This window comes from Oerskovia sp. NPDC060338, from assembly GCF_042726295.1.
Taxonomy (GTDB): Bacteria; Actinomycetota; Actinomycetes; order Actinomycetales; family Cellulomonadaceae; genus Oerskovia; species Oerskovia merdavium.
On record NZ_JBHXCQ010000022.1, the window covers coordinates 1 to 45,602 of the forward strand.

Annotated in this window: 49 protein-coding genes and 1 pseudogene; 24 read left to right on the forward strand and 26 right to left on the reverse strand. The window is 68.1% G+C overall.

Annotation, left to right across the window (positions count from 1 at the left end; translation table 11 throughout):
* Positions 1-449: 449 nt before the first annotated feature.
* Genes ACFWGN_RS20945 through ACFWGN_RS20970 form a run of 6 tightly spaced genes read right to left on the reverse strand, consistent with a single transcriptional unit; the run spans position 450 to position 3,808 of the window.
* The gene (locus tag ACFWGN_RS20945) at positions 450-599 is read right to left on the reverse strand and encodes a hypothetical protein (protein ID WP_377619653.1); all 150 of its coding nucleotides are present in this window, start codon (positions 597-599) and stop codon (positions 450-452) included.
* Between the two features lie 51 nt (positions 600-650).
* On the reverse strand, positions 651-905 hold the full coding sequence (locus ACFWGN_RS20950; protein WP_377619655.1) for a hypothetical protein: 255 nt from the start codon (positions 903-905) through the stop codon (positions 651-653).
* A 28-nt stretch (positions 906-933) separates the two neighbouring features.
* The gene (locus ACFWGN_RS20955; RefSeq protein WP_377619657.1) at positions 934-1,329 is read right to left on the reverse strand and encodes a hypothetical protein; all 396 of its coding nucleotides are present in this window, start codon (positions 1,327-1,329) and stop codon (positions 934-936) included.
* 50 nt (positions 1,330-1,379) lie between these two features.
* Positions 1,380-1,991 carry a hypothetical protein gene (locus ACFWGN_RS20960; protein WP_377619659.1) on the reverse strand — a complete coding sequence of 204 codons (612 nt, stop codon included), beginning with the start codon at positions 1,989-1,991 and terminating at the stop codon, positions 1,380-1,382.
* 42 nt (positions 1,992-2,033) lie between these two features.
* Complete coding sequence (locus ACFWGN_RS20965; protein ID WP_377619661.1) at positions 2,034-2,813, reverse strand: thermonuclease family protein; 780 nt, start codon at positions 2,811-2,813, stop codon at positions 2,034-2,036.
* A gap of 23 nt (positions 2,814-2,836) precedes the next feature.
* Positions 2,837-3,808: a hypothetical protein gene (locus tag ACFWGN_RS20970; protein WP_377619662.1), complete on the reverse strand. Its 972-nt coding sequence runs from the start codon at positions 3,806-3,808 to the stop codon at positions 2,837-2,839.
* 164 nt (positions 3,809-3,972) lie between these two features.
* Between ACFWGN_RS20970 and ACFWGN_RS20975 the strand changes: the two genes are divergently transcribed.
* A complete protein-coding gene (locus ACFWGN_RS20975) occupies positions 3,973-4,173 on the forward strand; it encodes a hypothetical protein (RefSeq protein ID WP_377619664.1) in 201 nt (66 codons plus the stop codon).
* 30 nt (positions 4,174-4,203) lie between these two features.
* Here the strand turns inward: ACFWGN_RS20975 and ACFWGN_RS20980 are convergent, their stop codons facing one another.
* Genes ACFWGN_RS20980 through ACFWGN_RS20995 form a run of 4 tightly spaced genes read right to left on the reverse strand, consistent with a single transcriptional unit; the run spans position 4,204 to position 8,917 of the window.
* Positions 4,204-4,344, reverse strand: a complete 141-nt coding sequence (locus ACFWGN_RS20980; RefSeq protein WP_169834177.1) for a hypothetical protein — start codon at positions 4,342-4,344, stop codon at positions 4,204-4,206.
* Between the two features lie 54 nt (positions 4,345-4,398).
* Complete coding sequence (locus ACFWGN_RS20985; protein ID WP_377619666.1) at positions 4,399-4,962, reverse strand: hypothetical protein; 564 nt, start codon at positions 4,960-4,962, stop codon at positions 4,399-4,401.
* Between the two features lie 8 nt (positions 4,963-4,970).
* Positions 4,971-6,392 carry a hypothetical protein gene (locus ACFWGN_RS20990; RefSeq protein ID WP_377619668.1) on the reverse strand — a complete coding sequence of 474 codons (1,422 nt, stop codon included), beginning with the start codon at positions 6,390-6,392 and terminating at the stop codon, positions 4,971-4,973.
* Positions 6,389-8,917 carry a hypothetical protein gene (locus ACFWGN_RS20995; RefSeq protein ID WP_377619670.1) on the reverse strand — a complete coding sequence of 843 codons (2,529 nt, stop codon included), beginning with the start codon at positions 8,915-8,917 and terminating at the stop codon, positions 6,389-6,391. The genes ACFWGN_RS20990 and ACFWGN_RS20995 overlap by 4 nt, the downstream gene beginning before the upstream one ends.
* Positions 8,918-10,101: 1,184 nt before the next feature.
* Between ACFWGN_RS20995 and ACFWGN_RS21000 the strand changes: the two genes are divergently transcribed.
* From ACFWGN_RS21000 to ACFWGN_RS21010, 3 genes are all read left to right on the forward strand, one after another.
* Positions 10,102-10,821, forward strand: coding sequence for a hypothetical protein (locus ACFWGN_RS21000; RefSeq protein WP_377619672.1), 720 nt, complete (start codon positions 10,102-10,104; stop codon positions 10,819-10,821).
* A 62-nt stretch (positions 10,822-10,883) separates the two neighbouring features.
* On the forward strand, positions 10,884-11,579 hold the full coding sequence (locus ACFWGN_RS21005) for a DUF6308 family protein (RefSeq protein ID WP_377619674.1): 696 nt from the start codon (positions 10,884-10,886) through the stop codon (positions 11,577-11,579).
* Positions 11,580-11,649: 70 nt separating this feature from the next.
* Positions 11,650-11,904, forward strand: coding sequence for a hypothetical protein (locus tag ACFWGN_RS21010; protein ID WP_377619675.1), 255 nt, complete (start codon positions 11,650-11,652; stop codon positions 11,902-11,904).
* Here ACFWGN_RS21010 and ACFWGN_RS21015 read toward each other — a convergent pair.
* Genes ACFWGN_RS21015 through ACFWGN_RS21040 form a run of 6 tightly spaced genes read right to left on the reverse strand, consistent with a single transcriptional unit; the run spans position 11,846 to position 14,761 of the window.
* A complete protein-coding gene (locus ACFWGN_RS21015) occupies positions 11,846-12,253 on the reverse strand; it encodes a hypothetical protein (RefSeq protein WP_377619676.1) in 408 nt (135 codons plus the stop codon). The genes ACFWGN_RS21010 and ACFWGN_RS21015 overlap by 59 nt on opposite strands.
* A gap of 9 nt (positions 12,254-12,262) precedes the next feature.
* A complete protein-coding gene (locus ACFWGN_RS21020; RefSeq protein WP_377619677.1) occupies positions 12,263-12,553 on the reverse strand; it encodes a hypothetical protein in 291 nt (96 codons plus the stop codon).
* Entirely contained in the window at positions 12,546-12,866 is a 321-nt protein-coding gene (locus tag ACFWGN_RS21025; protein WP_377619678.1) for a hypothetical protein, read from the reverse strand. The genes ACFWGN_RS21020 and ACFWGN_RS21025 overlap by 8 nt, the downstream gene beginning before the upstream one ends.
* 60 nt (positions 12,867-12,926) lie before the next feature.
* The gene (locus tag ACFWGN_RS21030) at positions 12,927-13,427 is read right to left on the reverse strand and encodes a hypothetical protein (RefSeq protein ID WP_377619680.1); all 501 of its coding nucleotides are present in this window, start codon (positions 13,425-13,427) and stop codon (positions 12,927-12,929) included.
* Entirely contained in the window at positions 13,424-13,897 is a 474-nt protein-coding gene (locus ACFWGN_RS21035) for a hypothetical protein (RefSeq protein WP_377619682.1), read from the reverse strand. Before ACFWGN_RS21035 ends, ACFWGN_RS21030 begins: the two co-directional genes overlap by 4 nt.
* A 57-nt stretch (positions 13,898-13,954) precedes the next feature.
* Positions 13,955-14,761 (reverse strand): hypothetical protein, encoded by an 807-nt coding sequence (locus ACFWGN_RS21040; protein ID WP_377619683.1) that lies wholly within the window; start codon positions 14,759-14,761, stop codon positions 13,955-13,957.
* A 449-nt stretch (positions 14,762-15,210) separates the two neighbouring features.
* Between ACFWGN_RS21040 and ACFWGN_RS21045 the strand changes: the two are divergent.
* The 12 genes and pseudogenes from ACFWGN_RS21045 (at position 15,211) to ACFWGN_RS21100 (ending at position 26,048) form a co-directional block, all read left to right on the forward strand.
* Positions 15,211-16,165: pseudogene (locus tag ACFWGN_RS21045) on the forward strand (manganese catalase family protein).
* A gap of 401 nt (positions 16,166-16,566) precedes the next feature.
* A complete protein-coding gene (locus tag ACFWGN_RS21050; RefSeq protein WP_377619685.1) occupies positions 16,567-17,220 on the forward strand; it encodes a PAS and ANTAR domain-containing protein in 654 nt (217 codons plus the stop codon).
* Positions 17,221-17,389: 169 nt separating this feature from the next.
* Positions 17,390-18,142: a YqjF family protein gene (locus tag ACFWGN_RS21055; protein WP_377619687.1), complete on the forward strand. Its 753-nt coding sequence runs from the start codon at positions 17,390-17,392 to the stop codon at positions 18,140-18,142.
* Between the two features lie 284 nt (positions 18,143-18,426).
* Entirely contained in the window at positions 18,427-19,491 is a 1,065-nt protein-coding gene (locus ACFWGN_RS21060) for an iron-containing redox enzyme family protein (protein WP_377619688.1), read from the forward strand.
* On the forward strand, positions 19,488-20,504 hold the full coding sequence (locus ACFWGN_RS21065) for a glycosyltransferase (RefSeq protein ID WP_377619690.1): 1,017 nt from the start codon (positions 19,488-19,490) through the stop codon (positions 20,502-20,504). The genes ACFWGN_RS21060 and ACFWGN_RS21065 overlap by 4 nt, the downstream gene beginning before the upstream one ends.
* A complete protein-coding gene (locus tag ACFWGN_RS21070; RefSeq protein ID WP_377619692.1) occupies positions 20,494-20,712 on the forward strand; it encodes a CDGSH iron-sulfur domain-containing protein in 219 nt (72 codons plus the stop codon). Before ACFWGN_RS21065 ends, ACFWGN_RS21070 begins: the two co-directional genes overlap by 11 nt.
* A gap of 731 nt (positions 20,713-21,443) precedes the next feature.
* On the forward strand, positions 21,444-22,022 hold the full coding sequence (locus ACFWGN_RS21075) for a hypothetical protein (RefSeq protein ID WP_377619694.1): 579 nt from the start codon (positions 21,444-21,446) through the stop codon (positions 22,020-22,022).
* Between the two features lie 28 nt (positions 22,023-22,050).
* Positions 22,051-22,485 carry a phage holin family protein gene (locus ACFWGN_RS21080; RefSeq protein ID WP_377619730.1) on the forward strand — a complete coding sequence of 145 codons (435 nt, stop codon included), beginning with the start codon at positions 22,051-22,053 and terminating at the stop codon, positions 22,483-22,485.
* On the forward strand, positions 22,482-23,069 hold the full coding sequence (locus ACFWGN_RS21085; protein WP_377619695.1) for a DUF3618 domain-containing protein: 588 nt from the start codon (positions 22,482-22,484) through the stop codon (positions 23,067-23,069). Before ACFWGN_RS21080 ends, ACFWGN_RS21085 begins: the two co-directional genes overlap by 4 nt.
* Before the next feature lie 83 nt (positions 23,070-23,152).
* Complete coding sequence (locus ACFWGN_RS21090) at positions 23,153-24,250, forward strand: YihY/virulence factor BrkB family protein (RefSeq protein ID WP_377619697.1); 1,098 nt, start codon at positions 23,153-23,155, stop codon at positions 24,248-24,250.
* Positions 24,251-24,306: 56 nt separating this feature from the next.
* Positions 24,307-25,533, forward strand: coding sequence for an alcohol dehydrogenase catalytic domain-containing protein (locus tag ACFWGN_RS21095; protein ID WP_377619699.1), 1,227 nt, complete (start codon positions 24,307-24,309; stop codon positions 25,531-25,533).
* On the forward strand, positions 25,530-26,048 hold the full coding sequence (locus ACFWGN_RS21100; protein WP_377619701.1) for a hypothetical protein: 519 nt from the start codon (positions 25,530-25,532) through the stop codon (positions 26,046-26,048). Before ACFWGN_RS21095 ends, ACFWGN_RS21100 begins: the two co-directional genes overlap by 4 nt.
* On the opposite strand, the gene ACFWGN_RS21105 is transcribed toward ACFWGN_RS21100, so the two are convergent.
* The 5 genes from ACFWGN_RS21105 to ACFWGN_RS21125 form a co-directional block, all read right to left on the reverse strand.
* Positions 26,038-26,643, reverse strand: coding sequence for a flavodoxin family protein (locus ACFWGN_RS21105; protein WP_377619703.1), 606 nt, complete (start codon positions 26,641-26,643; stop codon positions 26,038-26,040). The genes ACFWGN_RS21100 and ACFWGN_RS21105 overlap by 11 nt on opposite strands.
* Positions 26,644-26,743: 100 nt before the next feature.
* Positions 26,744-27,133 (reverse strand): PRC-barrel domain containing protein, encoded by a 390-nt coding sequence (locus ACFWGN_RS21110; RefSeq protein ID WP_377619704.1) that lies wholly within the window; start codon positions 27,131-27,133, stop codon positions 26,744-26,746.
* Positions 27,120-27,536, reverse strand: coding sequence for a hypothetical protein (locus tag ACFWGN_RS21115; protein ID WP_377619706.1), 417 nt, complete (start codon positions 27,534-27,536; stop codon positions 27,120-27,122). Before ACFWGN_RS21115 ends, ACFWGN_RS21110 begins: the two co-directional genes overlap by 14 nt.
* The gene (locus ACFWGN_RS21120) at positions 27,533-28,762 is read right to left on the reverse strand and encodes an Nramp family divalent metal transporter (RefSeq protein WP_377619708.1); all 1,230 of its coding nucleotides are present in this window, start codon (positions 28,760-28,762) and stop codon (positions 27,533-27,535) included. The genes ACFWGN_RS21115 and ACFWGN_RS21120 overlap by 4 nt, the downstream gene beginning before the upstream one ends.
* Positions 28,759-29,118: a hypothetical protein gene (locus tag ACFWGN_RS21125; protein WP_377619710.1), complete on the reverse strand. Its 360-nt coding sequence runs from the start codon at positions 29,116-29,118 to the stop codon at positions 28,759-28,761. The genes ACFWGN_RS21120 and ACFWGN_RS21125 overlap by 4 nt, the downstream gene beginning before the upstream one ends.
* A 286-nt stretch (positions 29,119-29,404) precedes the next feature.
* On the opposite strand from ACFWGN_RS21125, the gene ACFWGN_RS21130 reads away from it, so the two are divergent.
* Both ACFWGN_RS21130 and ACFWGN_RS21135 read left to right on the forward strand, forming a co-directional pair.
* On the forward strand, positions 29,405-29,578 hold the full coding sequence (locus tag ACFWGN_RS21130) for a CsbD family protein (RefSeq protein ID WP_377619712.1): 174 nt from the start codon (positions 29,405-29,407) through the stop codon (positions 29,576-29,578).
* A gap of 104 nt (positions 29,579-29,682) precedes the next feature.
* Positions 29,683-30,627 carry an SDR family oxidoreductase gene (locus tag ACFWGN_RS21135; protein ID WP_377619713.1) on the forward strand — a complete coding sequence of 315 codons (945 nt, stop codon included), beginning with the start codon at positions 29,683-29,685 and terminating at the stop codon, positions 30,625-30,627.
* Positions 30,628-30,718: 91 nt separating this feature from the next.
* Here ACFWGN_RS21135 and ACFWGN_RS21140 read toward each other — a convergent pair whose 3' ends face one another.
* The 3 genes from ACFWGN_RS21140 to ACFWGN_RS21150 form a co-directional block, all read right to left on the reverse strand.
* A complete protein-coding gene (locus ACFWGN_RS21140; protein WP_377619731.1) occupies positions 30,719-30,880 on the reverse strand; it encodes a DUF6766 family protein in 162 nt (53 codons plus the stop codon).
* Positions 30,881-30,999: 119 nt separating this feature from the next.
* Positions 31,000-31,560 carry a universal stress protein gene (locus tag ACFWGN_RS21145; RefSeq protein WP_377619715.1) on the reverse strand — a complete coding sequence of 187 codons (561 nt, stop codon included), beginning with the start codon at positions 31,558-31,560 and terminating at the stop codon, positions 31,000-31,002.
* A 422-nt stretch (positions 31,561-31,982) separates the two neighbouring features.
* Positions 31,983-32,984, reverse strand: coding sequence for a LacI family DNA-binding transcriptional regulator (locus ACFWGN_RS21150; protein ID WP_377619733.1), 1,002 nt, complete (start codon positions 32,982-32,984; stop codon positions 31,983-31,985).
* Positions 32,985-33,325: 341 nt separating this feature from the next.
* Between ACFWGN_RS21150 and mmsA the strand changes: the two genes are divergently transcribed.
* From mmsA to ACFWGN_RS21170, 4 genes are all read left to right on the forward strand, one after another.
* Complete coding sequence (mmsA, locus tag ACFWGN_RS21155) at positions 33,326-34,879, forward strand: multiple monosaccharide ABC transporter ATP-binding protein (RefSeq protein ID WP_377619716.1); 1,554 nt, start codon at positions 33,326-33,328, stop codon at positions 34,877-34,879.
* Positions 34,880-34,893: 14 nt separating this feature from the next.
* Positions 34,894-36,234: a sugar ABC transporter permease gene (locus ACFWGN_RS21160; protein ID WP_377619718.1), complete on the forward strand. Its 1,341-nt coding sequence runs from the start codon at positions 34,894-34,896 to the stop codon at positions 36,232-36,234.
* A 139-nt stretch (positions 36,235-36,373) separates the two neighbouring features.
* Positions 36,374-37,465 carry a sugar-binding protein gene (locus ACFWGN_RS21165; protein ID WP_377619720.1) on the forward strand — a complete coding sequence of 364 codons (1,092 nt, stop codon included), beginning with the start codon at positions 36,374-36,376 and terminating at the stop codon, positions 37,463-37,465.
* Between the two features lie 221 nt (positions 37,466-37,686).
* On the forward strand, positions 37,687-38,646 hold the full coding sequence (locus ACFWGN_RS21170) for a carbohydrate kinase (protein ID WP_377619721.1): 960 nt from the start codon (positions 37,687-37,689) through the stop codon (positions 38,644-38,646).
* Between the two features lie 26 nt (positions 38,647-38,672).
* Here ACFWGN_RS21170 and ACFWGN_RS21175 read toward each other — a convergent pair whose 3' ends face one another.
* Complete coding sequence (locus ACFWGN_RS21175) at positions 38,673-39,674, reverse strand: LacI family DNA-binding transcriptional regulator (RefSeq protein WP_377619723.1); 1,002 nt, start codon at positions 39,672-39,674, stop codon at positions 38,673-38,675.
* Positions 39,675-40,271: 597 nt separating this feature from the next.
* On the opposite strand from ACFWGN_RS21175, the gene ACFWGN_RS21180 reads away from it, so the two are divergent.
* The gene (locus ACFWGN_RS21180) at positions 40,272-43,292 is read left to right on the forward strand and encodes a GH32 C-terminal domain-containing protein (RefSeq protein WP_377619725.1); all 3,021 of its coding nucleotides are present in this window, start codon (positions 40,272-40,274) and stop codon (positions 43,290-43,292) included.
* Between the two features lie 309 nt (positions 43,293-43,601).
* Here the strand turns inward: ACFWGN_RS21180 and ACFWGN_RS21185 are convergent, their stop codons facing one another.
* Positions 43,602-44,849 carry a glycoside hydrolase family 32 protein gene (locus tag ACFWGN_RS21185; protein ID WP_377619727.1) on the reverse strand — a complete coding sequence of 416 codons (1,248 nt, stop codon included), beginning with the start codon at positions 44,847-44,849 and terminating at the stop codon, positions 43,602-43,604.
* Between ACFWGN_RS21185 and ACFWGN_RS21190 the strand changes: the two genes are divergently transcribed.
* Entirely contained in the window at positions 44,832-45,335 is a 504-nt protein-coding gene (locus ACFWGN_RS21190; protein ID WP_377619728.1) for a PAS and ANTAR domain-containing protein, read from the forward strand. The genes ACFWGN_RS21185 and ACFWGN_RS21190 overlap by 18 nt on opposite strands.
* Positions 45,336-45,602: the final 267 nt, after the last annotated feature.

Genomic DNA, 45,602 nt, shown 5'->3' on the forward strand with positions numbered 1-45,602 from the left:
GGGCTCTGACCTGCACTTATATCAATCCACTCGACCTCGGGCCGGGAGGAGTTCTGGAGTGGTGCTTTTCGGGCATAGCCGGACCACTTGGGGCATGGCCGGGCCGTTTGGGGGGTAGAGGCCAAGCCCTCGACGTGCGAAACCGAGCTGGGACGTCGATGTCCGAACAGAGTGGTAGGTCACCGATGCGCCAAAAGTAGAGATCGCGCCCCGCATTCGGGTGGGCGCCCGGAACAGGACGTAAATCCTGTTGGTGACCATCTGGGCGATTGTGCGCGAGGGTGCGCGGAATGCCCGGACGCCCCGCGCGCCTCCTTGGTACTTACGCAAAACGGACTGGTAGGTTCGTTCGCGAGACCCCGGCACCGTGACGCGACCCCCTGCACGTCACGCTGTCGGGGTCTTGCCACGGCCGACTTCACCCGTGCACGCCGCGCAGCACGCTGACCTCAGGCGGTCCGGACCCACAGCACTCGGTATCCCTCGGGCAGCTCGGCGTCGAGCTTCTCGCGCAGCAGGTCGTACGTCGGGGCCTCCAACGTGACCTCCTCGGCAGGGGCTTCGGGTGCGCGCGGGTCTGAGGGGATGGGCTGGATCATGGCGTGGAGAATCACAGGGCCAGGGTAGGCCCACCAGGAGCGGGGCTGCGATCAGATCCGGGTGCAGTGCGACTGCGGCACCCACGCCTGCCACTCGCCCCACCCGGGGGCGACCTGGCGCACCAGCAGCCACTGCTTGTACCTCGCGACGACGTCGAGCTCGTAGGTCTGGGTGCCCTGGCCGTACGTCGCGGTCGTGACCCTCGCACGCAGCGGAGGGTCGTAGGTGCGCGGGTTCAGAAAGCCACTGCCACCGGTGTTGACGACGAGCATCGAGAAGTCCCGGTCGTCTGGTTTCCTCGTCACCCGTCCAGTCTCTCGCCGGCCGCTGACACTACGTCGCGACGCCCCCGGTGCTCACGATCGCGCGCCACCGCTCCTCCTTGCGGTGCAGGTAGCCGAGGATGTGCTCGACCTCCACCTGGTCCCCGCCAGGCTCGTCTTGGCCCGGCGCCAGGTTCAGCACGGCCAACGTCGCGCTGGCCGCATCGACGCACCCTTGCGCGTAGGAGTCGACCCGGTTCCGCTTCCACCACGGCACCCGCATGGCTGCCCGCTCGCGGTACACGGAGTCCCGGTGGGTCTCGATGAACTCGACCAGGATGGAGATCCGCAGCGTCGGGGTCGCCGCCGTGTGCGCACTCTCCTGGACGACCGACGCCAGCGACCCCAGGGTGTCCGCCGAGCCGAGCGAGTAGGCCACCTGCTGCACGCGGTCCTTGCGCCTCATGGGGTCAACGTATTGCCGCGGCGCACGAGGAGAGAAGGATGAAGTCCGGGTCACGTGGCCTTGGGCGCGGAGTCGTCGAGGGTCAGCGTGCCGTCCTCGGTCCACTCCTGTATCGAGAGCCGGGTCATGAGCACGAGCGTCTCGGAGTCGTGCAGCCAGCTCATGAGCGACTGCTCGGCCGTGCCGAACCTGCGGTGGACGTTGGAGTACAGGTACTTCGTGTAGTCCGAGTGCGCGAACCGGCCGTAGAGGAGATCGTCGACGACGTCGTGCACGTTGCGCGCCGGCTCGGAGCCGTACTTGAACGACGCCCACGAGGACTTCTGGAACCGCTCGAAGGTCGTGCGGGCGTTGAGGAGCGCGAGCTGGATGTCAGGGTTCGGGGGCAGCAGCTCGTCGAGCGCCTCGAAGATCTTGGTCAGGTAGACCTGGTCGGTCGGGAGGTCGACGAACTTGCGGATGGAGGCCGAGCGCACGATCCGCGCGATGTAGTGCGGGTCGGTGCCGCGAGCGGGGTAGGTGACCGAGACCGACTCGGCCGGCAGGGCATCCATGAGCACCTGGTGGTCGTTGACCAGGTCCATGAACATCCGCAGGAGCGCCGCAGGGGTGGGCGGCTTGCGCGGCTTGCCGTCGTTCACGCGCGAAGGTCGGGTCGTCATGGCTTGCAGGCTATGGCGTCGCACCGACGTTGTCCCGAGACTTCACCCCTTCTCCGGGCACGGCTTCCACGTCTTGCCGCCGGGCGCATAGCAGCGTGGCCCGGTGTAGCCCGGGTAGTCGCCGCCGTCGTCCTTGGGTGCAGGAGGCGGCGCGGGGACAGGGTCGGGCACCGGCACGGCCGGAACCTCCGGCACGGGGACCGGCGCCGGGGCCTCGGGCGTGAGCGCGGGCTGCCCGCACGCGGGCGTCGTCGCCTCGGCTGCGAACTGCGCGTACTCCTCCTCGCGCGGGTGTGCGCCGTAACCGTCCGTCGAGTTGTAGCGGGGCACGGCCAGCCCATCGACGAGCAGGTCCGGCACAGGGTCGAAGTCGAAGATGCCAGGGTTGACGTCGATGTACCCCAGGGTGCGGTCGTACCGGTCGGTGCCCATGCGGGTGAGCGTGACCTCGTGGTCGAGCACCAGGTTGCGCAGCACGTCGCCCGCCTCCTGGTAGCAGGGCTCGCCCTCCTCCGGGGTGTCGATACCGACCAGGCGCACCCGCTCACCGCTCGACACGTCGACCGTGTCGCCGTCGACGACGTTCGTCACGACCAGTACGTCCTGCGAGAGCTGGTCGGGGACGTCCCCGTCGTTCGGTACCAGACCGACCTCGTCGGGACCGGCGCCGTGCATGACGCGCTCCTGAGCCTGCGTCTGCGGCGGAGTCTGGGTGACGGCCTCGGGGGTCGTCTCCAGTGCCGGTGTCCGGCAGGCGGCGAGGGTCGTGACAACCGCGAGCACGGTCAGGAGCGCGGGTACGGTGCGTGGCTTCGTCGGCACCCGACCAGTATCGCCGAGGATCATCAGGTCGACGAGGTGGGTGCCGAGTCCAGGAGCGCCAGGCGCGCGTTGTCGAGGTGAGTGAAGTACCGGCGCGCGCTCATGAACAGCACGGCGCACCCAGGCTCGGTGAAGGCGTCCTCGCGGTCGGCGTCCGCCGCGCCGACGGGGTGCAGTCCGTAGTTGCGGATGTCGCGTAGGTGAGCCGCCTGGGCGCGCACGTCGTTGAGGGTCTGGGAGGCGAGTGCCTTCTGCTGGCGGATGACCTGGTCGGTGCGGTGGATGACGTCCGCGGCGCTCTCTCCTCGCGCGACGAGGTCGTCCAGCTTGCCGTCGTGCCCGTGGGCGGCCGCCCCGACGACGAACCACGCGGCCTCGCTCGCTGCGGCGAGCAGGTCGGCGGCGGCGAGGAACCGGCCGGCGTGGAAGCACGCGACGGCCTCGCGCAGGACCTCGATGCCGCGGGGGCCCAGGACGTCGTCGAGCCCATCGACCAGGTTCTCGCGCGCGAGCTGGTGGCGGTGGTGGGCTTCGGGGCGCAGCAGCCTCCACCGACCCTCGTGCCCGAACACCGGCACGCGCGAGGGGAAGGACGTGTTGCCGGTCGAGGAACCCCCGCCGTACACCTCGTGCACCGGGACCGAGTCGGTTACCTCGTTGTAGCTGTCGCCCTGGACCATCACGACGACGCCGTTGGCGTTGAGCTCGGCGAGCACTTCGAGCACCGCGGCCCGGGCTCGCACCCGCATCAATGACGGGTGGTTCGGGTCGATAGTCGTGCGAGAGCCGTCGCTACCCCTGGTGACCTGGATCTGTTCGTTGCCGTGCGCGTCGATGCCGCTCGGCGCGAGGACACGCTGAACGAAGTCGTTGGCGTGGAGCGAGGTGCCATCGGCGAGGCCGTCGAGGATAATCTCGCGCGCCGCGATGAGGTCGCTCGTGCTTGGCTGTGCCGCGACGTAGAGCTGGCCCTTGATGTCCTGGCTGGTCGTCATGCCCACAGGGTAGGGCGTGCCGGACGCGCGGGGCGGCGACGTACCGGCAGGCCCGTGGGAGACTCGCCGCCATGGATCGCAGGCAGGGGCCGGTCACTGACGATTCGCCTGACGCAGCGCCAGCACCGCGCCATCGTGCTGCGCTCCTTCGAGCGTATGTCGCGATGGGGACCGCTGTCCTGGCCCTGCTCTCGTACCCGCCGATGGCGTGGTTTGCGAACACGGCCAGCAGCGAGTGGTGGGGAGTCGGTGCGATCGGAGCCCTGGTGGTTTCCGTGCTGGTCTTCGTCATCGCCCCGATCGCGATCGTCGTCGCGGTCGTCTGGTTCCTGATCGCGTGGCGGCGGTTCAGCACGCAGGGATGACCTGCCCCTCGTGCGCCCGGGTCTCGCGCGTCAGCCGGTGAAGGCGGCGATCACGAACGCGACGACGACGACGGCGAACACGCCCATGATGAGCCGGCTGCCTCCGGTCGAGGCGATCCAGTCGTTCATCTTCTTGCGGTCCTCGCTGCTGGGCTCGAAGCGACCAGGCATGGTGTCCTCCTGCGTGTGGTGTGGGGGCGCGGCAGGTGCCGCGCCCACCGGTACCTATGCGGAGTCGGCGTCGTCCTCCTCATCGAGCAGCGCCTCGAACATCTCCCCGAGCTGGCCCAGTCCCGTGTCCTTGCCCGCCGCCCGCAGCTGGGCGCGCATCGCCTTGATCTGCGCGCGGTCGGGGGCGTGCTCGCGGCAGTACAGGGCCTCGCCGATGCTCTCCCAGTAGGTGCCGACCCCGCACACGGTGCACACCGACCCGATCTCGGCGAGGTCGAAGACGCCCGAGGCGAACAGGCCGCAGTGCGTGCAGAACCCGGCGCCGTTGCGGTAGCCGCGCGTCTCGAACTCGTGCTCGTGGTCACCGGCGGTGATCCGCGTGTACTTCTCCCAGGCGGCGTCCTCGGCCGCGGTGATGCTTGTGCCCTCGCCGCGGATGATCGTCTTGGGCTCGGCGGGGAACGCCTCGACGAACGCGGTGCCGTACGCACCGTTGGACCTGGTGAGCACGAGGCCGCTCGACCCGCCCTGGACCTTGCAGTCCACCGGCCACGGGTGGCGCAGCGTGTAGCGGTCGTGGTCGATGGTGCGGGGGACCGGCCGGTCGGTGGAGTCCATGCCTAGACCTATGCGCGCGAGGTCTTGACGCCGTACCGCCCCGGTGGGCGCGGGGTCGATGCGGCGCCGGGCGGCTGGGCGAACTTCGTGGCCGGGGCCTGGCCGGCGTTGCGTGAACCGGGCACCGGGATCTGGTCGGTGCCCGAGGCGCGCACGACCAACGGCCACAGGTGCACCCCTGGCAGGTCGCGGCGCAGCCAGTGCGCCACCCCAGGCAGGTAGGACTTCGCGGCCAGGATCAGGTTGGGGTCGTGGGAGGGGTGCGGCTCGAACGCGACATCGAAGATGTCGAGCAGGCCGACCCGCTGCCAGCGTTCGTCCGCGGGGCCGGTGGGGCGCCACGCGGACAGGTCGAAGAACTCGTCGCTGACGTGGTGGCGTGCAGGGAACCACTCGTCCCAGCGCACGACCGCCATCCGGTCCGCCGTCCAGCCCGTGCGGGCGGTGCCCGGGAAGTGCTTGACGGCGTTCGAGACCGCGGTGCGAACCTCGCGCTCGACGGACTGGCGGGAGGTGCGGGCCACCGGCGGGGCCACGACGAACACGACCATGAGCCCGGTCAGGTCCCACGGGCTGTTCGCCAGGACCTTCGCCCACCGGTTCACCTTCGTCGTGAAGCTGCCCGAGACGGACGCGGTGATCTCCACGGCCAGGCGTGCACCGTCGCCGCGGATCACGGCCAGGTCTGCGGTCTTGCCCATCATGTCCTCGCCGGGCCCACCGTTGGACGTGGAGGACAGGAGCGAGACGGGGCAGTTCAGCTCGCCGAGCACGGCCCCGACCTCGGCGCCGCACAGCTCGCTCACGCGCAGCCCGAGCTCGGTGGCGAGCACGTTGTGCCGGTCGTACTGCCCGGCGCTCTTCCAGCCCGAACCTCCGGTGACGCGCACGTGCTCGGTGTACGTCAGGTGCGGGGCGATGTCCTTGTCGAACACCTCCGAGCGGGTGGTGCGGATCAGCTGGGCGTTGGAAGACCCGGCGCTGGCGCCCACCGGTGCGATGAACCGGCCCAGGTCGACCAGGTGCGCGTTGAAGGAGTCAGCGACGATCTTGTTGTACGCGCGCTCGGACCAGTTCGCCAGACCCAGGTCGCCGGTCATCGCGACGAGCTGCTCGGCGGTCAGGGTGCGCCAGGCGTTGACGGCGCCGAGCATGTTGATGCGCCGGTCGCGCAGACGGTCGTCCTCGCGCACTCGCGCCACGGCCTGGTCGCGGTCAGCGAGCATCCACGCGGGGGCGTTGACCAGGCCCGCGGTGTTCATCGCTTCGACGTCGGTGCGGGTGGCCCAGGACGCGAGCGAGCCCTGGACCCAGAGCCCGTCCCAGTACGGGTCGAGGCGTTCGCGGGCACCGAACATGCCGTCGGGCAGCGGGGACGCGATCTCGCTCAGGTGGGTGCCGGTCGCCGTCGCGCTCGTCGCGGCGCTCACCAGCCCGCCTCCGGGTCGTTGGCGTCAGCGACTGCCGCGGCAGGAACGGGTTCTGGCCCGGCCCCCGGCGTCCAGCCTTGCAGCTCGGGGAAGCCTGCGACGTCACCGGCGAAGTAGTGCGCCTTGAACGTGAAGGGCGTCTGGCGCTGGTCGTCGAACGCGGTGCGCACCGCTGCGGTGTACCGGGGCAAGGTCACCATGTCCGCGACCGACCACGGTGAGCCGTCCGCCGCCAGGTCCGCGACGATCGGGGCCGCGGCCCCCTCGTTCGACTGGCGGAACGCGATCAGCGTCGAGTAGTCCATCACCGACTCGCGCACCCGCTCACTGAGCTGGGAGGAACGCTGGGTCGCGAACGCGGAGCGGACCCCGAAGCTGCGGCCCTGGTCGTGCAGCCACGTGATGACCCGGTCGTCGGACCCGGCCAGCAGCGCCAGCTCGTCGGCGAACATCGCGACCGAGTAGCCCTGCTCGCCCCACGCGGCGCAGTTGCGCATGATGGCGCGCTGCAACGAGAACATCAGCATGCCGGCCATCTGGTCGGCGACCTCCGCCGGCAGGTCCTCACCGGGGCGCATGACCGAAGGGCCGGTGTTCACCACGACCGAGCGCAGCCCCGTCAGGATCTGGTCCCACGTCAACGAGGGGCGCGTGCCCGACCACCAGTGACCTGCGGCCAGCAGCGCGAAGATCTTGTTGCGCGGGGGAGCCACGGCGTCGCGGCGCGAGCTCGGGGTGTTGCCGCCGTAGTACGGGCGCAGGGCGTCGCGCGCACAGTTGAGCCCCGGGTCGGGCGCCCCGAGCCGTTCGAGCCGGGCAGCCTCACCGGCGACCTCGGCGTCCAACCGCACCGCCACCTCGTCACCGCGGCCACCGACCAGGATGTAGATCAGGTCCATCAGCGCGACGTCGGCGCCGACGCCGTCGACCTGCGCCAGGACGGTGCGCCCGGCCTCGGTCTCGGTCAGCGCGAGCGCGGCGGCGCCGAACGACGCCAGGCCCATGAAGGACGAGGGGCCGATCGCGCCGTCGTCCAGGACGTACTTGAGCATGTCGGCGAAGAACAGGCCGCGGTCGTTCCACGTGCCCGGGACGTCGAGCAGGTTGATGGACCACCCCTGCGGGTCGGCGACCTCCACGAGGGTGGCGCTGTCACCCATCGCGTGCGCCCACTCCAGGTACTTCGTCGCGCCCTCACCCTTGGACTCGAACGCGACCAGGGCCTGGTTGCGACCGAACGTGCCGGGCAGCCCGCAGGGCCGCACGCGGTCCAGGCACGCCCACGCGTACATGCCGTTCAGGAGCAGGGTCTTGCCGCTGCCTCGGCGCCCCGAGATGAACGTCCCGCCCACCAGGTCCGCGGCCGACAGGTACACCGGGTTGCCGACGGGGTCGTACCCCAGGAGTGGGCCGACCCGCTGACGCAGCGGCGGCGGGACCGGGCGCCCCCCGGTCGACATCTGGCCCGAGACGGCGCCGGCGTGCGGTGCGCACAGCAGGACCGGCAGGTGCGGGCCCAGGACGAACGAGCGGTGAGAGACGGGGTAGTTGCCCTGGCGTGCCTTGACCTGGCGGCCGTCGTTGTCGGTGCCGCCCTTCGTCGGTGCGGTCCACGGTCCGCGCCACATCTCGTAGTGCGCGGGTGCGGGGAACAGGCCGCTGCGTGCGGCAGCTCGAAGGCGGGTGTCACGGGTGGGGATCGCGCCGCGCCCGATCGCGTACCCGATCACGGCCGGTGGCAGGGCGAGCAGCGTCGCGACGACCAGCAGCGTCGAGGTCAGTGCCCCCGCCCACGGCAGCCCCGCAGGTACGAGCGAGGACGCCAGCGCGGGCAGCGCCGCCCCCGTCCACAGGACCAGCGCCGCAGCCAGCCACATCATCGACCACACGGTGCGCGGCACGACCCGGCCGGTACGCACCGGCAGGTCGAACCCAGGCATGGTCGAGGCGACCTGGCGCAGCAGCGCGTCCGCGTCGGAGGGGTGCTCGGCGCCGACGTAGAACGACCCGATGACCGCCTCGGACGCCAACGAGTGGTGGGTCGGCAGGAACGTGGCCATGCGCGTGGCCAGCCAGCGCGAGTGGCGGCGGTACTCGAAGCGGCCCGGCCCGCGCAACGTGATCGCCAGCCACTGCCCGTCCGTCATCGACGCGGCCAGCAGGCGTGCCTGCTCCGCAGGGTCAGCGCCCTGCTGCGTCTCACGGAACGTGCCGGAGAACGGCTGGAACATCAGCTGGCGGATCTTCGGCGTCGAGGTCAGGACGTCGACCGGGACCTCGGCCTTGACCGCTGTCGCGCCGAGCGAGGACGCGAGCAGGTCCGCCGCCTTGCGTGACGCGGCTGAGGCCGGTGTCACCAGGTACGTCGACTGCGCGCCGTCACGTCGGGCCACGAGCAACGTCACCGACCCGAACTGCGACAGCGACTGCGTCGTGAACAGCCCGGCCCGCTGCACCGCGACCAGGACGTCACCTACCCCCGCCCCGGTGGGGGACAACTGCCATGCCTCGACCTTGGTTCCCATGCCTGTCACCTATGCGCAGAACGCGCCCCCGGGACAGGCCTCGAACCTGCCTGCGGATGCACGTACCGGGCAGAGGGGGCGAGGAGAATGAAACGGACGCTTCTGCGCCGTACAGACCACCGCGGCCCCCACCCTCGCCGCCCCCTTCTTCTGGTGGTGTTGGTCTGGGCGGGGTGCGCCGCGTGTGGCGCGGGGTGGGGGTGTGTCTCGTTTCGTTCGCTGGGGCTCACTGCACTGGTTGGTCGTGGGGTGCGTGCCGCTTCGCGTCACGGTGGTGGTTTCGGCTGCGGCCCGGGGGGCCTTGCCTGGTGGGTGGCGTCCCGCTTCGCGTGCCGCTGCCGTGGGGGCGTCGTCCCGCTTCGCGTGCCGTCTTCGTGACGGTGGTGTGTGCCGCTTCGCGTCACGGTGGCCCCTGCGGGGGCGTGGTGGCTGGCTTGGTTCTGCCCGGTTCGGCTCGTACTGGTGTGTTGACGGGGTCGTCTCGGCGCGGTCAGGCCAGGTGGTGGGGTGGCGGCCTGTCGTGACGTGTGACGCAGCGACGAACGGGACGTGTGCCGCACCAGGCAGGCACCTCAGGCCACCGGAGGAGTAGAGCAGGAACAACCAGGGTGGGGTGGCGCCTGCGCAGCGCCAACGAACCGCACCAGACGAACACGGCCAAGCCGACACAGACGACAACCCGGGTGGGGTGGTGGTGGCGCGCAGCGCCACCCGAACAACGAGCAGACCAACAAGACGACCAACGTGGCGCGCAGCGCCACGAACAGAACAACGACCCGACGACGGTGGCGCGCAGCGCCACACGCCGACCAGGACAACAGCCGCCGCCACGTGACGCGCAGCGTCACCGCCACCACGAACAGCCCCAACGAACCGCCAGACAACGACACGAACAACACCACGAACAACGACCCGACGACACGAACAACACCACGAACAACGACCCGACGACACGAACAACAAACCGAACCCCAGCGCGAGGAGGCGAAGGGAGCGCCAGCGACCGAAGCCGACGAGCCTCTTGTCTTCTGCCGGTCTGCCAGCCAGCTTCGACCTGGCCTTGGCCTATCGGCCGCTCGGCGCTGTCGCGCACCGGTCGCGGGGCCCGGGGATCTGGTGGTCAGGTCTGGGCTTGGGCGTGGCGCGCGCGTCGTGGGTGGCCGAGCGGCCGGTAGGTTGTGGCCGTGCTCGCCTCCATCAGTGACTTCTTCGGTCGGGTCCAGCCGGGCTCGTGGCCGGACTGGCTCGCCGCGATCTGTACGGGGCTCGCATTCCTCGTGGCCGCGATTGCGTACACGCGTGACGTCAGGGCGAGACGGTGGGCGCAGGCACGACTCGTGCACGTCGAGGTCGTGCTCTCGACCGTTACGCACCTTGGCCGCGTTCCGGCCTGGCGGGAGGTGGTGACCGTGATGGGTGGCGACGTCGGGTCAGTGGAAACGGTTCGGGGCCATCCGCGATTGCGCGCAGTCAACATCCCGCCAGCGGCCGTGGTGGTCGCGGAGATCCACAACGGCAGCGACGAACTCGTCGGTCTGACGCTCGTGCGCGCGTACGGGCGAAGCGGCCCTGATGACCCATGGGACTTCGAGGTGACGGGTGGGCCGGTCGGCCCGAGGGGCAAGGTGGTCATGATGTTGCTGTGCTCGCTCTCCATGCTGAATCAGCAACCTGACGTCGAGCTGGAGGTGACGTTCCGCGATTCGGCCGGTCGATGGTGGCGACGTCGCGGAGTCGAGCCGGCGCGCCGCGCGAAGGACAAGGAGCGCGAGATCCGTCGAGAAGGTCGCGCCATCACACGCCAGCGGCTGCGCGCTCGGTGGGGGTCCGCGTTCCCCGCGAGCGTGCGGCAGGCCGGGCGTCACCTTCGAGCGCGTTGGAATGCCGGCGAGAACTCCGGGTGACTTCCGGGGGGAGCGTCGTCGTGGCGCCCGGCGATGTCGTCGGCTGCCGCTACGGTCACCGCATGCTCCCTCCTGTGCCCGACACGTGGCCCCCTGTCCCCGACGGTGTGCTCGACGCCGCGCACCGCACCGCGCTCGACGCACTGAGCCTGGTCCGCTTCGAGCGGTACTACGACGTGGCGGGCAACTATGCCGGGGCGACGTTCGCGTCCATCGAGCCGAACGACCCGATGGACGTCACGGCCGCGGACCTGCACGCCCTGACGATGCTCGCGATCACGGTCGGGCCCGGCGCGACCAGGCGTGTGCTGGAGGACGGGCCGTTGCGCGACGGGCTCCTCGCCGCCCTGGCTGCGACGCCGACCGGCGCAGACCTGGTGGACGCGAGCGCGGCTGAGCTCGACGCGGCGTGGGACCTGACGAACAAGGCCCGCGCAGCGTTGGCCGACCCGACGACGAAGTCGGAGTCGGACCCGTGGGTGACCGCGGCGAAGCTGGCCGCGCGCAAGCGACCGCGGCTGCTGCCGGTGCGGGACACGTTGGTGCGCCGCCTGCTCGGGTTGGAGCCCGCCCGCGATGGGCGCCTGGAGATCCAGGTGATCCGCTCGCTCGTCGCGGACCCGGCCGTGCTCGACGCGATCGAGGCGGCGCTGGCACGGGCGCTGACGACCGCGGCGGCCGAGGGACGAACGTGCGTCTACGACACGACCGAGCTGCGCCTGCTCGACGTCGCACTGTGGATGCACGCGGCTCGCTGAGCCGGGGACGTTGCTGGTGGTCGGACCCACGAGATGGGTGTCACCACTGATCGACCCTGAGGAGCCAACCGTGTCTGTGCGCGCCGCGATCGAGTTCTCGTCCGGGATGCCGGTGCCCTCGTTCACCGAGCGGGTCTTCGCTGACGCCGCCTCGGCGTGGCGCGCCCTTGCCGACTTCCGTGCCGACCAGGAGCTGGACGTCTCGATGGCCCCGCAGCCCTCGCGCACGGTGCGTTCCATGGCCGGTCGCGTCAAGGCGGGCACGGTCAAGGTGCCGCTTCCTGGCAGCGGGCGCGCCTACCGGTACGTCGTCGCACAAGCCTGAGGCCGAACATGATCGGCATCGTGACGCTCACGTCGTAGGCTCCGGCCGGCAGGGCTGCGCCCTTCTGCGAGAACGGGCCGAACTCGGCCTCGCCGTCCTGCAACACGGCCTGGTCGCTCGCGTTGAACACGCCCTCGGCGAAGACCGACGCGCCCAGCTCGGTCCCGTCCGGCAGGTTCGACTCTGCGGTCACGGTGACCGTGCCGTCGTCGTTGAGGACGACGTCCATGGTGAGCTCGGCCCCGATCAGGGTGGGGCCGGCCGTCGTGGGGCCCTCGCGGGTATCCGCCGTGCAGCCGGTGACCAGGAGGACAGCGAGGACTGCGGCAGCCGTGAGGGTTCGGTTCATGGTCCGAGGCTACGGCCGCGCGCGCTCGCCGGGGTCGAGACGTGCCCGGCGACGGGCAGCAGCCTCGGCGGTGCGTCGACGCTTGGCTGCCCGGACCGCGGCGCGATCGACAGCGGCCCCGTCCCACAGCAGCTGCCCGGCGCGGACCCGTGCCCACGCCTTGGCGTCGCGTCGCTTGGGTGCACGCCAGCGCGAGCTGACGGTCAGCACCTGCTCGTCGTGCTTGGTGCACGGGGTCAGGGCGACGGTGCGGCACGTCGTGCACGCGAACCTGACCGATCGGCTCACCACGTCAGTCACCGTCCTTCTGCGGTGCTGGTCGGCGCTGGCTCGCCCACCCTGCGGCGTCTTCGTCGAGCACGTCGCGCAGCGCGTGGGTGCGCGCGCGGTCCAGGTCACCGCGACCAGAGAGGTCCGCGGCGTCCAGGTCACCGAGCAGGTCGGTGCACCGGGCGTGCAGGTCGCCGTCCACGCGCCACGCCTCGAACGCGTGGCCCATGACGTCGGCGGAGTCCGTCAGCGACCCGGCCAGCGCGTCCAGGCGGGTCCGGGCGACCAGCCGGCTCAGGCGCCACCCCTTGGTCGGGATCTGGTCGAGCACGAGCGGGTGCACGGCCTGGTACTGAGGCTGGGCCAGGTCGAACAGCGACCCGGCAGGGTCCGGGCGCAGCGATCAGGACCACATGGTGTCGGCGGGTACTCCGTCGCCGGGCAGGACACGCGCCCATGCGTCTCGGCGTTCGTCCCATTCGGCCTCGCTCACCTCGTCCGGGAGGTCGGCGTTGTTCCAGTACCCGTACTCGTGCACGACGTCCAAGGACTCGAAGGCTTCGCGCAGCTCGGGCTGCTCGCTGAACGTGAGCGCGAGCAGGGTGCCGGTGACCGGGTCGGACCCGACGGCGACCTCGAACCGGTGCGGTGCGTGCTCCCACGTCCCGGGCCGGGCCTTGGCCTGCTCGTCGGTGATGTCCCGGTAGGCGCTGGTCAGCGGGGACCGGGGGCGCGGGGACCCGGCGAGGTCGGCGTCGTCGATCATGGCGGTGGCCTTCACGGCCAGGACGCGCGCGTCGAGCCGGTCACGCACCGGGCCTAGTGCCTGCACCAGGTCGGGCACGAGGTCGAAGATGTTCGTCCCGGGCGCGAGGCGGTACCCGTTGTAGATCTTGGTGCTCATCGGCTCGGAGTCCTCTCGACAGCGATCATCCGGCACGGGTAGCCGTTCCCGGCCAGGGCGTGCGCGATCGTGTGCGCGTCGATCTCGTGGTCCTTGCCGTGCACGTCGGTGCGGGTGCAGCGCACGCCGCCGCTGTCGGTCGCCGAGCACGGCAGCTTCACGCGCGAGTCGTAGATCTGGCAGTCGGCCAGGACCGGCGGGGCCTTGGCCGGCGGGGTCTGGGCGGCACGGGTGTCGACGATGAACTGCTCACCGGCCGGGCTCAGGCACCAGCGGCGCACGCCCTTGGCGGTGTCCCACGTCTCGGCCAGGCCCATCACGACCAGGCGGTCCAGGACGCGCGCGGTGTTCGCGGGGTGGAAGGTGCCCATGGCCCGCGCGGTCGCCCCGGCGGAGCGTCCGCTGAACGTCCAACCGTGCAGGGCACGCAACGCGGCGTGCTGTGCGGGGGTGATCGTCTGCTTGCTCATCGCTCTCTCCTTCTCGGCGGGGACACCCTGCTCATGGGGCGCCCGGCGCGGAAAGTCTCAAGCCGCCGCGGCGCTCACGTTGGCGGCTGCCGCGGACTTCTTCTCGGCGTGACGCCAGCGCTGGTAGTGCATCTCGCACAGGCCACGCCTGCGCAGGGCGTTGCTGCACGCGGGTTCGGCGCACGTCGTCGCTTTCTGCGCGAGCTCGGCGCGGACCGCGACCAGGACCTGGTCGGTCACGACCCAGCGGCCGTCGACCTTCGTGGCTCCGACCTTCGCGAGCAGTAGGCGCAGCGTCGAGGGGGCCACCCCAAGGTCGGCGGCGATCTCCGACTGGGTCAGCGGCTTCGGCTCGTTGGGGGCGTCCGGCTTGGACAGCCGGTGGGCCAGGGCGCGGCGCAGCGTCCTCTGGTCGGCGATGGGTGCGTCACGGAACGCGTGGGCACGGTCGCCCATGCGCCGCTCGCCTTCGACGACGTCGCCGTACGGGGAGCGGACCGCGCTCGGGTCGATGTCGTAGTCACCGAACGGGTCGTAGGTGCGGGCCAGGCGCGTGATGAGCTCCTCGTACTCCAGGTGCGTCAGGGAGCGGATCGCTGTCCAGTCCAGGGCCAGCGCGCGGCGCACCGCGATCTCGTCGATGTGCGGAGACCACACGTCCTGGGTGAGCCAGGTCATCGCGTCGGTCGCGGGGAAGAACCCGAGTCCGGGGTTCGCGCGGCGGGCCATGCGGCTCAGGATGCGCACCTCGGCGGTGGTCAGGTCTTCGTCGGGACGCTCGTCGCGGGCCGCGAACAGGGCCACTCGGGCGCGCTGACTGACCGAGCCGGGGTCGAGCCCGGGGACGTTCGCGTTGAAGCTCATGATCTGGGTCCCGCCGTCGTGACGGTCGCGGTCGCGTCTGGGCTCATGCCTGACCTATGCCGTGTTGGGGCGTCGAGCACACCTCGGTAGTTGTGAAGACGCCCACTCGGCGTCGCGGTCGGTGGACGTCAGCGGGTACACGAGGCGGGAGACATCGGGGCGCCGGCTTCCCGATGTACTCGTCCTCAAGCGCCGTAGCGGTGCCGGTGCTCGGTGCTCGGTGCCGGGAGCTGCGTCCTGCTCCTGACCCAGCAGGCACCGCAGACCTGGCTCCGAGCCGGAGCCCTGGTGCTCCTAGGCGTGGCTCTCTATCTGGTCACGCGCCTGGCCGGTCGTCGCACGGGCACTGCCCCTCGCACAGACGATTGATCGACCGCCCCAGATGCCAGTGGAGCAGGTGTGTGCGCACGGTGGACGGATCCACATCGGTTTCACCGAGGAGGCTCGAGATGTATCTGCACGTGCAGCGACTGATCAATGACATCGTGGCGGACGAACCCGACCCGGCGGCCGCGAACGCCCTCCAGGAAGGCCTGGGCGGCCAGTTCGGCGAGATGCGGACGATGATGCAGTACCTGTTCCAGAGCATCAACTTCCGCGGCCCGACGGGCAAGCCGTACCGGGACCTGCTCCAGGGGATCGGGACCGAGGAGATCAGCCACGTCGAGCTGATCGGCACGACGATCGCTCGACTCCTCGACGGTTCACCGCGCTACAACGGGAAGAAGACCGACCCTCTCGACACACCCGGAGGCGGCGGGAAGACGCCGCTCGACCTGGCCCTGGGGGAGGGCAACATCCATCACTACCTGGTCGCGGCTCAAGGTGCCCTGCCCGTCGACGCAGCCGGCAACCCGTGGAGCGGCAGCTACGTCTACAACTCGGGAAACCTCGTCCTGGACCTGCTCTACAACCTGATGCTCGAGTCCACGGGACGTCTGCAGAAGTGCCGGATCTACGAGATGACCGACAACCGCTCGGTCGACGATCTCCTACCTGATCGTCAGGGACCAGGCGCACGAGAACGCCTACGCCCGGGCCCTCGAGACGCTGGGCGTCGACTGGGGCAAGCTGCTGCCCGTACCCAAGACGAACGCGGAGAAGTTCCCCGAGGTCAAGAAGCTCGTCGACCTGGGGCTCCAGTCCAAGCAGTACACGTTCGACCTCGAGGGCGCCTCGGAGGCCGGGCGCATCTTCCAGGGGATGTCGCCCTCGAACGACGGGACCGAGCTCGACGCGACCGAACAGGCCCCGCCCGGTGTGCCGTCGACCATCGCCCGGGAACGGTACGAGTAGTTCTCTCCCGGTCTCGATCCCGAGCTCCTCGCGCTCATCCAGGCGACGGCCGACCTCGAGATGGCCACGGCCGCCGAACCGCTGTTCGCACCGACCAACAAGGCCTAGCACCTCCCCGCGGAACAACCGCCTGGCGCTGCAGCATGGCCGCATCGAAGGCAGGCGACCACCTGGCTGCGGCGACTCGGACACCGCCAGCACGGGCCGACTACGACAACCATCGGGCCGAGGGCCGGCCACGGCTGCCATCGGGTACGACGCGTCGGCCATGAGTCCCGCTGACCGCGGGGGAGTGCGGCGGCGCCGCTCTTTAACTGCCACCCACCTGCCGAAGGCCTGTACCGCGGCAGGTCGGCATCGGCTCGTCCTGCGGTGGTGGGGAGGAAGGGGGACTTGCCACTCAGAAGCCACTTCGCCCTAGTGATGTGGGTGGTTCGCGCGTACGGTCAAGGGGCGCGACCGAGTCAGGCAGCCGGCTCACCAGACCTTCTTCTGAGGAGCGGTTCGGCATGTCCATCGAAGATCACGCAGGACGCGTTCCCGTTGAGCACGTTGGCAAGGTTGTCCCACGGCTCACCGGCCAGTGGCGCTACGACCTGACGACCGAGGCATGGTGGTGGTCGCAGGAGACCTACCGCATCCACGGGTTCGAACCGTACGAGGTCTTCCCGACGACGGCCTTGGTCCTGGCGCACAAGCACCCGGCGGACCGTGAACGGTTCCGAGAGGTGTTCGAGGCGGCGAAGGGGTCCGGTATCCCGTTTCACAGCGTGCACCGCATCATGGACGCTCGCGGCCAGGAGCGGATCGTGACACTGGTCGGCCAGGGCCGCCTGTCTCCCGACACTGGTGAGGTGGCCGAGCTGATGGGGTACTTCATCGACAACACCGCCCCCATCGCCCAGCGCGCCCAGGACCTCGCAGGCAAGCACATCCGTGCTGCAGCGACGCACCGGGGCACGATCGAGCAGGCCAAGGGCATCTTGACCGTCACCCACGGCCTGACGATCGACGAGGCATTCCAGCTGCTGCGCGGCACCTCCAACCAGCACAACGTGCCCGTGCGCGACCTCGCGGCCCGCCTGGTGACCTTGGGGCGCATCCTGCCCGTGGACGAGCACCGCCGCCACGCCGTCGACGAGTTCCTGCGCAACCCCGTCTAGCTCGGCGGCATTCTCAGCACCAGAACGCTCACCGAGCTCGCTGAAATCGCCGGGTTCGGTGAGCCGCTGATCGTCCCGTACAGCGAAGGACGAGAGACCGACGACGGCTGAGGCGAGCGTCGACCACGAAAGCGGACGCACCCTGCCCGGCCTGGCGAGGAGGTGCGCGATGAGCGGTCCGATGCCGCAGAACACGATCCGGTTGCCCGTGAACGCCCAGCGCTGGTCAGCACTGACCTTCCTGCACTGGCCCGTAGCACCCGCCCTGATCCAGGAACGACTACCCCGTGGGCTGCACGTACAGACGTACGAGGGTGCCGCGTGGATCGGGCTGACCCCCTTTTTGATGCAGGACCTGCGCGTTCCGCCGCTGCCCGCGCTCCCGGGTTGGTCGACGTTCCCCGAGGTCAACCTGCGGACCTACGTGCGCCACGAGGACGGCACCGACGGGCTGTGGTTCCTCGGCCTGTGGTCCACACGTCGAGCGATGAACGCCGCGATGCGCACCATCGGGCTGCCCTATCACCGCACCGAGGCGACCATCCAGCCTGTGGGGGGCGGGGGCATGACCTATGACGCCCGCCCCGCCCGGCACGCCGTACCCCTGCGCCTGCGAGTGGCCGTCCGAGCCGGCGCGCCGATCAGTGCACCGACAGAGCTGGAGGGGAAGTTGACCGGCCGGTGGAACGCCTACACGGTCCGCGGCGGGCACGTGTGGCGAGTCCCGGTGACCCATCAACCATGGCCCTTGCGACGGGCCAGCCTGGACCACTTCGACACGGACGTCTTCGAGGTGATGGGCCTACCCACCCCACAGGTTGAGCCCCTCGTGCTTGTCTCGCCCGGCGTCGACACCCTGATCGGTGTACCCCGACCCGCGGGGCCTCCAACGTCCCGGACCCGCCCCGGCGAAGCTGCCTGAGTTCATCCCGGGGGGCGTCGATGCGCGATCGCGCACACGTGCACGCTGTTCGTCGTGGACGAAGTTCCTCGTCGCACGAAAGGGCACCTGTCCCTGTCCTGCCAGTGGCCGAGGGTTCGGTTAGCGTGAAGGAGGGGTCGAGCCAAGGCGCCGTCGAACCACCAGCGCATCCGGGCGCGCCCGCTCACAAGCGGTCGTGCGTGCGCCTGCACTGGACGCGCCACAGGAGAGCTCACGATGACCACAACCAGCGCTGACGTCTGTGACCACCCGGGGCTGACGTCATGACCGCCGTCGAGTCGCGGGACGTGGACAGCGGACGCCTGCAGGTGCCGTCCGCGCGCGGCCCCATGGGTGAGCAACTGATCCAGACGCTCCGCCAGCCCCCGAACGCCACCGACGCCTCGGCCTTAGGCAAGGCAGTCGGTGATCATCTGCGGACGACAGGTGGGTACGCCACGCAGGACGAGGATCTGCAGCACACGCTCCTGTGCCTCTACGAGCTGCACTACCGGGGGCTTGAGGGCGTGGACGACCGGTGGGAGTGGCACCCGGGCCTCCTGGCGGCGCGCGCTGTGCTGGAGGACCACTTCGAGGCCGACCTCCGTTCCCGCATCACGCCACCTGAGCTCGACCGCAGCGATGCCCGGTCGGTGGCCGAGGCCCTGTTCGCCATGACCGCCGACGATGGTGGCCCGAGCCTGTCGCGTTTCGTGGCGAAGAAGGCCACCGAGGAGCAACTGCGCGAGTTCCTCATCCTGCGGTCGGTCTACCAGCTCAAGGAGGCCGATCCACACACCTGGGCGATCCCACGGCTGAGCGGGGCACCGAAGGCGGCCCTCGTGGAGATCCAGGCCGACGAGTACGGCGACGGTCGCCCCGAGCGCATGCACTCCGCACTCTTCGCCCAGGCGATGCGCGGCCTGGGGCTGGATGACACCTACGGTGCCTACGTCGATCTCGTCCCGGCCTCGACCCTCGCCTCGCTGAACATGATGTCGATGTTCGGACTGCACCGTCGCCTGCGCGGGGCGATCGTCGGTCACCTCGCGGCCTTCGAGATGACCTCGTCCATCCCCAACAAGCTGTACGGCAACGGGTTCCGCCGCCTGGGACATGACGCCACGACCACTCGGTACTTCGACGAGCACGTCGAGGCCGACGCGGTCCACGAACAGATCGCCGGACGCGACCTCGCCGGACGCCTCGCCGCCCAGGAACCTGCTCTTCTGCCCGACATCCTCTTCGGAGCCGCTGCCTGCCTGGCCGTCGACGGCTGGGCCGGTGGGAACACCCTGGACGCCTGGGAACATCAGGCCTCCGCACTGCGTTCCCCGGGCCCCGCATGACCACGCCTGCCGTGCCCGTCAACGAGGCGGTCTACCTTCTGCCGCTGCGCTGGGACCGACCCGACGAAGGTGACCTCACCAGCTACCTGGAGCGCCTCGTCACCTGGATCGACGTCGTCGTGATCGACGGATCGCCCCCCGACGTCTTCGCCGCCCACCACGCCCGATGGTCCGGCTACCTCACCCACATCGCACCGCGCCCGATAGGTCCTGGCGAGAACGGCAAGGCCGTAGGCGTGGTCGACGGGCTGCGCGCCACGACCGCGCCACGGGTCGTCATCGCCGATGACGACGTGCGCTACGACCGGCCAGGGCTCGAACGCGTGGTGCACCTGCTCGACGACGCAGAGCTGGTCCGCCCGCAGAACTTCTTCCGGCCCCTGCCCTGGCACGCCCGCTGGGACACCGCGCGGATGCTGATCAACCGGGCCACCGGCGGCGACTACCCCGGCACGTTGGCCCTGCGGCCCCAGGTGCTGCCCCGCGGGTACGACACGCACGTCCTGTTCGAGAACCTCGAGCTCATCCGGACGGTTCGAGCCGCAGGGGGACGGGAGCTGCGCGCCCACGACCTGTTCGTGGAGCGTCACCCACCCTCGACCTCCCGCTTCTTCTCCCAACGCGTCCGCCAGGCCTACGACAGCCAGGCTCAACCCCTTCGCCTGGTGATCGAGCTCGCGCTGCTCCCCACGATCATCTGGGCCGCGCGGCGCCCACGACGCCTGGTCGCGCTGGCGGCCGCCGCCGTGCTCCTCGCTGAGCGAGGCCGACGGCTGGCCGGGGGCACCGCACGGTTCCCATGGCAATGCAGCGCCTTCGCGCCCGCCTGGGTCGCGGAGCGGGCCATGTGCTCATGGATGGCGCTGGCGCACCGGTTGACGGGCGGGATCGGCTACTCGGGAACTCGGCTGCGGACAGCAGCCCACTCCGAACGATGGATCCGAACACACACGCTCCCCGGGCCCACCACCCTGACGCCCGTCCCAGTCGGGGCGGTGAACCATGCGCGCTGAATCCACCCCGGGTGGCGAGGATCTGCTGATCACGCTGTGCCCCGACGGTCCCCTCTTGATCCGCGGCCGCCCCACCATCGTCGACGCGGGCGGGAACTCCGTCGAGCCCAGACGGGGCACGGTGGCCCTCTGCCGCTGCGGTGCGTCGGCGATCAAGCCGTTCTGCGACGGAACCCACAAGATCAACGGATTCCGCTCCGACGACTAGGCGACGCGACGCAGACTCCAGCTGGCGCCGGTCGCTGGGTGCTCAAGGCTCCTCGTCAGGGTCTTCCCTAGCGGTCGAGCCCTGCCGAGGCTGCGTGCCAGAGGCCTTGTGGTCGCTCAGATGGTGAGTGACCCCAACCAGGGCGAGCGTGAGGCATGCGGGGGCCGCGGCTTCCGTCTGGTGGTGCCGGGGTCTCAGGAAGCGGGAACCGGTACCGCCTGCCACCGGACTGCCGATCCGTAGTCCAGCTCGTCACAGTCGGTCCGCCACAGAGGCTAGATCCGCCAACCCGCCAAGCACCTCGCCCTACACCTGCTCGACTTCGATGCTGGGTGCGCCCCCAGTGGCGAGTGGTGCAGATAGGCCTACGGTCGGGTCAGGTCAAGAAAGTGGCCGCACCGGGAGCCTTGTCGTCGCACCGGGCCGCCAGACCTGTTCACGCTGTGGTTGGTGGCCGACAAGGCTCACCCCCTCGCCGACTCCTGCCGAGATCTTTCTTGGCAACGGTCGATGGGGAGATCCCATGGGAGAAGTCCATGAGCGAGAGCCATTTCCCCAACCGGACGCCATCTGGCGTCAATTTTCCCACCACGCACCAGAGCACCCTCGAACCGGACACACACCAGGACGAGACGAGCCCGGGTCTGCAGGACCGAGCGAAGGACAGTGCTTCCCAGGCTGCGCACTCGCTCGGAGATATCGCGCACGATGCCCGAGACAAGGCGTCCGACGTGGCCGGAACGGCCACGAAGCAGGTCAAGAGCCTCGCGGACCAGGCCCGCTCCGAGCTCGACACTCAAGCCCAGTCCCAGCAGAAGCGTGCCGTGGAGGGCCTGCATTCGCTGAGCACCGAGCTCTCGAGCATGGCAAGCAACAGCCAGGACCCTGGCTACGCCACCGACCTCATCCAGCAGGTCTCCCAGACGACCGAGCGCGTCGCGACCTGGCTGGACGAGCGTGACCCGGGCTCGATCGTCCGCGAGGTCAAGGACTTCGCGCGCCGCCGTCCCGGGCTGTTTATCGCCCTCGCCGCGGGGGCCGGCATCTTGGTCGGGCGCCTCGCACGAGGGATCAAGGACGCCTCGCCGTCAGAGGGGACCCCGACCGAGGACTCCCCGGGCCCCTCGGTGGACACCCGGACCTCCTCGATGTCCGGCACGCCGTCGACGGATGACCTCACCGGGGCCCACAGTGCGGGCTGGGCGCCCGAGGAGAGTTCCCTGAGCAGCGGAACCTCGGGATCTGCACCGACCTATGCCGGATCCGAGCCTGTCGCGAAGCATGGTGAGACCGATGTCGAACGCCTCTGATCCGGGGACGTGGGCGTCAGCGCCCGACATGCCCGGTCCTGACGGGCGGCACCGCGATACGACGCCCGCTGATGTGGCTGGACAGGCAAGTGTCGGTGAGCTCTTCGCTGAGGTCACACGGGACATCTCGACCCTGCTGCGCCAGGAGGTCGAGCTCGCCAAGGTCGAGGCCACGGCGTCGGCCCGGCGGGCGGGCAAGGGCGCGGGGATGTTCGCCGGGGCAGGCGTTGCCGGCCACATGGTCCTGCTCTTCTTGTCCATCGCGTTGTGGTGGGCCATGGGCACCCAGATCGGTCACGGATGGTCCGCACTGGTCGTCGCTGCCATCTGGGCGGTCGTCGCCGCCGTCCTGTCCCTCGTCGGCCGGTCCGAGATGAAGAAGGTCAAAGGCCTTCCCGAGACTGTCGACTCCATGAAGAAGATTCCCCACGCACTGCAAGGACACGAGGAGAAGAACTCATGAGCACCGATCCGGAACAGCTCAGGAACGAGATCGAGCAGACCCGTACCGACCTGAGCAACGACGTGGACGCGCTTGGCGACAAGGTCAGCCCCACCCATATCGCCCGCCGGCAGACCGACCGCGTCCGACGCTCGTTCTCCTCGGTCAAGGGCAAGGTGATGGGTACCTCTGAGACGGCCGCGCACTCGACAACGGGTGCTGCGGCCTCGGTCGCCGACAGCGCTCGTGGGGCAGTTGGATCTGCCGCGGAGGGCGTGTCGTCGGCAGCCTCGTCCGTGCGCGACCGGGCCGAGGGCAACCCCCTGGCCGTAGGCCTTGTGGCGTTCGGGGTCGGGCTCGTGGTTGCGAGCCTGTTGCCCTCCAGCCAGACCGAGCAACGAGCGGCCAGCCGCGTCCAGGACGCTGCCGCGCCGCTCGTGGACGACGTGAAGGAGGCTGCGGGCAGCGTCGCGGACCATCTCAAGGACCCCGCGCAGGAGAGCGCCCACGCTGTCCAGGACGCAGCGAAGCAGGCGGCGGGGTCGCTCGCTGAGCATGGCAAGGCTGCCGCGTCCGACGTCCGGGCTTCGGCGACCGAGGACTGAACAACCGTTCGCCAACCGCTGCGGTGCCCCGGCGGTCGTCGCCGGGGCACCACGGCTCTTCCACTACTGGAAGGGAGAGTGATATGGCCCCCTCTGGTTCGCCGTCGGTGCAGCCCCGCGGCGCCCCCGAGCCGGACGACGCGCGAAAGCCTGATTCGCCGACCGATCTGCACAGGCGCTCATGGCTGCACGTTGGCCGCACGACCGTCCGGCAGTTCTCCCGCGATCAGTGCCTGGACCTGGCGGCGGCACTGACGTACTACGCGGTGCTTGCGTCTGCGCCGGCCCTGCTGGCCATCGTCTCGGTGGTGGGCCTGGTAGGGGACAGCGAGAAGATCGCGCGCAATGTTCTCGAGATCGCGTCATCCGTGGTCCCTGAAGACGCGATGTCGACGATCACGCCGATGGTCGAGCAGATCGTGGGGGGTAGCGACCGAGCAGGCCTTGCCCTGCTGGTCGGAGTGGTCGTTGCTCTCTGGTCGGCCTCGGGCTACGTGGGTGCTTTCGGGCGGGCGATGAACCGCATCTACGAGGTCGACGAGGGGAGACCTGTCTGGAAGCTCCGGCCGGCGATGCTGCTCGTGACCGCCGCGGTGGTGCTCATGGCCGTCGTCGTGGTGGTCGCCCTGGTGATCTCCGGGCCGGTCGCCCGAGCGATTGGCGAGGCGGTCGGACTGGGGTCGGAAGTGGTGACGGTGTGGAACATCGCCAAGTGGCCGGTGGTGCTGTTCCTGGTGGTCCTGATCGTCGCAGTGCTCTACCACTCCACCCCGAACGTCCGACAGCCGCGGTTCCGCTGGCTCAGCATCGGTGCCATCGTTGCGATCCTCGTGTGGGTCCTCGCCTCGATCGGCTTCGGGTTCTACGTCGCGACGTTCGCCTCCTACGACTCGACCTACGGTGCGCTGGGAGGTGTGATCGTGTTCCTGCTGTGGCTGTGGATCACGAACCTTGCGTTGCTCTTCGGGGCCGAGCTCGACGCCGAGCTCGAGCGTGCTCGAGAGCTCGAGGGAGGGATTGCCGCCGAGGAGACCCTCCAGCTTCCACCGCGCGACACCCGGGCAAGCGAGAAGCGTGCCCAGAAACTACGGGAAGACGTCGAGCGCGGAACCGCGATCCGCAAGGCCGCGCAGACCACGAAGGACCGACCCGACGGGGACAGCAACGGCACGAGTGCGTGAGACGCCCGCACACCCGTCGCGAAAACGACACGAGACGACAAGAAGGGCAACAGAAAATGCGAGCAGTGACATGGCAGGGTCGAGAGAAGCTCTCGGTGGAGGACGTGCCCGATCCGCGGATCGAGGAACCGACGGACGCGATCGTGCGGGTCACTTCGACAGCGATCTGCGGCTCCGACCTGCACCTGTACTCGGTGTTGGGGATGTACCTGGATCCTGGCGACGTCCTTGGCCACGAGACCATGGGCATCGTCGAGGAGGTCGGATCAGCAGCGAACCGGCTCAAGGTGGGCGACCGCGTGGTGGTGCCGTTCGGGATCGCGTGCGGGACGTGCTGGATGTGTACCCGCGGGCTGCAGTCCCAGTGCGAGACGACGCAGGTCCGAGCCCAGGACAAAGGTGCGGCGCTCTTCGGCTACACCAAGCTGTACGGGCAGGTTCCCGGCGGGCAGGCAGAGTACCTGCGTGTTCCGCAGGCGCAGTACGGGCCGGTGGTCGTTCCCGCGGGTGGGCCGGACGAGAGGTACCTCTACCTCTCCGACGTGCTGCCCACGGCGTGGCAAGCGGTGGAGTACGCAGCCGTGCCCCCGGGGGGCAGCGTGGTCGTGGTGGGACTCGGCCCGATCGGCCAGATGGCCGCGCGGGTCGCGCGCCACCGGGGTGCGGTGCGGGTCATCGGCCTCGATCTCGTGCCCGAACGGCTGGAGATGGCCCGACGTCACGGCATCGAGGTTCTGGACGTCTCGGTCGTCGACGACGTCGCGGGGGCGGTCCTGGATCTCACCGATGGCCGGGGCGCTGACGGGGTGATCGACGCCGTTGGGATGGAAGCACACGGGTCGCCGGGAGCTGCCCTCGCGCAGAGAGCGGCCGGCGTTCTGCCCGACTCTGTCGCGAGCGCGATCAACGAGAAGGTGGGTGTCGACCGCCTGATGGCGCTGCTCACGGCGTTGGCGCTGGTGCGCCGCGGCGGGACGGTCTCGATCTCTGGCGTCTACGGCGGGGCGAAGGACCCGTTGCCCATGATGGAGCTCTTCGACCGGCAGGTCACGCTGCGCATGGGGCAGGCCAACGTCCGGCGCTGGATCGACGACCTGATGCCTCTGGTGACCGATGAGGCAGACCCTCTGGGGGTCCTGGACCTGCGGACCCATCGACTCGGGCTCGAGGACGCTCCCAGGGGGTATGACCTCTTCCAGAAGAAGCAGGACGGCTGCATCAAGGTTGTCCTCGACCCCGCAGCTCGGCGTTCCGCGGCGAGCGAGGCAGGTGAGCCGCGATGACCGACGCGCTGGACACCCACCTGCTCGCGATCTATCTCAACGACCACGTCGCCGGGGCGACGGTCGGGGTCCAGCGCGTTCGCCGCATGGCGCGAGCGTACGACGGGACCGTGGTCGGCACGGCGATCACCCCCCTCGTCTCGCAGCTCGAGGAGGAGCGGCAGTGGCTGCTGCGGTGCCTAGAGCTGGTAGGGATCCCGTTGAGGAGGTACAAGGTCGTCGGTGCGGCGATCGCCGAGCGGGCCGGTCGGCTCAAGCTCAACGGGCACGTGCGCTCCGCGTCGCCGCTGAGCGCCCTGCTCGAGGTCGAGCTGCTACGCGGCGCCATCACGGGCAAGTCGAGCGGATGGCAGACCCTTCGGGCACAGAGCTCCCGGCTGGGACTCACGGCCGAGCACGAGGGAGACCTCGACGGGCTCGTTGTTCAGGCCGACGAGCAGTTTCGTGTGCTCTCGGGCCTGTTGGACGTGCTGCACGCGCACGTCTTCGAGCGTGGCGGGTCAACTACTTCGTGAAGGGGCGCACCGGGGAGCTCTGCAGGGCCGTGGCGACGCTGTGCAGGTAGTGGGCCATGGTGCGCCCTGTGTCATGGGACCACTCGTGGCCGTGGCCGGTCTTCGGGTAGTCGGGGCCGGGTCCGGGGCCCTGGTTCCAGTAGGTCCATGCTTGTCCGGGGATCGTGAAGCCGATGTCGCAGAGGGCGCCGGACACTTCGGAGATGACGTGGTGCGCGCCGTCCTCGTTGCCGGTGACGATCACGCCGGCGACCTTGTTCAGCGCGACGGGTGCTCCGCCTGGCGTGGTCTCGCTGATCATCGCGTCCATGCGCTCGACGACGCGTTGTGCGATCGAGGACGGGTGGCCGACCCACGTAGGGGTGGCCACGATCAGGATCTCGGCGGCGAGGATCTTGTCGTGGACCGTCGGCCACTGGTCGCCCTCACCCATGTCGGTCTCGACGCCCGGGGGCACGTGCAGGTCGACGATGCGAATCGTGTCGACCTCGACCTCCTTCTCTCGCAGCGCCTCGACGACGACGCTGCCGAGCATCTCGGTGTTCGACTCGGCCGGGGAGGGCTTGAGGGTGCAGCTGAGCACGACGGCTTTCATGGGGCTCCTTCGGCGGCGGAGGACCGCGTTCGGGCGGGTGCCTGTTCTCGACGCCAGAACTTCACGCTATCGCGGCCTCGCGCGACTGGCCGTCTGAGTGTTAGGGCCCGCCGGTGGGCCGGAGCGCCGGGTCGTGCCGCTGGTGGTCGTCACGGATGACGACGAGGTTCTCGTGCTCGACGCGGTCCGGGTCCTCGGGGTCGGGGACGGCGACGACGTCGGTCCAGTGGACGAGGAAGGTCCCCCGGTGGCGCCATCGCAGCCACCGGGCCAAGGGCCACGGTGCGCCGACGCCGGTGCGCTCGTATCCCAGGAAGGAACCTGCTTTCCGGGGGGTGATGATCAGGCCGTGGAGCCTGGCTCCGGCCAGGCTCGACTCGTGCCCTGCGGGCGGCGGGCCGTCGAGGACGAGGCGGGCGTCGCTCACGTAGCCGACCAGCAGGCCGCTCTGGTCGCGCACGGCGGCGTCGAGCAGGTCACCCAGGATCATGGCGTCCTCCAGGACTGCGGGCGATGATGTGGTCGCGGACCCAGCGCTCGGTCCAGGTCGCGTCGAGCGAGGCGCCTTCGACGTCGAGGTGCAGGGCTGTGCCGACATCCGTGACGTCCGACCAGGGGAGCCGTACCCAGCGTGAGGCGGGCGGGCGACCGCCGAAGACGCGGGTTGCCAACGCGGGTCCGGTCAGGATCGCGGTGAGCATCGTCGTGCGCTGGCCCGGGTGGTCCTGATCGGCGCCGTCCACGGGCGCGAGCTCGAGGTCGTCGACGGTGGTCACCGGGACGCCGTCGACGTCCAGGACCTGGCGGTCCAGCACGTGCAGGCGGGCGTCGAGGACGCGTCCAGCCTGCGCGGGCTCCGGGGCCAGAGGCGGGTTCGGTGGGGGAGTGCTCATGCGCCGGCCTCCGTGATGATCATCAAGGGGATCGCCGCGAGGGAAGCGACGAGTATCAGCACGAGGTAGACCGTGCCGAGGAGGTTGGTCGCGCGGCCGTTGACGTGCTTGCCCATGTACTCCGGGTCGTTGGCCACGACCAGGACGGGCAGGTAGGTCAGGGGCAGGGCGACTGCGGAGAAGACGACGGAGTACTCAGTCACCGCCATCGGGTCGACGTTGGTCGCGAGGATGCCCAGCGCGAGCAGGAGGGCGATGATTATCGTCAGGTGGAAACGTGCGGCTCGTGCAGGGCGGCGGAACTTGCCCCAGGACCAGCCGAAGTACTGGGAGATCGTGTACCCGCTGGACAGCGCCGTCTCCAGGGCTGCGCCGAACGTTGCCGCGACGATGCCCAGGATCACGACGGCGAGCAGCAGCGTGCCGCCGGCCTGCGCGACCGGCAGGACGATCTGTGACATCGAGTCGACCTGGATGCCGAGAGGAAGCAGGACGATCGCCGCGCACGCCGCGATCGCGATCGACAGGATCCCGCCGAAGGGGAAACCGATCAGGACGTTGAGACGGGTCGTGCCGAGGTCCTTGACGGTCCAGCGTTCCTCGACACCGCCGGAGGAGAAGAAGAAGACCTCGTACGGAGTCATGGCCGCCCCGAAGAGGGCGATGGCGAAGTACCAGTACACGGCCACGCTCTCGCTGCCCGGCGCCGAGGTAGGCGCCAGAGATGCCGCGAGGTCTCCCCAATCAGGTCCGAGCAGGAAGACGGCCACGGCGAACGCGACCAAGGTCAACCCCAGCAGACCGGTCACGTTCTCCATGATCTTGAACTTGACGCGCCACAGCACCAACCACACTGCCAAGGCAGCAACCGGCATCCACAGGCGTGGTTCGACGCTGCTCGCGAGCTGGAGCGCGAGGGCGATCCCCCCGACCTCAGCGGTGAGCGTCAGCAACGTGACGGCGAACGACGCGACGAGGTTCGCCGCGCCCACTCTCGGGCCAAGACGTTCACGGATGATCTCGAACGTCGCACGCCCACTGACTGCGGCCACCCGGCCCGACATGTTCGCGAACACGCAGATGCCCACGACCCCGACCACGACGACCCAGGCGAGGGACAGACCGAACCGCGAGCCCACGACCGCGTTCGTCACCAGGTCGCCCGCGTCGAGGAACCCTCCGATCGCCGTCAAGATCCCCAGCGCGACCGCGAACAGGCGCTTCACGACGCGCCGCCCTCGAGGAGTGAGCCCACCTGCTCGGTGACGGTCTCGAGGCTCGAGGCGGAATCCTCGAGCGCTGCGACGACCGCCTCAGACGCCCTCGGGCTACCGTCGCCGACCCAGACACGTGTGGCGACCACTGCGCGCGCGGTGCTCTGCGCAGCAATCAAGGCGCTGTCCTGCACGGCGAGCGCTTCGGCGTCCGGTACCACGATCGTGGTCAACGAATGGACAGCAGCATCGGCGGCGCTCACCGCGTCCTCCAACGCCGCATCCGCCGTCACCGCTGGCATCTGCCCTTCGGTGTACAGGTCAACGACAAGCTCTGCGGTCGCGGCAGCAGACGCGGATTCGTCCAAGCTCTCAGAGATCGAGGCCAGCGACCCGGACGAGGACGCCCGCGTCGAGGCCGCGCATCCGCCTACCGACAACAGGCAGAGACCACTTCCTACGACAATCAAAGCCCAGCGACGGCGCATGTCGTCATCGTGCCGCCACCGGACCGGGCTCGCACCAGGGACGCCGCCCCGTCGCTGCCGACGGGCGCAGCCCGCACCGTCCGCAGCGGTCCAGGTTCAATCCTGACCAGCGAGTGGCGGGTGAGCGTGCCTACGGTGGAAGGACCGACCAGAGAAGGAGATCGCGATGGGACTGGACGACAAGATCGAGCACGACGCGCAGGACGCCAAGGGCAAGTTGAAGGAGGGGGCTGGCAAGGCCACCGGCAGTGACAAGCTCGAGGCCGAGGGCAAGGTTGACCAGACCAAGGCCGACGTCAAGAAGGCAGGCGAGGATGTCAAGGACGCCTTCAAGGGCTGACCCCAAGACCCCACATCAAGACAGCACGTCGTTCAAGCAGCCCTGCGAAATGTGGGGCTGCGTTCGACGTGTTGTGTACGGCACTTGGAGAGGAACAGACCTTCATGGTTGACGACCACAGCACGCAGCAGGAATCGGCGCTCCGGCAGGCTGCTCGGAGCGATCAGCTGGTCTTCCAGAACCCGGTCGATCGGTATCCGGCGATCGAACCGCCGAAGCAGCAGCAGAGCGAGCCCGGACTGGACGCAGACCTGAACCCGCACGCGGACATCGGTGAACACTCCTACCGCGGAACCGGGCGCTTGGAAGGACGCAAGGCGCTGGTCACCGGCGGAGACTCCGGCATCGGAGCAGCTGTAGCCGTGGCCTTCGCCCGAGAGGGCGCTGACGTCGCCATCTCCTACCTACCCGCCGAAGAGCAAGACGCGCAGCGAGTGGTCTCCATCATCGAGGGGTGTGGCCGCAAGGCCGTCGCTCTGCCAGGCGACCTGACCGACGACCAGTACACGGGCGAGGTCGTTTCTCAGGCCCAGGCAGCGATGGGTGGACTGGACATCCTCGTCAACAACGCGGGCAAGCAGATAGCAGTCGAGTCCATCGAGGACCTTTCGGACGAGCAGGTCGCAGAGACCTTCAAGGTCAACATCCAAGCGATGTTCCGCATCACACGGGAGGCCGTAAAGCAGATGCCCGCGGGGTCGGCGATCATCAACACGACCTCCATCCAGGCATACGACCCATCTCCGACCCTGGTCGACTACGCCTCGACCAAGGCCGCGATCAACACGTTCACCAAAGGTCTTGCTCAGCAGCTCGCACCCCGGGGTATCCGCGTCAACGCCGTCGCCCCCGGGCCAATCTGGACGCCTCTGCAGCCCTCGCACGGCCAGCCTGTGGATGCGCTGCCCGACTTCGGGAAGCAGACACCCCTGGGGCGGGCAGGGCAACCGACGGAACTCGCACCGGCCTACGTCTTCCTCGCCTCCAGCGAGTCGAGCTACGTCCTCGGAGAAACGCTCAACGTCAACGGCGGGATGCCCACGCCCTGAGGCGCGGCTGGCGCTACGGGGCGTCGGCCGCGCCGTGGTGCGGAAATTCCGTCCCGGGATGCCTTGTTCGACCGGCGTCGAGGGTGCGTGTTCAGCCTTCGACGCCGGACGCGGTGTGGGACGTCCCGACATGCTTGGACTCGGGAGAGCCGCGCTCGCGCAGGTAGATCGAGAAGGCGACCATGGACGCCACCGCGAGGAACTCGGACTGCCAGTTCTGCAGGGTCCGGCCCCAGAAGTCGGGCAGGGTCAGGTACTGGCCCTAGGTGACAGGGTCCTCGAGGTCACGCATGGCCGCCTCGTTGTACGTCACCGACCCCGCGATGGACTGGGCGAGCCAGCTCAGCGCGAAGATCGACCCCATAACCAGGCTCATCGAGCGAGCTGCGAAACGAGCGGGGTGATCGCAGTACCAACCACGGTCCCGTCGTGCGCTCGCCCCCTCCGGTGAACGCGCCGGACCCCGACCGTCGCCCCGGCGACGTGGGGATTCCGACAGAACTGCGGGACAGACCGTCCCAGGCTTAGCCGGATTACGGGCCCTACAGACGCGCAGAGTCCCTGCGGCGAAGGCGTAGGCCAGGACCGTCGCCGAGACCTGGGATCCGTCAGTCGCTGCGATGACCCGACGGTGCGGATGGCTTTTGTCCCAATCATGGGGACACTGATGACCGGGCAGGCGGAACGAGCGACGACTCCGATTATGGTGCTTCCAGTGAACAGCCCTTCCACCATGCTGGCCGACCTGTGCCCCAAGACGACCAGGCGGGCACCGTGGCTGGCAGTCGCGAGAGTCTGCACAGCCGGACCGAGTGCGGTCTCTACCCGGACGGGAACCGCTGCGTGGGAGAGGGCTTCCAGGACGAGTTGGGCGTCGGCGAGAAACTTGTGCCCGAAATCGACAAGGGTGTCGCTCGTCAGCAGTGACCACATGGGCGCTACCGGGAGAAGCTCGTGGAAGGCGTTGACCAGCCGCAGCTCTCACCCTGCTCGTTCGGCCGCGCGCACCGCGTAGTGCAGCGCCAACGCGGCGTCCGGCGATCCGTCGAGCCCGACGACGATTGGTCGATCCAGTTCGGTGTTCATGATGACCTCCACAGCAGGAGTGAATTGCGCCTTTCGCCCCTCAACTTTCTGCGCTGTCCCCGCGAGCGACAGGGCCACGCGGACCCTTGAGATCGGGGCCGTTCGGCACCCCAGGTCGAACTTGTGTGTGCCTTCTGGCCCCACGTTTGAGGAGTGAGGGCTGCATGCGACGTGCTGGGAACGGAACTTAGTGAGAGACAGGACATCATGGCTGACATCCACAGCATGCAGCAGGAATCGGTGCTCCTGGCGGTGTGGGGAAGTGGGCCTCAGTTAGGTGGGATTTCACCGCTTCCACGACGATGCAGCATCGTCGGCACGAGAGCCGCGGATGGAGGGCCGTCGTTTCCACCCAGGCGGGCGAAGACGCGGTTCGCGGCGAGCTCGCCGCTGAGTAGAGGGGATTGAGCGACCACGGTCACCGGTGGGTCAAGGAGGTCAGCCAGGTCGAAGTCGTCGAAGCCGACGAGAGCGATCTTGCGGCTCATCCCCAGTTCTTGCAGGGCGCGGACGGCTCCGATCGTCAGGAGGTTCTGGGAGCTGAAGATCGCGGTCGGTGCGTTCGGTGTGGTTAGGAGCGCAACCACGGCGGCATGGGCGGCGGCTTCGTCGCGTAGCCCCATTACGCACAGTGCACTCTCGACGTCGTGGCGCGCTTCGGCCAGTGCTTGTCGATAGCCGGCTCGGCGTAGAGACGCGGTTTCGATGGTCTCGAGATCGCCGAGAAATGCGATACGACGGTGACCTTGCGTGACGAGATGGCGGGTGCCGTTGATGGCTCCGCCAACGTTGTCGGCCATGATCGTGTCCCCGTCCAGACCGCGGGGCGCACGGTCTACGAAGACGGCAGGGGTGCCGCGCGCAATCTCTGAGCGAAGGTATGCCTGGCTGGAGGCGACCGTGGTGAGGATCAGGCCATCCACCCGGCGGTTGATGAAGGCTTCGACCATGCCCCGCTCGACTTCGGGGTCGTCGTTGAGGCTGGCGGCGAAGACAGCGACACCGCGGGGTGCTGCCACGCGCTCGACTCCCTGGTGCAGCATCGCGCCGAAGGGATTGGAGACGCTCGAGATGAGTAGACCGATGGTTCGGGTGCGGGTTCGCCGATCTGAATAGCGCAGGCTTCGGGCCTGAAGGTCTGGTCGATAGCCCAGCAACTCGACAGCGTCACGCACCTTCTGCTGCGTCGCTGGAGCTACGTTCGGTTCGCCGTTCACGACCCGAGAGACCGTCTTGAGGGCGACGCCAGCGACGGCAGCCACGTCCGCCATCCGCGGGCGACGGCCTCTGCCTGGGCCAAGGGGAACAAGCACCCCGGGCGGGTTGAGGTCGCCAGGGGGCGGCTCGGTACCTGGCGTCAGCGGGTCCACAACGCGTCTCCTTGCTCATTGACAGTCGACCCCGACCTGCGGGCCTTCCCGACCACCGATGCGCGGAGGCCGGATGTACGGATGCTCCGTCGAGTCTGGCACAAGCTGCGGACCGAAGGACAACGTTGTCAGATTGTTACCCCCGAGTTTCGAGCTCGTGTTGACCGGCGACTCCAGATGAGAGTACAACTGTGGGTGACAACGATGTCATCCGACATCACACCGCCGTGCCAGGAGATCAGATGAGCGACACACGTGTCCTTCTCGAGATGCGTCACATCACCAAGGAGTTCCCCGGTGTCCGGGCGCTCGACGACGTGACGATGTCCGTGCATGCCGGTTCCATCCACGCGATTTGCGGGGAGAACGGTGCCGGCAAGTCGACCCTCATGAAGGTCCTCTCCGGTGTCTACCCGCACGGCACGTACGTCGGGGACATCGTGTTCGACAACGAGGTCGTCGAGTTCAAGGACATCAAATCCTCCGAGGCGGCGGGCATCGTCATCATCCACCAAGAGCTCGCTCTGATCCCTGAGCTCTCGGTGGTGGAGAACATCTTCCTCGGCAACGAGATCATCCGCTTCGGCCTGATCGACCGCGACGCCGCCTACCGTCAGACCCTCGAGCTCCTGGCACGAGTAGGCCTGGCAGTGGACCCCAACGTGCCCGTCAAGAACCTCGGCGTGGGGCAGCAGCAGCTCGTCGAGATCGCCAAGGCCCTTTCCAAGAACGTGCGGCTGCTCATCCTCGACGAGCCCACCTCCGCGCTCAATGAGGACGACTCTGCGAACCTGCTCGACCTCATGCTCGGGCTGAAGGCCAAGGGGATCACGCAGATCATGATCTCCCACAAGCTCAACGAGATCGCTCAGGTTTCGGACGAAGTGACGGTTATTCGTGACGGTCGCACGGTCGAGACCTACGCAGTCACGGCAGGCGAGGTGGACGAGGACCGCATCATCCGCGCCATGGTGGGGCGTTCGATCGAAAGCCGCTACCCCGAGCGTGCCCCCTCGATCGGCGAGACCATCTTCGAGGTTCGAGGCTGGCGCGTCGAACACCCGAGCGTCCCGGGCAGATTGATCTGCAAGGACTCGACCTTCCACGTCCGTCGAGGAGAGATTGTCGGCTTCGCCGGACTCATGGGGGCAGGCCGCACCGAGCTTGCGCGTTCGATCTTCGGTCGAAGCTACGGCATCTTCCACGCCGGCGAGGCGGACCTGCACGGTCGGCCCGTGGACTTGTCGACCGTGGCCAAGGCCATCAAGGCCGGAATCGCCTACCTCCCAGAAGACCGCAAGACGCTGGGCGTGAATCTCCTGGACTCGATCAAGCGCACGACCGTCTCGGCCAACATGGACGCGATCATCGAGCACGGCCTGATCAACAAGGACAGGGAGTACGAGGTTGCCGACAGGTACCGCAAATCGCTGAGGACCAAAGCGCCGTCGGTTGACGTCGGAATCGCCACTCTTTCTGGTGGGAATCAGCAGAAGGTCGTCCTCGCGAAGTGGATGTTCACTAGTCCCGAGGTCCTCATTCTCGACGAGCCTACCCGTGGCATCGACGTTGGGGCCAAGTACGAGATTTATCGCCTCATCCAATCATTGGCCGATGAGGGAAAGGCAATCATTCTCATCTCTTCGGAGCTTCCAGAACTCTTGGGGATGAGCGACCGGATCTACACGATCTGCGAAGGGCGCATCACCGGGGTCGTCGACCAGGACGACGCCGATCAAGAACAGCTCATGCGCATGATGACAACGACCGCCTCGCCGGCTTCGCGCCGAGGTTGAAGGAGAAGTCCACGATGAAGTCTCTCAGGCAAGTCCTCGGCGGGGACTACCGACAATTCACGATGGTCTTCGCGCTTGTCGCGTTGCTCATCACGTTCGACATCGCCTCAGGCGGACGTATGCTGACCCCGTCGAACTTCCAGAACCTCCTGGCCGGCAACGCCTACGTGCTCATTCTGGCCATCGGCATGGTCATGATGATCGTGATCGGGCAGATCGATCTGTCCGTCGGATCGGTCGCCGGGCTCGTCGGCATGGTCGTCGCTCTGTCCGTAAGGGATCTAGGGTTCCCCTGGTGGTTGGCGGCCATCACTGGCCTCGCCCTCGGTGCGCTCATCGGTGCCTGGCAGGGGTTCTGGCTGGCTAAGATCGGGATCCCCGGATTCATCACGACGTTGGCGGGGATGATGATCTTCCGCGGACTGGTCATCTGGCTGAGCCAGTCGATCAGTGTGCCCGTCCCGGATGAGTTCCGCTTCCTCGGCTCTGGCTACCTGCCCGAGTGGGGGCCCGCAGCTACCCAGATGAACAACTCCACACTTCTGCTCGGGCTGGCCGCAATAGCGATCTACGCGTACTCCCAGGTGCGCGCCCAGCGTAAGTCCCTGGCCATGATGGACGAAGGTGTCCCGTGGTGGACCGTCATCGTCCGCATTGTGCTCGTCGGCGCGGTCATCGCCTATGTGACTTGGCTATTTGGCAGCGGGCGCCCCGGCACGTCATTCCCGGTCCCGGGTCTTATTCTCGTTGCCCTCGTGATCATCTACCACGTCCTGACCGAGCGGACAAAGTTCGGCCGCAGCATCTATGCTGTGGGAGGAAACAAAGCCGCTGCCGCACTTTCAGGCATCAATACGGCACGAACCTACTTCCTCGTCATGATGAACATGTCCTTCCTGGCGGCTCTCGCCGGCATCCTGTTCGTCGGCCGAGCCACCTCCGCCGGCCCCTCTGACGGCACCATGTGGGAGCTCGACGCGATCGCAGCCGTCTTCATCGGCGGCGCGGCGGTTTCAGGTGGAATCGGAACGGTGATCGGCTCGGTCGTCGGCGGCCTCGTCATGGCTGTGCTCAACAGCGGTCTGATGCTCATGGGCGTCGGTGCCGACCGAACGCAGGTCATCAAGGGGCTCGTCCTGCTCGTAGCCGTCGCGTTCGACGTCTACAACAAGCAGCAGGGCCGGCCGTCGATCTCGGGAGCGCTCTTCGGCCGCAAGCCCCCAGCGGTAGTTGGCGGTGCCAGCGAGCCGGAGGCCCCGCTGAACGTCCTGTCCGATCCGGCGCCCGCAAGTGCTTCCCCGGCCCACCATGTGGCGCTCGACGCCCCAGAGGACTCATCCAGCCCGACGCGCTAGGCGCCAGACCTGCCGGCCCAAGGGCCCGTTCAACTCACCTCACCAGACCGTGACGTTCGTCGTGGTCACACGTAGGACTCCGTAGGCAACTGCCCACGGCATGCATTGCACCCAAGGGTGCACATCAAAGGAGAATCGGATGAAGAAGAAGGCACTTGGACTCGTCTCATTGGTCGCGGCGGGAACCTTGCTGCTCGGTGCATGCTCGGGCGGTGGCCGTGGCGCCGACACAGCCGAGACGAACGGAGAGGCCGGGTTCGCGGCCGACGCGACCATCGGTGTTGCCCTGCCGTGGCTGGGCACGCAGAACTGGAAGGAGGCCGACGAGCTGTTCAAGAGCGAGCTCGAGGCCGCCGGCTTCAAGCCGCTCGTTCAGGCCGCTGACAACAAGGTGACCCAGCAGCAGCAGCAGATCGAGGCCATGATCGAGCAGGGCGCCAAGGTCATCGTCGTCGGCGCTGTCGACGGGACCCAGCTCGGCAGCGTGCTCGAGAAGGCAGCCGACTCCGGCGTCGCCATCATCGGCTACGACCGTCTGATCGAGAACACCACGGCCATCGACGGCGTCGTGCAGTTCGGGAGCGTCCGCACCGGTGAGCTCCAGGGGCAGTCGCTGCTCGACGGGCTCGCCGAGCGCAAGGGCGCGGGACCGTACAACATCGAGCTCTTCGGTGGCGGACCTGCTGACCCGAACGCTCCTGACTTCTTCGAAGGAGCCATGTCGGTCCTGCAGCCCAAGATCGACGACGGCACGCTCACCGTGGTCTCGGGCCAGACGGACTTCACCCAGGCCGCTACCCCGGACTGGGACAACGCCAAGGCACAGGCCCGGATGGACTCGCTGCTGTCGGGCTTCTACAGTGACAAGCAGATCGACGGCGTCCTGTCGCCCAACGACGGTATCGCTCGCGCCATCCTCGCCTCGTCGAAGCAGGCCGGGCAGGAGCTGCCGGTTGTCAGCGGGCTCGACGCCGAGAACGAGTCGATCGTTTCCATCTGGGCCGGTGAGCAGTTCGCCACCGTCGCCAAGCCGAGTGCCGACCTAGTCGGTCGCAGCGTCGAGCTCATCCAGACGCTCCAGAAGGGCGAGGATCTGCCCGCGCCCGACGAGACCGTCAACAACGGCAAGAAGGACGTCGCGATCTACCAGCTCGACCCCGTCGTCGTGACGAAGTCCAACGCCGAAGAGGTCTTCGCCAACGACCCCGCCCGGCTTGCCCTCCTGAAGTAGGCGCAGTCGATCCCCGTCCCACACGCGGGATAGGGGCGGGGTCTGGCTGCACCCAGCGGCCAGACCCCGCCCCTGTGTGCGAGCAGCTTCGAGACTCTCGCAGGTCGCCCAGCCGCGAAGCCCATGAAACTGCTGGCACTGGACCCTAGATGACTCCGTCAACGTTGCGTCATGGTCCGTGATGCCGCGCCACCGTCGCAAACTCACACCTAGGAGTACTCATGCCGCACCGGTCCCCCCACGTCCTCGTCGTCGGCGAAGCCCTGATCGACGAGGTCCGACGCGCGGACGGCACGACCGACGAGCACCCCGGCGGCAGTCCGGCCAACGTCGCGCTGACGCTCGGGCGCCTCGGCCGCGAGACGCGCCTCGCGGCGCACCTCGGCCAGGACGCACGTGGCGAGACGCTGCGCGCCTGGCTCGCCGACTCGGGCGTCACGCTCACCCCGGGGTCCGACGGCGCCGCCTCCACGAGCGTGGCGCGAGCGGTCCTCGACGAGTCGGGGGCTGCGACGTACGACTTCGCGATCACCTGGGACGTGGCCCCCGGGACTGAGGCCGACGACGCGACGATCGCCGTGCACACCGGGTCGATCGCTGCCGTGCTCGAGCCCGGTGCGAGCGCGGTCCACGACCTGGTGCTCGCAGCACGCGAGCGCTCGACCATCACCTACGACCCCAACGCCCGCCCCAGCCTCATGGGGACGGCCGGGGCCGCGCTCGCCCGGATCGACCCGCTCGTCGCGGCCGCCGACGTCGTCAAGGTCAGCGACGAGGACGTCGAGTGGCTCCACCCCGGCGCCGACCCGGTCGTGGTCGCCCGGACCTGGGCCGCGCGAGGGCCTGCGATCGTGGTCGTGACGTTCGGCGGCGAGGGCGCGGTCGCCGTGTGCTCCGGGGGCGAGGTCCGCGTGGCCGCTCCGCGCGTCGAGGTCGTCGACACCGTCGGGGCCGGCGACACCTTCATGGGGGCGCTGATCGACGGGCTCTGGGAGCGGGACCTCCTGGGTGGGGACCGACGTGAGGCGCTGCGTGCGATCGACCTCGCGTCGTTGACCGAGGTGCTCGAGCGGTGCGTCGCGGCAGCGGCGATCACGGTCTCGCGTGCGGGCGCGAACCCGCCGCGGCGTGCGGAGCTCACGGAGCGCTGTGGGCTGCCTGAGGTCGTGATTGCGTCATAGGCGCTCTCCTGACTGGTTCCCCGCCGTCATGGGTGGCGCGGAGCGATCTCGCCGGAGCCGCGGACCACAAGTCGGGTGGGTATCACGATCGTCTTGGGTGGTGAAGTGTCGTCGTCAAGTCTGGCAAACAGACGTTCGGCGGCGACCTCACCGATGCGGTAGGGGTCTTGGGCAACCACCGTCACCGGCGGGTCCAGGAGGTCGGCGAGCGCAACATCATCGAACCCGACGATGGCGACCTCATGATTGAGGCCAAGCTCACGCAGTGCCCTGATCAGTCCGATCGTGATGAGGTTCTGGGCGCTGAAAACCGCGGTAGGGGGGTGATCGCCGCTAAAGAGACGGCGCGCTGCATCCGTAGCGGACTCCTCGTTGTGAAGGTCGTGGACAACGATCGACTCGTCGATCGGGAGGCCGGCGCGATTGAGCTCCCACACGTACCCCTGGTAGCGATCCTTGGCGGTTCGGATCTGCGCGAGGTCGCCCATATAGGCGATGCGACGGTGCCCGTGGGCAATGAGATGGCGGACCGCTGACGCGGCACCTTCTTCGTTGTCGCACACCACAGTGTCAGCCGTGATGTTCGCGGGGATGCGGTCGACGAACACCATCGGCGTTCCCCGGCCCAGCTCGGTCCAGAGGTAGCCCTGGTCAGGGGCGATCGTCGTGAGGATCAACCCGTCGACACGACGCCGAACGAACGCGTCAACCATCCGTCGTTCGTTTTCTGGATTGTCGTCAAGGCTTGCCGCGAACGTCGCGACCCCCCGAGCTGCCGCCATCTCCTCGACGGCGCGGTGCAGTACGGAAGCGAAAGGGTTGGCGACGCTCGAGACGAGAAGCCCCAAGGTTTGCGTTCGGCTACCACCACGTCGCAAGTTTCCGGCGTAGATGTCTTGTCGGTAGTCGAGCTGCTTCACAGCGGCGAGCACGCGGGCGCTCGTTGCCTCCGAGACATTCGGTTCCCCGTTGATGACGCGCGAGACGGTCTTGATCCCGACGCCAGCAAGCTTCGCGACGTCGCTCATCCGTGGGCGACGAGAGCTGGTGTTCAGTGGTGAACCCTTCGACAACGATGTCACAGTGCGGTCTCGATCCAGAGTGCTGAGTTCACGGTCTTCAACGACATGGACTATTCCTAGTACTTGACAACGTTGTCGGGCTAATCGGGCCCCTGGAACTTGAGGACTCGTCAATGATGAAACCCCTCGTCCGTGCGAGTGCGCAACGTCCCGCCCTGCCTAGCTCGACGCTACCCGCGCTTCGCGGGGATCGCGCCATGATGATGGATCGCCGTCGCGACACTGGTAGGCCGTCGGGCCCCTCAGCCAGGAGGACAGGCCCAGGCGGCCACTGACTCCCAGGCAGTCGCGAAGCTGGCCCAGGGTGCGCCTCACGGTGATCCCCGATCTTGCGCCCGCCCGCAGTGGAGGAGCCCCAACTGTGAACCTCTGCGAGTGCCCCCTGGGGGCCTCTTAGCCGCCGATCGGCCTGCGCGTTCCAGCCGATGTCGTGGTGCGCGTCCGTCGCCTATACCTCACCGTCTCGACCCTGTCCGGCCAGCCGCGGCCGGAACAGTGCCGGTCTACCCAGGTCTGTACCCCCACTGAACGAAGGAGTTCACGATGATCGATACCGAACCATCCCAGGGACCTGCGCGCCCACCCGGCGCCCAGGTCAGGAAGAAGCGAAAGCGGTCTGCTCCCATCGCGGCTGTGCTCGCTATGGTCGTCACGCTCGTAGCAGGACAGGTGGTCCCTGCAGGGGCCGCTGACGATGTGGTCACGGGGCAGGAGGATTACAGGCCCGGCTACCACTTCTCGCCGGCTGAGAACTGGATGAACGACCCGAACGGTCTCGTCTATGTTGTTGGGACGTATCACCTGTACTTCCAGCACAACCCGTCAGGGAACGGCTGGGGCAATATGTCCTGGGGACACGCGACAAGCCCCGACCTTGTGACCTGGACCGAACAGCCGCTCGCCATCGGTCAGACCATGAACGAAGATGGCGTGAGCGTCGAGGACATCTTCTCCGGATCGGTCGTAGTCGACCACAACAACACCAGCGGGTTCGGCACCAGCGCAAAACCACCCCTCGTGGCGCTCTACACCAGCGCCTACACCCAGGCCCACCCGACCCTGGCCGGCAAGCAGGCCCAGTCCCTGGCCTACTCCACCGACGGCGGCTACACCTGGACCAAGTACGCGCAGAACCCCGTGCTCGACCGGGACTCGCAGAACTTCCGCGACCCCAAGGTCTTCTGGTACGACGGAGGCACACCCCAGACCTCGTACTGGGTCATGATCGCTGTCGAAGCCACCGACCACCAGGCCGTTCTCTACCGTTCAGACGACCTCCGCTCCTGGGACTATCTCTCCACCTTCGGACCCGCCAACTCTGTCGGCGGTATCTGGGAATGCCCCGACCTCTTCGAGCTCCCCATCGACGGCAACCCAGACAACACCCGATGGGTCCTGGTGATGAACCTCAACCCGGGAGCGATCGGTGGCGGTTCGGGCGGACAGTACTTCGTCGGTGACTTCGATGGCGTCACCTTCACGTCCGAGAGCATAGTGGCCTCGTCTGAACCACCACAGGGACAGGTAGTGGGCGCGTTTGACGGCTCGTGGGACGGCTGGACTGTCCGGAATGAGCCCGGCAACGAGCTTTCGGGACCGTTTGGGATCACGCCTCCCACCGGACAGGTTGAGGGACAGTCGGTGGTCACGGGCTTCGACGGGACTGGACTCGTCAACTCGTTCGTCGGAGGTGACTGGCCGGTGGGAAGCGTTGAGTCCCCGCCCTTCGTGATCGACCGTGAGTACCTGGGGTTCCTCGTAGGTGGAGGTAAGCACCCGCACGTCCCAGGGGGCCAGCTGGGCAACGAGCCGCCATCTGGGGCACTGCTCTGGCAGGGCTTTGAGGTGGCGGAGGCAAGCACGCTCGCCGATCTGGGCTGGACCGGCACAGGCGACCTGGCCGCCACCCGCAGCCCTTCGACGAGCGGCGGCGACTACGTGATAGGCGGCAAGCGCCTGAACACGTGGGAAGGTGGGCCGAAGGGTGACGACAACGTCGGGACCCTCACGTCGCCGGCATTCGAAATCGATGCAGACCACCTGAGCATGCTTGTCGGGGGCGGCCAGCGATCGGACGCGGACTCGCAGGTCCTTCAGGTGCAGCTCCTTGTAGAGGGGGAGGTGGTTCGACACCTCACGGGCCCGGCGGCAGGAGCCCTGAACTGGCGTTCATGGGACGTCTCAGACCTTCGAGGGAAGCAGGCTCAACTCCGGATCGTTGACGAGGCGACCGGTGGCTGGGGTCACCTAACCCTCGACCACGTCGTTCTAGGAAATCAGGCGGCGACACCGCGCTCTGACGAGACAACCGTCAATCTCGTCGTGGACGGAGAAGTCGTACGCACAGCGACCGGGAATGACAGCGAGCACCTCGACTGGACGAGCTGGGACGTGGCTGACCTGGTCGGTCGCGAAGCCACCCTGCGGGTCGTGGACAACAACCGACTCAGCTGGGGACACATCCTCGCTGATCGTTTCACTCTCACTGACGAGCCCGTTACCCCCACCGCGGAGCAGTACGGCTGGCTGGACTGGGGGCGTGACTACTACGCGACCGTGTCGTTCGACAACGTCCCCGACGGTCGCCGATACATGGTGGGCTGGATGAACAACTGGAACTATGCAGGAGCCGTCCCCACCACACCATGGCGCTCAGCCATGGCACTTCCCAGGGAAGTAGCGCTTACGGACACCGAAGATGGCATCGTGCTCACTCAGCGCCCAGTCGACCAGCTGGACACGCTGAACGGTGAAGCGATCACGGTCCCGCCAGGCGCGATCACCGAGGCCACTCACCCCCTGGACGTGCAGGGGGACATGCTCCGGCTCGATGTTGTCATCGACCCGGGTACGGCAGTCAGGTCGGGGCTCGTCGTTCGAGCGTCTGACGGCTTCACTGTCGCTGGCGGGGCGGGAGCGGGGGGCGGACGAGACAGTGAAGGAACGGTCGTCGGATACGACGCGCGTTCGAAGAGAGTCTTCGTGGACCGAACCAGATCCGGTGCTGTTGACTTCCACGACGACTTCGCCTCGGTATCTTCGATGCCCGTCAGCAGAGACGAAGACGGGACCGTGCACATGCAGCTCTACGTCGATCGGGCCTCAGTTGAGGTCTTCACGAGCCGTGGAACCCGCACCATCACGGACCAGATCTTCCCTGACAGGTCCTCACTCGGCGTCTCCCTCTTCGCGGAGGGCGGTGAGGCAGAACTCCGCAGCATGACCGTGACGCCCATCCGCCAGAGTGTCCACCTGGTCAATCCAGTCGATCTGGACATCAAGGCTCAGGCTCAGTGCATCTCCGGTCGCGTCGCCATCTCAGTGACGGCTCGGAACACGACGGCGGAACCACTCGAAGTGCGCCTTGCGACGCCTTTCGGGTCCCGCACAGCGGTTGTTGCCCCGCAGAAGCTTGTTCACCAGTCCTTCGCTACGAGGAAGGCGGCCGTTACGGCGGGCGCGGCAACCGTGGTCGGAACCCTGCAGCGTGAACCTGGGGCCGGCACGGGCCCAGCGCCGCGCACGTGGACCGTCCCGTACGAAGCGCTTGACTGCGTAACCTGACACGCAAGATGTCGTGCCCGGGCAGTTCGAACCAACGAGCTGCCCGGGCACGAGCGCGCCATCGACGGCTCTTTCTGCGTCGTTTCCCGCACCGCTGGCTGGAGCCAAACGAGACACGCCTTTGGGCTTCAGTGGGTAGGCGGGTCGGGTGGTATGTCGTGACAGCGTGAATGAAACAGCACACTTCGGGTGTAGGGTCCGCTTCCCCTCGGTCGCTGTAGCCCACTTTCGGCGATCGTTACGACGGACATTCCATGTGGCCGCCTGAGAACGGTGGTTGGCCCCGGAGGGGCGTCCACGGCCTCCTGTTCATCGCCAGATCGAGCGCAAGGGGTGGACAGTGAGCTTGCGGACGGTCGCCGTCCCTCCGGTCGAGTAGATCGATAGGCCGTCCGCGTCGGCTGCCGGGAACGTGAGCAGCGTCCCAGTGAGTTCGCCGTCGTCGACGAAGACCTCGACCGAGGACTCGTCGACGAACACGTGCAGTCGGACGACCCCGTCCTGGGGCGAGAACGCCGTCGTGCGTCGCAGTGCGAAGTCGAACGTTCCTCCATCCCTCGTGGCGACCGTCGCGAGCCCGCCCTGGGTGCGGTCCAGGAAGAGCTCCCCGGAGCTCAGGTCGAGCCCGATCACGGTGGCCTGGGTGACCGATCCGTCGCCCGCGCGCTTCTCGCGCACGCGTAGGCCCACCTCGTCGGAGTCGCCGACCTCGATCTCGGTCGTGAGCTCGAACGTCGTGCTCGTGATATCGAGCGGTGTGTCGCCCTCCACGACCAGCTCCTCGACGGTGAAGGGGTCCTCACGCAGCTCGGCGAGCTCCTCGACCGGCGCCTGGATCAGCGTCGCGAGACCTTCCACGGTGCGCAGCGAGAGCTCACGGGGGATGCTCATGGCGTTCTGCCACGCTTGAGTTGGGGCCGAGTACGGGTACCGCCAGTTGCCCATCCAGCCCATCCAGATCCGGCGCCCGTCCGGGGCATGCTCGAATGTCTGCGCGGCGTAGAAGTCTTGTCCGAAGTCGGTGATCTGCACCATCTCCGGGGGAGTGGCGGGGTCGCGGACGAATGTTGTCCCGTCGAAGGTGCCGACGAAGTTCTGGGCGGTCGATCCGTTCGTCTCCGCGTTGTCGCCGACGCTCACTGTGAGGACCCAGCGTTGGTTTGCGGGGTTGTCGTCCAGGTTGAGCGGAAACAGGTCGGGGCACTCCCAGACGGCGGCGTGCAGGCCCTGGCCTTCGCCGAACGTGCTCAGGTAACGCCACTGCTTCAGGTCGGGGGAGGCATAGAGGTCGACGGCGCCGCCGACGGAAACCACCATCACCCACGAGTGCGTGGCCTCGTGCCAGAACACCTTGGGGTCTCGGAAGTCGGTGCGACCGTCGTTGGCGATGACGGGGTTGTCCGTGTAGCGCTGCCAGGTGCGCCCCCGGTCCGCGCTGTAGGCCAGACTCTGTGCCTCGCCGCCCTCGGTCGAGGTGTAGATCGCGACGAGCCCGCCGCCGTCGACGCCGTCGAAGAAGCCGGTGGTGTTTCCGAGCTGATGCTTGAGCACAAGCATCCTGATGACCGTTCGCGGGTGGAGTCTGTCCTTGAGCAGGCATGTGCCGCTGGTCACCCCTTCGCGTGCGTGCACCGCATCATCGACGCGCATGGGCACAGCCGCACTCTCGGCGTCGTGGGCCGCGGCCGCAAGGACAGTGAGACAAAGGAGGTGCTTCAAGTTTCAGGGTACTTCGTGGACCTAACCATTACCCAACGCCGCCTCGCTCGGCGCGAAGCCGACGCGTCGATCAGGGCATCTGCGGCGAGCCGGGGCGTGATCGAGCATGCAAAGGGTGCAGTCGTGACGGTCTATGGGATGAGCGAAGACGAGGCCTTTGACGTCCTGCGCCAACATTCCTACCTTACGAATGTGTCGCTGCGCGACCTTGCGCGCCAACTCATGGAGCGCATAGAGGTGGGCTCAACGACGCCAGGCGAACTGGACCTGTTCTTCGAGACCCCCTTGCCACCAGACCACATGGCGCCCGCCGAATCGGGGTGAGAAACCACCTCGCCTCTTCTCGTCGCCCGGGCTCGACGCTAGCGTTGGTGGCGGTGGCTAGGCCGTACTCCCATGACCGTGGCCGCCAAGCAGCGTTGGGTCAACGCTGGCGTGCGCGGGGCACGCGCCCTTCCAGGAGGTGCGCCAGCACACGCCAGAAACGCCCCCACCAGGGCGGATTCCAGCGGTGGTCGCAACACGTTCGGCGTTGATGGTACGGGCCCGGCCGCTCTAGCGGCCGGGCCCGTACTGTTCACAGGAGTGATG

What these genes read in the sequence shown, in the direction of transcription:
- ACFWGN_RS20945 (WP_377619653.1), bottom strand. Translation starts at nt 599, where the DNA reads ATGATCCAGCCCATCCCCTCAGACCCGCGCGCACCCGAAGCCCCTGCC.
- ACFWGN_RS20955 (WP_377619657.1), bottom strand. Translation starts at nt 1,329, where the DNA reads ATGAGGCGCAAGGACCGCGTGCAGCAGGTGGCCTACTCGCTCGGCTCG.
- ACFWGN_RS20960 (WP_377619659.1), bottom strand. Translation starts at nt 1,991, where the DNA reads ATGACGACCCGACCTTCGCGCGTGAACGACGGCAAGCCGCGCAAGCCG.
- ACFWGN_RS20970 (WP_377619662.1), bottom strand. Translation starts at nt 3,808, where the DNA reads ATGACGACCAGCCAGGACATCAAGGGCCAGCTCTACGTCGCGGCACAG.
- ACFWGN_RS20975 (WP_377619664.1), top strand. Translation starts at nt 3,973, where the DNA reads ATGGGGACCGCTGTCCTGGCCCTGCTCTCGTACCCGCCGATGGCGTGG.
- ACFWGN_RS20980 (WP_169834177.1), bottom strand. Translation starts at nt 4,344, where the DNA reads ATGCCTGGTCGCTTCGAGCCCAGCAGCGAGGACCGCAAGAAGATGAAC.
- ACFWGN_RS20985 (WP_377619666.1), bottom strand. Translation starts at nt 4,962, where the DNA reads ATGGACTCCACCGACCGGCCGGTCCCCCGCACCATCGACCACGACCGC.
- ACFWGN_RS20995 (WP_377619670.1), bottom strand. Translation starts at nt 8,917, where the DNA reads ATGGGAACCAAGGTCGAGGCATGGCAGTTGTCCCCCACCGGGGCGGGG.
- ACFWGN_RS21005 (WP_377619674.1), top strand. Translation starts at nt 10,884, where the DNA reads ATGCTCCCTCCTGTGCCCGACACGTGGCCCCCTGTCCCCGACGGTGTG.
- ACFWGN_RS21015 (WP_377619676.1), bottom strand. Translation starts at nt 12,253, where the DNA reads ATGAACCGAACCCTCACGGCTGCCGCAGTCCTCGCTGTCCTCCTGGTC.
- ACFWGN_RS21030 (WP_377619680.1), bottom strand. Translation starts at nt 13,427, where the DNA reads ATGAGCACCAAGATCTACAACGGGTACCGCCTCGCGCCCGGGACGAAC.
- ACFWGN_RS21035 (WP_377619682.1), bottom strand. Translation starts at nt 13,897, where the DNA reads ATGAGCAAGCAGACGATCACCCCCGCACAGCACGCCGCGTTGCGTGCC.
- ACFWGN_RS21040 (WP_377619683.1), bottom strand. Translation starts at nt 14,761, where the DNA reads ATGAGCTTCAACGCGAACGTCCCCGGGCTCGACCCCGGCTCGGTCAGT.
- ACFWGN_RS21050 (WP_377619685.1), top strand. Translation starts at nt 16,567, where the DNA reads ATGTCCATCGAAGATCACGCAGGACGCGTTCCCGTTGAGCACGTTGGC.
- ACFWGN_RS21055 (WP_377619687.1), top strand. Translation starts at nt 17,390, where the DNA reads ATGAGCGGTCCGATGCCGCAGAACACGATCCGGTTGCCCGTGAACGCC.
- ACFWGN_RS21060 (WP_377619688.1), top strand. Translation starts at nt 18,427, where the DNA reads ATGACCGCCGTCGAGTCGCGGGACGTGGACAGCGGACGCCTGCAGGTG.
- ACFWGN_RS21065 (WP_377619690.1), top strand. Translation starts at nt 19,488, where the DNA reads ATGACCACGCCTGCCGTGCCCGTCAACGAGGCGGTCTACCTTCTGCCG.
- ACFWGN_RS21070 (WP_377619692.1), top strand. Translation starts at nt 20,494, where the DNA reads ATGCGCGCTGAATCCACCCCGGGTGGCGAGGATCTGCTGATCACGCTG.
- ACFWGN_RS21080 (WP_377619730.1), top strand. Translation starts at nt 22,051, where the DNA reads ATGCCCGGTCCTGACGGGCGGCACCGCGATACGACGCCCGCTGATGTG.
- ACFWGN_RS21085 (WP_377619695.1), top strand. Translation starts at nt 22,482, where the DNA reads ATGAGCACCGATCCGGAACAGCTCAGGAACGAGATCGAGCAGACCCGT.
- ACFWGN_RS21090 (WP_377619697.1), top strand. Translation starts at nt 23,153, where the DNA reads ATGGCCCCCTCTGGTTCGCCGTCGGTGCAGCCCCGCGGCGCCCCCGAG.
- ACFWGN_RS21095 (WP_377619699.1), top strand. Translation starts at nt 24,307, where the DNA reads ATGCGAGCAGTGACATGGCAGGGTCGAGAGAAGCTCTCGGTGGAGGAC.
- ACFWGN_RS21100 (WP_377619701.1), top strand. Translation starts at nt 25,530, where the DNA reads ATGACCGACGCGCTGGACACCCACCTGCTCGCGATCTATCTCAACGAC.
- ACFWGN_RS21105 (WP_377619703.1), bottom strand. Translation starts at nt 26,643, where the DNA reads ATGAAAGCCGTCGTGCTCAGCTGCACCCTCAAGCCCTCCCCGGCCGAG.
- ACFWGN_RS21110 (WP_377619704.1), bottom strand. Translation starts at nt 27,133, where the DNA reads ATGATCCTGGGTGACCTGCTCGACGCCGCCGTGCGCGACCAGAGCGGC.
- ACFWGN_RS21115 (WP_377619706.1), bottom strand. Translation starts at nt 27,536, where the DNA reads ATGAGCACTCCCCCACCGAACCCGCCTCTGGCCCCGGAGCCCGCGCAG.
- ACFWGN_RS21130 (WP_377619712.1), top strand. Translation starts at nt 29,405, where the DNA reads ATGGGACTGGACGACAAGATCGAGCACGACGCGCAGGACGCCAAGGGC.
- ACFWGN_RS21135 (WP_377619713.1), top strand. Translation starts at nt 29,683, where the DNA reads ATGGTTGACGACCACAGCACGCAGCAGGAATCGGCGCTCCGGCAGGCT.
- ACFWGN_RS21145 (WP_377619715.1), bottom strand. Translation starts at nt 31,560, where the DNA reads ATGTGGTCACTGCTGACGAGCGACACCCTTGTCGATTTCGGGCACAAG.
- ACFWGN_RS21150 (WP_377619733.1), bottom strand. Translation starts at nt 32,984, where the DNA reads ATGGCGGACGTGGCTGCCGTCGCTGGCGTCGCCCTCAAGACGGTCTCT.
- mmsA (WP_377619716.1), top strand. Translation starts at nt 33,326, where the DNA reads ATGAGCGACACACGTGTCCTTCTCGAGATGCGTCACATCACCAAGGAG.
- ACFWGN_RS21160 (WP_377619718.1), top strand. Translation starts at nt 34,894, where the DNA reads ATGAAGTCTCTCAGGCAAGTCCTCGGCGGGGACTACCGACAATTCACG.
- ACFWGN_RS21165 (WP_377619720.1), top strand. Translation starts at nt 36,374, where the DNA reads ATGAAGAAGAAGGCACTTGGACTCGTCTCATTGGTCGCGGCGGGAACC.
- ACFWGN_RS21170 (WP_377619721.1), top strand. Translation starts at nt 37,687, where the DNA reads ATGCCGCACCGGTCCCCCCACGTCCTCGTCGTCGGCGAAGCCCTGATC.
- ACFWGN_RS21175 (WP_377619723.1), bottom strand. Translation starts at nt 39,674, where the DNA reads ATGAGCGACGTCGCGAAGCTTGCTGGCGTCGGGATCAAGACCGTCTCG.
- ACFWGN_RS21180 (WP_377619725.1), top strand. Translation starts at nt 40,272, where the DNA reads ATGATCGATACCGAACCATCCCAGGGACCTGCGCGCCCACCCGGCGCC.
- ACFWGN_RS21190 (WP_377619728.1), top strand. Translation starts at nt 44,832, where the DNA reads ATGCTTGAGCACAAGCATCCTGATGACCGTTCGCGGGTGGAGTCTGTC.
- ACFWGN_RS21185 (WP_377619727.1), bottom strand. Translation starts at nt 44,849, where the DNA reads ATGCTTGTGCTCAAGCATCAGCTCGGAAACACCACCGGCTTCTTCGAC.